At 69.3% G+C, this 41,338-nt stretch carries 41 protein-coding genes and 3 pseudogenes (1 of these 44 running past the window's edge); 22 read left to right on the plus strand and 22 right to left on the minus strand.

Annotated elements, in window-relative coordinates; genetic code table 11:
• Positions 1 to 14, plus strand: the 3' end of a protein-coding gene (locus GA0115254_RS30440) for a DUF3558 family protein (RefSeq protein WP_093898489.1). 766 nt of this gene lie to the left of the window's left edge; the window shows 14 of its 780 coding nt (coding positions 767–780); its start codon lies off the left edge, out of view; the stop codon is at positions 12 to 14.
• 207 nt (positions 15 to 221) lie between these two features.
• On the plus strand, positions 222 to 1,562 hold the full coding sequence (locus GA0115254_RS30445) for a DUF2637 domain-containing protein (RefSeq protein WP_093898490.1): 1,341 nt from the start codon (positions 222 to 224) through the stop codon (positions 1,560 to 1,562).
• A gap of 98 nt (positions 1,563 to 1,660) precedes the next feature.
• Here GA0115254_RS30445 and lysS read toward each other — a convergent pair whose 3' ends face one another.
• Complete coding sequence (gene lysS / locus GA0115254_RS30450) at positions 1,661 to 3,421, minus strand: lysine--tRNA ligase (protein WP_176740361.1); 1,761 nt, start codon at positions 3,419 to 3,421, stop codon at positions 1,661 to 1,663.
• Positions 3,422 to 3,579: 158 nt separating this feature from the next.
• Here lysS and argS point away from each other — a divergent pair, with 158 nt between their 5' ends.
• Entirely contained in the window at positions 3,580 to 5,361 is a 1,782-nt protein-coding gene (gene argS / locus GA0115254_RS30455) for an arginine--tRNA ligase (protein ID WP_093898491.1), read from the plus strand.
• Between the two features lie 204 nt (positions 5,362 to 5,565).
• Here the strand turns inward: argS and GA0115254_RS30460 are convergent, their stop codons facing one another.
• The gene (locus GA0115254_RS30460) at positions 5,566 to 6,951 is read right to left on the minus strand and encodes a helix-turn-helix domain-containing protein (protein WP_093898492.1); all 1,386 of its coding nucleotides are present in this window, start codon (positions 6,949 to 6,951) and stop codon (positions 5,566 to 5,568) included.
• Positions 6,952 to 7,261: 310 nt separating this feature from the next.
• Between GA0115254_RS30460 and GA0115254_RS30465 the strand changes: the two genes are divergently transcribed.
• From GA0115254_RS30465 to GA0115254_RS30500, 8 genes are all read left to right on the plus strand, one after another.
• Entirely contained in the window at positions 7,262 to 7,993 is a 732-nt protein-coding gene (locus tag GA0115254_RS30465) for a DUF4232 domain-containing protein (protein ID WP_093898493.1), read from the plus strand.
• Positions 7,994 to 8,077: 84 nt separating this feature from the next.
• On the plus strand, positions 8,078 to 8,809 hold the full coding sequence (locus tag GA0115254_RS30470; protein WP_093898494.1) for a hypothetical protein: 732 nt from the start codon (positions 8,078 to 8,080) through the stop codon (positions 8,807 to 8,809).
• A gap of 134 nt (positions 8,810 to 8,943) precedes the next feature.
• Positions 8,944 to 9,150 (plus strand): hypothetical protein, encoded by a 207-nt coding sequence (locus GA0115254_RS30475; RefSeq protein ID WP_093898495.1) that lies wholly within the window; start codon positions 8,944 to 8,946, stop codon positions 9,148 to 9,150.
• Between the two features lie 77 nt (positions 9,151 to 9,227).
• Positions 9,228 to 9,680 carry a hypothetical protein gene (locus GA0115254_RS30480; protein WP_093898496.1) on the plus strand — a complete coding sequence of 151 codons (453 nt, stop codon included), beginning with the start codon at positions 9,228 to 9,230 and terminating at the stop codon, positions 9,678 to 9,680.
• Positions 9,681 to 9,690: 10 nt separating this feature from the next.
• On the plus strand, positions 9,691 to 10,491 hold the full coding sequence (locus GA0115254_RS30485) for a HEAT repeat domain-containing protein (protein ID WP_176740362.1): 801 nt from the start codon (positions 9,691 to 9,693) through the stop codon (positions 10,489 to 10,491).
• 84 nt (positions 10,492 to 10,575) lie between these two features.
• On the plus strand, positions 10,576 to 12,747 hold the full coding sequence (locus GA0115254_RS30490; protein ID WP_093898528.1) for a TerD family protein: 2,172 nt from the start codon (positions 10,576 to 10,578) through the stop codon (positions 12,745 to 12,747).
• A gap of 498 nt (positions 12,748 to 13,245) precedes the next feature.
• A complete protein-coding gene (locus tag GA0115254_RS30495) occupies positions 13,246 to 13,755 on the plus strand; it encodes a DinB family protein (protein WP_093898497.1) in 510 nt (169 codons plus the stop codon).
• Between the two features lie 83 nt (positions 13,756 to 13,838).
• Entirely contained in the window at positions 13,839 to 14,579 is a 741-nt protein-coding gene (locus GA0115254_RS30500) for a hypothetical protein (protein WP_141720940.1), read from the plus strand.
• 76 nt (positions 14,580 to 14,655) lie between these two features.
• On the opposite strand, the gene GA0115254_RS30505 is transcribed toward GA0115254_RS30500, so the two are convergent.
• On the minus strand, positions 14,656 to 15,051 hold the full coding sequence (locus tag GA0115254_RS30505) for an ATP-binding protein (protein WP_093898499.1): 396 nt from the start codon (positions 15,049 to 15,051) through the stop codon (positions 14,656 to 14,658).
• A 151-nt stretch (positions 15,052 to 15,202) separates the two neighbouring features.
• Here GA0115254_RS30505 and GA0115254_RS30510 point away from each other — a divergent pair, with 151 nt between their 5' ends.
• From GA0115254_RS30510 to GA0115254_RS47895, 4 genes and pseudogenes are all read left to right on the plus strand, one after another.
• Positions 15,203 to 15,988 carry a helix-turn-helix domain-containing protein gene (locus GA0115254_RS30510; RefSeq protein ID WP_093898500.1) on the plus strand — a complete coding sequence of 262 codons (786 nt, stop codon included), beginning with the start codon at positions 15,203 to 15,205 and terminating at the stop codon, positions 15,986 to 15,988.
• Complete coding sequence (locus tag GA0115254_RS30515; RefSeq protein ID WP_093898501.1) at positions 15,985 to 16,236, plus strand: DUF397 domain-containing protein; 252 nt, start codon at positions 15,985 to 15,987, stop codon at positions 16,234 to 16,236. Before GA0115254_RS30510 ends, GA0115254_RS30515 begins: the two co-directional genes overlap by 4 nt.
• Before the next feature lie 23 nt (positions 16,237 to 16,259).
• Positions 16,260 to 16,925, plus strand: a complete 666-nt coding sequence (locus GA0115254_RS30520) for a maltokinase N-terminal cap-like domain-containing protein (protein WP_093898502.1) — start codon at positions 16,260 to 16,262, stop codon at positions 16,923 to 16,925.
• A 42-nt stretch (positions 16,926 to 16,967) separates the two neighbouring features.
• Positions 16,968 to 17,099, plus strand: a pseudogene (locus GA0115254_RS47895) (transposase); the annotation flags it as partial.
• A 30-nt stretch (positions 17,100 to 17,129) separates the two neighbouring features.
• Here GA0115254_RS47895 and GA0115254_RS47900 read toward each other — a convergent pair.
• The 4 genes and pseudogenes from GA0115254_RS47900 to GA0115254_RS30535 all read right to left on the minus strand — a co-directional run.
• Positions 17,130 to 17,261: pseudogene (locus GA0115254_RS47900) on the minus strand (transposase); the annotation flags it as partial.
• Positions 17,262 to 17,278: 17 nt separating this feature from the next.
• Positions 17,279 to 17,953 (minus strand): DUF4232 domain-containing protein, encoded by a 675-nt coding sequence (locus tag GA0115254_RS30530; protein WP_093898504.1) that lies wholly within the window; start codon positions 17,951 to 17,953, stop codon positions 17,279 to 17,281.
• A gap of 200 nt (positions 17,954 to 18,153) precedes the next feature.
• Positions 18,154 to 18,300, minus strand: coding sequence for a hypothetical protein (locus tag GA0115254_RS44805; protein ID WP_176740363.1), 147 nt, complete (start codon positions 18,298 to 18,300; stop codon positions 18,154 to 18,156).
• Between the two features lie 81 nt (positions 18,301 to 18,381).
• Entirely contained in the window at positions 18,382 to 18,897 is a 516-nt protein-coding gene (locus GA0115254_RS30535; protein WP_141720941.1) for a hypothetical protein, read from the minus strand.
• A 166-nt stretch (positions 18,898 to 19,063) separates the two neighbouring features.
• Between GA0115254_RS30535 and GA0115254_RS30540 the strand changes: the two genes are divergently transcribed.
• From GA0115254_RS30540 to GA0115254_RS30550, 4 genes are read left to right on the plus strand one after another with little or no spacing between them, the layout of a single operon-like run.
• Positions 19,064 to 19,852, plus strand: a complete 789-nt coding sequence (locus tag GA0115254_RS30540; protein ID WP_093898506.1) for a DUF4253 domain-containing protein — start codon at positions 19,064 to 19,066, stop codon at positions 19,850 to 19,852.
• Between the two features lie 48 nt (positions 19,853 to 19,900).
• A complete protein-coding gene (locus GA0115254_RS30545) occupies positions 19,901 to 20,245 on the plus strand; it encodes a DUF983 domain-containing protein (RefSeq protein WP_093898507.1) in 345 nt (114 codons plus the stop codon).
• Between the two features lie 14 nt (positions 20,246 to 20,259).
• On the plus strand, positions 20,260 to 20,505 hold the full coding sequence (locus tag GA0115254_RS47905; protein WP_370740968.1) for a hypothetical protein: 246 nt from the start codon (positions 20,260 to 20,262) through the stop codon (positions 20,503 to 20,505).
• On the plus strand, positions 20,454 to 20,852 hold the full coding sequence (locus GA0115254_RS30550) for a HEAT repeat domain-containing protein (RefSeq protein ID WP_370740969.1): 399 nt from the start codon (positions 20,454 to 20,456) through the stop codon (positions 20,850 to 20,852). Before GA0115254_RS47905 ends, GA0115254_RS30550 begins: the two co-directional genes overlap by 52 nt.
• On the opposite strand, the gene GA0115254_RS30555 is transcribed toward GA0115254_RS30550, so the two are convergent.
• The 7 genes and pseudogenes from GA0115254_RS30555 to GA0115254_RS30585 form a co-directional block, all read right to left on the minus strand.
• Positions 20,803 to 23,652 (minus strand): PDZ domain-containing protein, encoded by a 2,850-nt coding sequence (locus GA0115254_RS30555; RefSeq protein WP_093898508.1) that lies wholly within the window; start codon positions 23,650 to 23,652, stop codon positions 20,803 to 20,805. The genes GA0115254_RS30550 and GA0115254_RS30555 overlap by 50 nt on opposite strands.
• A 384-nt stretch (positions 23,653 to 24,036) precedes the next feature.
• Entirely contained in the window at positions 24,037 to 25,035 is a 999-nt protein-coding gene (gene hemB, locus GA0115254_RS30560) for a porphobilinogen synthase (protein WP_176740364.1), read from the minus strand.
• A 130-nt stretch (positions 25,036 to 25,165) separates the two neighbouring features.
• Positions 25,166 to 26,836, minus strand: coding sequence for a bifunctional uroporphyrinogen-III C-methyltransferase/uroporphyrinogen-III synthase (locus GA0115254_RS30565; RefSeq protein WP_093898509.1), 1,671 nt, complete (start codon positions 26,834 to 26,836; stop codon positions 25,166 to 25,168).
• Positions 26,833 to 27,819, minus strand: a complete 987-nt coding sequence (gene hemC / locus GA0115254_RS30570; RefSeq protein WP_093898510.1) for a hydroxymethylbilane synthase — start codon at positions 27,817 to 27,819, stop codon at positions 26,833 to 26,835. The genes GA0115254_RS30565 and hemC overlap by 4 nt, the downstream gene beginning before the upstream one ends.
• Positions 27,816 to 29,308 (minus strand): annotated as a pseudogene (locus GA0115254_RS30575) (glutamyl-tRNA reductase). The gene hemC and the pseudogene GA0115254_RS30575 overlap by 4 nt, the downstream one beginning before the upstream one ends.
• Entirely contained in the window at positions 29,305 to 30,072 is a 768-nt protein-coding gene (locus tag GA0115254_RS30580; protein ID WP_093898511.1) for a redox-sensing transcriptional repressor Rex, read from the minus strand. Before GA0115254_RS30580 ends, GA0115254_RS30575 begins: the two are co-directional and overlap by 4 nt.
• A 272-nt stretch (positions 30,073 to 30,344) precedes the next feature.
• A complete protein-coding gene (locus tag GA0115254_RS30585) occupies positions 30,345 to 30,620 on the minus strand; it encodes a glutaredoxin family protein (protein ID WP_093898512.1) in 276 nt (91 codons plus the stop codon).
• Positions 30,621 to 30,791: 171 nt separating this feature from the next.
• Here GA0115254_RS30585 and GA0115254_RS30590 point away from each other — a divergent pair, with 171 nt between their 5' ends.
• From GA0115254_RS30590 to GA0115254_RS30600, 3 genes are all read left to right on the plus strand, one after another.
• Positions 30,792 to 31,745: an HAD family hydrolase gene (locus GA0115254_RS30590; RefSeq protein WP_093898513.1), complete on the plus strand. Its 954-nt coding sequence runs from the start codon at positions 30,792 to 30,794 to the stop codon at positions 31,743 to 31,745.
• 367 nt (positions 31,746 to 32,112) lie between these two features.
• Positions 32,113 to 32,889, plus strand: coding sequence for an ECF subfamily RNA polymerase sigma factor, BldN family (locus tag GA0115254_RS30595; protein WP_030928170.1), 777 nt, complete (start codon positions 32,113 to 32,115; stop codon positions 32,887 to 32,889).
• Between the two features lie 225 nt (positions 32,890 to 33,114).
• On the plus strand, positions 33,115 to 34,305 hold the full coding sequence (locus GA0115254_RS30600) for a DUF5667 domain-containing protein (protein ID WP_093898514.1): 1,191 nt from the start codon (positions 33,115 to 33,117) through the stop codon (positions 34,303 to 34,305).
• Positions 34,306 to 34,412: 107 nt separating this feature from the next.
• Here the strand turns inward: GA0115254_RS30600 and GA0115254_RS30605 are convergent, their stop codons facing one another.
• The 8 genes from GA0115254_RS30605 to GA0115254_RS30640 all read right to left on the minus strand — a co-directional run bounded on the left by GA0115254_RS30605 (position 34,413) and on the right by GA0115254_RS30640 (position 41,306).
• Positions 34,413 to 35,552, minus strand: a complete 1,140-nt coding sequence (locus GA0115254_RS30605; protein ID WP_370740970.1) for a lysophospholipid acyltransferase family protein — start codon at positions 35,550 to 35,552, stop codon at positions 34,413 to 34,415.
• Complete coding sequence (locus GA0115254_RS30610) at positions 35,497 to 36,591, minus strand: NAD-dependent epimerase/dehydratase family protein (RefSeq protein WP_093898515.1); 1,095 nt, start codon at positions 36,589 to 36,591, stop codon at positions 35,497 to 35,499. The genes GA0115254_RS30605 and GA0115254_RS30610 overlap by 56 nt, the downstream gene beginning before the upstream one ends.
• 190 nt (positions 36,592 to 36,781) lie before the next feature.
• Entirely contained in the window at positions 36,782 to 36,880 is a 99-nt protein-coding gene (locus tag GA0115254_RS30615) for a 30S ribosomal protein bS22 (protein ID WP_003948845.1), read from the minus strand.
• 110 nt (positions 36,881 to 36,990) lie between these two features.
• Positions 36,991 to 37,203: a helix-turn-helix domain-containing protein gene (locus tag GA0115254_RS30620; protein WP_014046653.1), complete on the minus strand. Its 213-nt coding sequence runs from the start codon at positions 37,201 to 37,203 to the stop codon at positions 36,991 to 36,993.
• 129 nt (positions 37,204 to 37,332) lie between these two features.
• Positions 37,333 to 38,148: a phosphatase gene (locus tag GA0115254_RS30625; RefSeq protein ID WP_093898516.1), complete on the minus strand. Its 816-nt coding sequence runs from the start codon at positions 38,146 to 38,148 to the stop codon at positions 37,333 to 37,335.
• Positions 38,149 to 38,272: 124 nt separating this feature from the next.
• On the minus strand, positions 38,273 to 39,445 hold the full coding sequence (locus GA0115254_RS30630; RefSeq protein WP_093898530.1) for an acetoin utilization protein AcuC: 1,173 nt from the start codon (positions 39,443 to 39,445) through the stop codon (positions 38,273 to 38,275).
• Positions 39,414 to 40,619, minus strand: a complete 1,206-nt coding sequence (locus GA0115254_RS30635) for an MFS transporter (RefSeq protein ID WP_176740365.1) — start codon at positions 40,617 to 40,619, stop codon at positions 39,414 to 39,416. Before GA0115254_RS30635 ends, GA0115254_RS30630 begins: the two co-directional genes overlap by 32 nt.
• 42 nt (positions 40,620 to 40,661) lie before the next feature.
• Positions 40,662 to 41,306 carry an HAD family hydrolase gene (locus GA0115254_RS30640; RefSeq protein ID WP_093898517.1) on the minus strand — a complete coding sequence of 215 codons (645 nt, stop codon included), beginning with the start codon at positions 41,304 to 41,306 and terminating at the stop codon, positions 40,662 to 40,664.
• Positions 41,307 to 41,338: the final 32 nt, after the last annotated feature.

Raw genomic sequence — 41,338 nt, forward strand, 5'->3', positions numbered from 1 at the left:
AGAAGACGAGCTAGCCGACGCGGCGGGGCCTGCCCCAACGCCCCTGCCCAGAGGCAGTTCTACGAAGCCCGGTCCTCCCCCGAGTACCGGGCTTCGCCCCTCCCCGCGCAACACGCCATTCCCTCGTGTGCCAGGCTGTGCCCGCCAGAAGTCGGAACAGGACGTCGAAGCAGAGCTTCAGGGCAGGGCGTCGGACAAGGGAAACGGGGAGGGGAACGCGGGTGGCCGCGATGCAGCTGACACGCACCCACCGGATACTCATCGGGCTCGTGGTCGCCGGTGCGGTCCTCATCGCCGCGATCGGTTTCGCGGGTTCGTACGCGGCGGTGCGCGAGCTCGCCCTGCAGAAGGGCTTCGGGAACTTCTCGCTGGTCTTCCCGATCGGCATCGACGCGGGCATCTGTGTCCTGCTCGCCCTGGACCTGCTGCTGACCTGGATGCGCATCCCGTTCCCGCTGCTGCGTCAGACGGCCTGGCTGCTGACCGCCGCGACGATCGCCTTCAACGGCGCCGCGGCCTGGCCCGACCCGCTCGGCGTCGGCATGCACGCGGTCATCCCGGTGCTGTTCGTGGTCTCCGTCGAAGCCGCCCGCCACGCCGTGGGCCGGATCGCCGACATCACCGCCGACAAACACATGGAGGGCGTGCGGCTCACCCGCTGGCTGCTCTCCCCCGTGCCGACGTTCCGGCTGTGGCGGCGGATGAAGCTCTGGGAGCTCCGGTCGTACGAGCAGGTCATCAAGCTCGAACAGGACCGGCTCATCTACCAGGCCCGCCTCCAGGCCCGCTTCGGCCGCAACTGGCGCCGCAAGGCACCCGTCGAATCCCTGATGCCGCTGCGCCTGGCGAAATACGGCGTTCCGCTGGCCGAGACCGGTCCGGCCGGTCTCGCCGCCGCAGGCATCGAACCGGCTCTGCTGCCCCCGGCCCCGGCCCTGGTCGAACCGGGCGAGTTCCAGCCCGAGTTGCCGTACGCCGAGCCCCATCCCCAGCAACAGCACCCGCAGTACGAGCAGCAGCACACCCACCCCTCCGACCCGGCCGCCGTCGAGGAGTGGCCCCAGGAGGGCCCCGGCTCGCACGAGAGCCCGTGGTTCGCGGCGCCCCAGGTGCCGGACGACGCGTACGAGAGTGCGTACAACCCGACGTACGTCGAAGGCCTGGAGCCCACCCCGGTCATGGTCCCGTCGGGCCCCGGCGGCCGCACCCGCCCCCTGGGCAACGTGGGCACCATCGGCGCCGTCCCGGGCCCCCGCGCTGCGGAACCCCAGCCGGAGCCCCGATCCGAGGAGCCGGAGCCGGAACCCCGGCCCGCGCAGCAGCCGGAGCCCGACCCCTCCGAATGGGCCGAGGCCGAAGTCGAGTTCAGCAAGATCGCGTACGAGGTGTTCACCGCGTACACGCACGCGCACCAGGACTACCCGAGTGCGGAGGTCCTCGACATACATCTCTCGGACGGTCACAACGTCCGGCATCCCCGCAGCGCGGCCCTGCTCCGCCGCCTCCTGCCGGGGTTCAAGCAGCGCTTCGACAACGAGATGGCGGAGAACCACATCGCGTAGGACCCCGCCGGGCCCGTCCGGCGTCCGAGGACGGAACCGGCGACGGCGGAGGGCCGTCACCCGAATCACCGGGTGACGGCCCTCCGTATCGAGTACCCCTAGGCGCCCAGCAGCATCCGCACCCGGTCCGCCCCCACGGCCAGCAGCAGTGTGGGCAGCCGCGGCCCCGTGTCGCGGCTGACCAGCAGCCGGTACAGCAGCGCGAAGAACGACCGCTGCGCGGCCTTCAGCTCGGGCGTCGGCTTGGCGTCCGGCTCCAGCCCCGCCAGGATCTTCGGCACGCCGTAGACGAGCGTGGTGAGCCCGTCCAGCGACCAGTGCGAATCCAGTCCTTCCACGAGCAGCCGCAGCGACTGGCGGCCCTGCTCGTCCAGCGAGCCGAGCAGTTCCTTGTCCGGCTCGCCGCGGACGATCGTGCGGGCCTCGGCCGGGACCTGGCTGGTGATCCAGTTCTCGGCGCGGTCGAGCCGGGGCCGGGCCTCGTCCAGCGAGGTCAGCGGGTTCTCCGGGTCCAGCTCGCTCAGGATGCGCAGCGTCTGCTCGTCGTGCCCGGCCGTGATGTCGACGACCGAAGCGAGCGTGCGGTACGGCAGCGGGCGCGGCGTACGCGGCAGCTCGCCGGCGGCCGTGCCGATGGCCCTCGCGTACGCGGCGGCGTCGGCCGACAGCACCGAGCCGTCCGCGACCTTGCGCGCCAGCGAGTCCCACTCGTCGTAGAGCCGCTGGATCTCCTGGTCGAAGGCGATCTTGAAGGACTGGTTGGGCTTGCGGCGCGCGTACAGCCAGCGCAGCAGCGGCGCCTCCATGATCTTCAGTGCGTCGGCCGGGGTCGGCACGCCGCCCTTGCTGGAGGACATCTTCGCCATGCCGGAGATGCCGACGAAGGCGTACATCGGGCCGATCGGCTGTACGCCGTCGAAGACCTCGCGCACGATCTGGCCGCCGACGACGAACGAGGAGCCCGGCGAGGAGTGGTCCACGCCGCTCGGCTCGAAGATCACGCCTTCGTACGCCCAGCGCATCGGCCAGTCGACCTTCCAGACCAGCTTGCCGCGGTTGAACTCGCTCAGCCGGACGGTCTCGGCGAAGCCGCAGGAGGTACAGGTGTAGTTCAGCTCGGTGCTGTCGTCGTCGTACGACGTGACGGTCGTGAGGTCCTTCTCGCAGTTGCCGCAGTAGGGCTTGTACGGGAAGTAGCCGGCCGAGCCGCCGCTGCCGTCGTCCTCGCCGGCCGCACCGGAGCCCGCCTCGGCCTCCAGCTCGGCCTCGTCGACCTTCTTCTGCTGCTGGGGCTTCTTGCCCTTGCCCGCGGCCGCCGGGTCCTTCTTCGTCCGGTACCGGTCGAGGACGGCGTCGATGTCGGCGCGGTGCTTCATCGCGTGCAGGATCTGCTCGCGGTACGCGCCCACCGTGTACTGCTCGGTCTGGCTGATGCCGTCGTACTCGACGCCCAGCTCGTCCAGCGCGGCGGTCATGGCGGCCTTGAAGTGCTCGGCCCAGTTCGGGTACGTGGACCCGGCCGGGGCGGGCACCGAGGTCAGCGGCTTGCCGATGTGCTCGGCCCAGGACTCGTCGACACCCGGGACACCGCCCGGAACCTTGCGGTAGCGGTCGTAGTCGTCCCAGGAGATCAGGTGCCGGACGGTGTACCCCCGGCGGCGGATCTCGTCGGCGACCAGATGCGGGGTCATGACCTCGCGGAGGTTGCCCAGGTGGATCGGGCCCGACGGGGAGAGGCCGGACGCGACGACGACCGGTTTGCCAGGCGCACGACGCTCCGATTCGGCGATGACATCGTCCGCGAAGCGGGAGACCCAGTCGGTCTCGGTGCTGCTCTGACTCTGAGCCACGGTCTGCACGTCCTTCTCTCTTGTAGGACTCGTAGGAACACCCTTGTGGGACTCGTAGGGGCACCGTCCATTCTCCCAGGTCCCACCGGCAGCGCGAAAACGGCTTTACAGTGCGTGGGATACTGGGCGTGATCCCTCGTACCCCTACGGAAACGGCAGCCCGTCCCATGCCTGAGCACGGCTCGGTCAATTCCCTCGCTTCCACGCTCCAGCAGCAGCTGGCGGACGCCCTGACGGCAGCTCTGCCGGATGCCGGCACCGCGGACCCGCTGCTGCGACGAAGCGACCGGGCCGACTTCCAGGCCAACGGCATCCTGGCCCTCGCCAAGAAGCTCAAGGGCAACCCGCGCGAGCTGGCGTCCCAGGTCACGGCCGCGATCCCGGCGGGCGGCCCGATCAAGGAGATCGAGGTCTCCGGCCCCGGCTTCCTGAACGTGACGCTCACCGACCGGGCGATCATCGAGACCCTCGCCGCGCGTGACGCGGACGACGAGGGCCGCCTCGGTGTCCCGTACAACAGCGCCGCGGGCACCACGGTCGTCGACTACGCGCAGCCGAACGTGGCCAAGGAGATGCACGTCGGTCACCTCCGTTCCGCGGTGATCGGTGACGCGATGGTGCAGATCCTGGAGTTCACCGGCGAGACCGTGGTCCGGCGCCACCACATCGGCGACTGGGGCACCCAGTTCGGCATGCTCATCCAGTACCTGATCGAGCACCCGGGCGAGCTGAACCACGAGAGCGCCGGCAGCGCGGCGGACGGCGAGGCCGCCATGTCCTCCCTGAACCGGCTCTACAAGGCGTCGCGGGTGCTGTTCGACTCCGACGAGGAGTTCAAGGCCCGCTCCCGGGACCGGGTCGTGGCGCTCCAGGCCGGTGACGAGGAAACCCTCTCCCTGTGGCAGCGCTTCGTCGACGAGTCGAAGATCTACTTCTACTCGGTCTTCAACAAGCTCGACATGGAGATCCGCGACCCCGACATCGTCGGGGAGTCCGGCTACAACGACATGCTGGAGGAGACCTGCCGCATCCTGGAGGAGTCGGGCGTCGCCGTCCGCTCCGAGGGTGCGCTGTGCGTGTTCTTCGACGATGTGAAGGGCCCGGACGGCAACCCGGTGCCGCTGATCGTCAAGAAGGCGAACGGCGGTTACGGCTACGCGGCGACGGACCTCTCCGCGATCCGCGACCGGGTCCAGAACCTCAAGGCGAACACCCTGCTGTACGTCGTGGACGCCCGGCAGGCCCTGCACTTCAAGATGGTCTTCGAGACGGCCCGCCGGGCCGGCTGGCTGAACGAGGACGTCAAGGCCGTGCACCTCCCCTTCGGCACGGTGCTCGGCAAGGACGGCAAGCCGTTCAAGACCCGTGAGGGCGAGACGGTCCGGCTGGCCGACCTCCTGGACGAGGCGATCGACCGGGCGTCCGCCGTCGTGCGCGAGAAGGCCAGGGACCTCACCGAGGACGAGATCACCGAGCGTGCCACGCAGGTCGGCATCGGCGCGGTGAAGTACGCGGACCTGTCGACGTCGGCCGCCCGCGACTACAAGTTCGACCTGGACCAGATGGTGTCGCTGACCGGCGACACGAGCGTGTACATCCAGTACGCGCACGCCCGTTCCCGCTCCATCAAGCGCAAGGCGGGCGAGCTGAAGCCCCAGCCGCACCCCGAGCTGGAGCTGGCCCCGGCCGAGCGCGCGCTGGGCCTGCATCTGGACCAGTTCGGCGAGGTCGTGGCCGAGGTCGCCGCCGCGTACGAGCCGCACAAGCTGGCCTCGTACCTCTACCAGCTGTCGTCGCTCTTCACGACGTTCTACGACCAGTGCCCGGTGCTGAAGTCCGACGTCCCGGCCGATATGGCCGAGAACCGTCTCTTCCTCTCGGACCTCACCGCCCGCACCCTGCACCAGGGCATGGAGCTGCTCGGCATCAGGACCCCCGAGCGCCTCTGACCGGGACGTCCGCCGTACGCACCGGCCCGGTGGCCGTGACCGCTAGGGTCTTTCGTTTGGATCAGGCCGGATCAGGGAGCGGGGTCTGGTGCTGTGGATCGCAAGGCGGAGGAGGGAGGCATGGCGGAGCCATGCCGACCGACGACAACGCGGCGAGGCGCAGTGCCAGGGCCCGCGAGCCCGGCGTGATCCAAACGAGAGACCCTAGTCCCACTCCTTGGTCACCCACTGGGCCGTGTCGTACCGGTACATGTACTTCGGCCGTGCCTGGATGCTGCTGGTACGGAACGGCTTCCCACCGTCGTCGATGCGCAGCGTCCCCTTCCGACCGCCGCTGCTCCACTCCAGCTCCAGGTACCAGCTGACGTCGTGCCCTTCGACATGGGCGTCGAGGTCGAGCACCTCCACATCGGTGGAGGACACCCGGAACGGGAAGTCCTTCGGCGGCACCCGCTTGTCCTCCTGCTGCCCCGCCACCGGGGTGAGGGCCGGCCGGCTGTCGTCGAGGTCGATGTCGAAGGACTGCGGGGTGATGCCGCTCCCGCAGCCCTCCCCCATCGAGTACGCCGACCATGGCAGCGGCGCCTTCCGGGACAGCGTCCGCACATGCAGTCCGTTCAGCACGACGGCCTCCCCCGACTTCCCCTGCACGGTGAGTTCGAGCTGCATGCTGCCGCCGTCCACCCCGCCGAGCGCCCTGGCCCAGCCGCGGGTGTCCTGCGGCGGGGGCGGCGGAGGCACGTCGTTCGGCTTCTGGTCCAGCACGTAGTGCTGGCCGCAGGGCTCTTCCCAGTTGTACGAGCTGATGGTGGCGCTCAGCGGCACGCCCCCGCCCGTCTGCGCACCCGGCCTTGCTCCCGCGCCCGCGCCGTGCCCGGTGGGCGCGGAGGCGGGGGCGGAGCCCGACCCCGGGGACGGGGTGGTCGCGGCACCGGACTTGCCGGGCTTGCCGGGCTTGCCCGACGGATCCAGCGTGCCGGGCGACGCGGACACGCTCTCGTCGCCGTCGGGCGGCGCGGGTACGCCGTCCACGGCGGGAGTATCGCTGAGGCCGCCGGTGTCCTTGCCCGAGAGATTGCTGATGACGACCGTGGTGGGCACGGTGAGCGCCACGACGGCGACGGCCGCGAGCAGGACGCGCGTCCGCGCGGAGGACCAGGGCCGCCGGGGCCGACTCGCCCCGGCCGTCACGATCTCGGGCGCGGGCGCTTCGTCGTCCTTGTCCTCGCCTGCGTCCCGGTCCTCGGGCGAAGCCACAGCCTCGGACGCAGCTACCGGCTCGGGAACAGACGTGGAATCAGAAACGGGAGCCGGAAGGGAATCGGGAACGGAAGCAGGACGCCGTCTCGCCGCATCGGCCACGATCCACCGCCGGTGCAACTCCACCAGCTCGTCCGGGCTCGCCCCGCACAGCCGCCCCAGCCGCTCCACCGGCGCGTACTCATTGGGCACGGCGTCACCGTTGCAGTACCGGTGGAGCGTCGATGTGCTGACGTGCAGTCTTCCGGCGAGAACCCCGTAGCTGTGCCCCGAACGGTCCTTCAGTTCCTTCAGCAGAGCCGCGAATTCCCCGGCCTCCGGCGTCGCCACTACGGCGTTCCCCCTCCTGGTGCGTCCCGGAACACCGTTCCAGGGACGTGGAATCTGCCCAGGTCACAGTACGCGCAAGCATTCCAGCTTCCCCAATGGGCCGTTCGGCGTTGCGGCCGGAATCCGCCGTCCCGCAGTCTGTGACCACACCGCAGAGACCACCGGGACGACACAGTGCGAACCCGTTTCCGCATCGAGTTGATCGATGCCGTGGCAATTGGCGTAGTGACCGTGTCGACCGTGATCGTCATGGTCCTTATCTGCCATCACTGACTGAACGACCTCACCAACACATACGGGGAGTACCACCATGCGCAGCAACCGCATCCGCACCACCGCCCTCGCCGCGACCGCCCTCCTGGCCGCCCTCTCACTCACCGCCTGCAGCGACAACGGCAGCGGTGACAACGGCAAGGCGGGAGCGGCGGCTCCGGCAGGGAGCACTGTCGACCAGCAGTCCCCGGCCGCCACCGCGCCGGGCTCGGGCAAGGACGCCAAGGACGCCAAGGACACCGGCGGCACGTCCGACACCCCGGCCGAGAACACGGCGGCCCACTCCAAGGGCTCCACCTCCGTCACGAGCGGCCGGAAGAGCAACACCGGCGCCACCGGCAACAGCTCCCCCGTCACCTGCACCGGCAAGAACACCAAGGTCACCGTCAGCAAGGTGAGCCGCCCCATCAACCACCTGCTGCTCACCGCGACCAACACGGGCAACCGCCCCTGCTACGCGTACCACGCGCCGGCGCTCCGCTTCGACGACGCCCAGGCCGCCTTCCCGGTCCTCCGCGACAGCATCCCGCAGGCCGTGGTCACTCTTGAGCCGGGTCAGTCCGCCTACGCGTCCATCGGGCTGTTCGGTGAGTCCGACGGCAAGGACCTGTACAAGGGCAAGCACCTGACGGTGTACTTCACCTCGAAGAGCAACTCGGGCTCCACGGGCTCCCCGGCAGAACTGACGCTGCCGGCCAACACCTACTGGGGCGACAACGGCTTCGTCACCTACTGGCAGAGCAACATGGCCGACGCCCTCACCTACTGACCTCTCACGCATCGAAGCACCAACTCGCCGTCCCCCGAGGGCAGTAGATCGTAGAATCTTCGATCGAAACCTGAAGGGGGCGACGTGCGTACGAACACGGGTGTCGGGCCGACGGCATCGGCCATACGGGCAGCAGCGGCCACCACGGCCGCGACTGCCGCAACGCTGGTGCTGATCACCGGCTGCGGCAAGGTGGCGGACCCTTACGCATCGGACAAGGAGTCCAGCAGCCCCACCGCCTCGCCGACCCCGAGCGTGAACCCGTCGTACGGCACGCTGTACCTCGCCGAGAACGAGTGCGCGGCCCCCGAGCCCGGCCAGAAGGACGTCTACCGCGAGGTCCCGTGCGGCGGCCCCGAGGCCGTCGCACGGGTCACCTACCGGATGGAGACCGGCAAGGCCTGGCCGTTCTCGGCCACCAGCTGCCCGGAGACCACCGACTTCGTGATCGATGTGCCGATCAGCCTCGCCATGCTGGAGGGAACGCGCGCGACCGGCGAAGGCTACGCCTGCATGCGCAACCTGAAGCCTCCACACCCCGGAGACCCGGGCGGGGGCGGCGGCCCCAGGATCGAGGTCGGCGACTGCGTGCACAGCGGCCCGAAGAAGAACGACGCCATCGAGGAGGTCGCCTGCCGGACCAAGGGCAAGAAGAACGGCGCGACCCACAAGATCATAAAGATCCTTGAGGACACATTCCTGGGCGGCTTCAGCGACCCGTGCGACTACAAAGCCGACGCCGTCTTCACCGAGAACCCGATGTTCGACTCCGACCTGGCCAAGAACGACCGCGTCCTCTGCGGCAAGAAGCTCTGACTCACGCGACCGGGGAGCAGCACCGCCACCGGCCCCGGCCCCGGCCCCTGCTCGGCCGATCGCGTCGATCCTCGTCGAGGGCTTCGCGCCGCACGTCCGCTACACCGGCATCTCTCCCCTACCGGATCTGCAACATGGTCTTCGGCGGCCTCACGCCCCTCGCCGCGGTCTCCCTCGCAGCAGCCGCGGGCGGTCACTACCGGCCGCCGGCCGCCATGCTGATGGCCATCTCGGTGATCGGTATCGTGTGCACAGCCCGCCTCCACCGGCTCGGCAGGACACAGGCCGAGACAAAGCCCAGGACACCGGCGGCACACGAGGCGGTGCCGACCGCTACATAACCGGCTGCGGACGCGCGTTCCCCTGCCCGCCCCGCGGGCAGGGGAACGCGTACGTTCAGGCACTCAAGGGGACAGTCATGCACAAGGCGCGCGAACAACAGCACCACAGAACCCGATTAGCCCGCCTGAAATCGCAGCGCACACTGCTGTACCCACTGACCCTGGCAGCCCTCCTGCCGCTCCTCGTCACAGTATGGGTCGGCAGCAACACCCGAAAACTGATCACAGGCGAGTCCGCCACCGTCCGCACCGTCACGGAGTGCGTGGAAGGCGGCGGACAACAAGGGCCCTCCCACTGCTACGGATCGTGGGCGTTCGGGGACGGCCGTACAGCGGCCGGCGAGATCAGCGGCGCCAAGGTGTCCGCCGGTGACACGATCTTCGCGGGCAACGGCTGGGCGTACGACTCCACCTCCCCGCTCCACTGGCAGATATGGGTTCCGGTCACCCTCTTCGGCGCCGCACTCGTCGTACTCGCGGCCGCCTGGCTGAACCACCGCAGGAACCCGGGCAAGCCCGCCCCCGGTTAGCATCGGCCGCATGGCGATGTTCGTGCACCTGACACCCATGGCGAACGCGGCGCGCATACGCCGTTCCGGGATACGGGCCACCAGCCACGGCCGCGACGGCTCACGGGGCCTCTACTGCTTCCCCGTCCTCCCTTCGTACACCCTCACTCACCAGTGGCTGCGCGAACTGGCCCGGCACGGCGGCCCGCGCGGTCTCGTCGCCGTACACATACGGCTGCCCGACGACGAACCCGTCACCCTGGGCCGCTACAACGGCAGCCCCGCAGCCACCTCAGCCGCCGAGGCCGTCCGCCGCACAGCAGCCCTGGACGACCCGCGCGGCTGGGAGGTGTTCGTCCCCCGCGCGGTCACCAAGCGAGAAGTGCACCGCCTGCGTACCGTCAAGCAGGTCACCGGCTGGCGCTACTTTCCCGACTCCAACGGCAGAACGCCCTGCACCTGCTTCGGTTGCAGAGTGCGCGGAGAGTACGGCTCACAGCGCCTGCGCAGGCGCCGGCCGCACCCCCTCGACGGTCCGGCACCCGCAACCCCGGTCCTCCTGCGCCGGATCGCCGCAGCGGGAAATCCGGGCGATGCATCACAACTCACCGACACCCTCTACTGGTTCGGCATGCGCCGACGCGGTCCGGTCGATCAGCTGGCCCATCTCGCGGACCACCCGGACCCACGCGTCCGCGAGGCTCTTGTCCGAGCCGTCGCCAACTGGTCGACACCGGGCGTCACGGAACTCCTCCACCGCCTCGCCCAGGACCCGGACGCGGACGTCCGGGAGGCCGTCGAGTCCACCGCGCCCGAACAGCAGTCCCAGTAGGAGGCGGCTCGGCCCTCCGGTCGGCGCCCACCGCGTTCCAAAACCCTCATGCGCCGCCTCTCGTGGTTCTGGGACCATGCCCGGATGGCCCACCCTCTCGAACCCCTGGTCATCCGGCACACCCACCGCCTGCCTGCCCCCTTGGGACCTGCCGGGCAGGGAAGCGTCGCAGCGCGGCAGTTCGACGTCGCACTGATGTCCGTGGGCTTCAAGCTCTCGGCGGACCTGCTGGAGCGTCTGTCGGGGCTGTCCGAGGAAACGGTCGTCGCCACCGCCGCGCGCACGCTGGACACCGTCCGCGAGATGGCCGGCAACCACGTCCAGCACAACGTCTACTTCATCGACTTCCCGGCCAACGTGCCGGACACCGCCGACTTCTGGATGCGGTGCATCGCCCGGGCGCTCACCGACGACACCTCGCGCGACGGCACACTCGCCCAGCTCCGCACCGGTGTGGTCGACCTGCTGACCCTCCCGTCGTACGGCACCTACCAGCACACGTACGCCGAGATGCTGGCCGCCCACGACGAGCTGATCGCCGCCGCGGGCGACCGCACGACTGTCGTGCACCTGGGCGGCACCCCGGACGACGAGGTCACCACCCTGTACCTGGCCCTGGCGGGCAGCACCACTCCGCTCGGCGAAGAGGACCTGCGCGACCTTCGCTCGCTCGCCGAGCACTGCGTCGACAGCCCCCAGCCCGAGGCGATCCCGGTACGGGAGAACCGCGCCGTCATCAACGTCGCCCGCCTGCACGCCGGCCGGGACCTCCTCCTGGACACCGTCACCGACGTACTCCGCCTGGCCTGCGCACTCTCGAACGGCGACGTGGCCCTCCTGGAGCCGACCCGCTTTCGGTCGCTGCCCCGACCGGTCCGCCGCGCCCTGCTCGCCGGCCTCGACTCGGTGGTCGCGGCCGCCCCCGCCAAGCTCGCCGACGTCACCGCGCACCGCGAGGCGTTCAAGCGCCTCGGCGAGCGCCTCCATCCGCACGAGTACCCGCGATGGCCGCACGCCGCCGTTGTGTTCGCCGTCGCCCGGGGCGAGAAGGAGGCCCGGTCCTTCGACAGCCACATCGATGAACTGCTCCGCTCGAACGACGTCACCGGGGCGACGCAACTGCTGAAGACCGCCCCGGGCAAGCTGTTCCGCTCCCTGGACCGCCTGCTGCGCACGTGCCTCACCCAGGACGAGCGCGATGCTGTCGTGGCCGCTGCCGAGCAGGTCGCCCCGCAGGTCTCCGGCCGGGTCCTGTTGTCGGTGCGCGAGCACCTGCACAACCGCGCCCGGGAGACCGGTGAGCGCCGCGTCTTCGTCAACCGCCGCGGCGGCGCCTGGGTCACCGCAGACAACCGTCCCCCCTCGCTGCCGCCCGAGTGCAAGCGCCTCATCGACGTCCTGGACGCCGAGACGCGCCGCCGCCTCCCGGAGCCGGGGCACCTGCTCATCGATCCCGACATCCTCGATGTCGCGCTCCCGCTCAGCGGCAAGGCGACGACCGCCGGCCTGGGCGTGCTGCCTCGCGGCTCCCTCTCCCCCGTCGACGGTGAACTGCTGCGCTTCTTCGTCTACTGGAAGCAGAAGAGCCACGACACCGACTACGACCTGTCGGCGCTGATGCTCGACGCCGAGTACGCGACCGTCTGCTGGCTGTCGTACACCTCCCTCACCGAGACCGAGGGCGAGCACTCCGGTGACATCACGGAGGCACCCCTGGGCGCCTGGGAGTTCATCAACTTGCGCCTGAACGCCGTACGCGGCACCTTCATCGTCCCGCAGGTCGACATCTACTCGGGGGAGGGCTTCGAAGCGGTCGAGGAGTCGTTCTTCGGCTTCATGCTGCGCGATGCCCAGCAGCGGGGCCTCCCCTTCGAGCCGCGCACCGTGCGCATGAAGTCGGAGCTGCGGGGGCCGGGCAGGGTCGCGCTGCCGTTGGCGTTCCTGCTCGGGAGCGACGGCCGCTGGCGCGCCAAGTGGCTCCACCTGTACCTCCGGGGCACCCCGAACGCCAACCGGGTCGAGGAGAACCAGGTGTCGGTCGCTACGCTGCTGCGCGGCATCGTCGAGCGCGACTACCTCACGGTGCGCCACCTCACCGACCTGATGGCCGACCGCGCCACGGCCATCACGCTGTGGGACGGCACGACGATCCCGGACGGCCCCGTCACCTACATCGGCCTGGAACGCCCGGACGGACTGCATCCGGGCTCCCTGATCGTCACCCCGGAAAATCTGCGCGCCCTGATCCCCGGCTGACTGCTAGCGTTGGCCCCGGCGAGGCCATGGATGGACTTCCTTCTCAGAACTCTCCGCACTAGTCCCTCCGCTTTCCTTGCCCTCGACGTAACGCCGGGGTGCCGAACGGCACTCCGGCGTCGTTGTATCGCCGCCTGGGACTGTGCGTGCCCGGTCAGCGTGTACGTCGCGTGGTACTCGTCGCGCCGGGCATCTGCCCACAACGCGCAGCCCTTCGCCTCCGCGATGCCGTGCGTGCGCGGCAGGGGTGTGCTGGTGCGAGAAGGGGAAAGGCGACACGGCCCGCCTGGACCGCCCCTCGGCACGATCTTCATCAGTCTTCCAGTTGATCGATTCCAAGGGGCATCTATGGTTCCGGGTGACGGACAAGCCTCGCTGATCCCTGCAAAGGTCAGCTCCTGTGGTGGCAGTCGGGTCCGGCGGACGGCCCTCATCCTGGGACGGCCGACGAGAGTAGACACGTGCCATGAATACAGGCACAGATGAGGAGCACGGCCAATGACCAGCGACAATCGCATAGGACCGCCCAGCTTTGGCAGCGAACGCGATACGTTGCGGGCCTTCCTCGACTACCAGCGTGCGACCCTCGCCATGAAGTGCGAAAGACTTACCGACGAGGAGCTGCGGCAGCAGTCAATGCCCCCGTCGACGCTGTCGCTGCTCGGCCTGGTGCGGCACATGGCAGAGGTGGAGCGCGCGTGGTTCCGTCGGGTGTTCGAGGACAACGACGCGCCCATGGTCTGGTCCGACAAAATCGACTTCCAGGCGGCGTACGACGCGAGCGCGTCGACCAGGGCCGAGGCGTTCGCAGCCTGGGAGGCCGAGATGGAGAACTCGCGCCGCATCGAGCGGGAGGCTGAATCTCTGGACCTGGCCGGGCATCAGCCAAGATGGGGCGAGGAGGTATCGCTGCGGATGGTGATGGTGCACGTGCTTTTGGAATACGGCCGCCACAACGGGCACGCGGACTTCCTGCGTGAGGGTGTCGACGGGACCGTGGGCGCCTGAGTCCGCTGGAGGCCCCGATCTCAAAATGCTGATCGCTTCCAGAGAATCGCCTGCGTGTCTGGAAGGTGCTTACGCTCCCGGGCATGACCAAATTCTTCGCCACTGTGTGCCTGCCGCCGACCGCGCCTCGGAAGGTTCCACAGGCGATAGCTGCCACCATGGCGCCCTACAACGCCAACCTCACCGAGGAATGGAATCCGGTCGGCCACTGGGACTGGTGGGCCATCCACTCCAGCGCGGGCAACGCCTACCTCGTGTTGCCTCCGCACGACGGCGACCGCAGGCTCGTCACGGCCTCAACCGTGCCGCGCAGGAAGGCCAAGCTCGATGCCCTGGGGCCGCTGGAATGCTACGGCGGGCCTCGGGGTCTGCTCGACTTCGACGGTATGCGAAAACGAGCGGCGCGCACGCATGACGCCCTGCTCGCCGCTTGGACCGAGCTGACTGCTATACACCCGCCGGCCCGCCCGCTCGCCGACTTCCTCGCTCGCCACGAAGCCGATCCTGAAAGGTACTCCCTGGCAGACGCCAGAAAGGAGCATCTGGCCCAGCCGCTGGTGCAGGACGTGGCCCAGCGGGCCGTCGCGGGAGACCCGCACTTTGACACGTCGTTCCTGCTCAACGACCCGGTCGCATACTTCGCGCAGGAACACGAGGAAGCCCGGCTGTGGTCGGTCCGGTGCGCCGTGCCCGGCTTCGCCCTGGTCACCCTTGATGGCGCCTGGATGGACGCGGACACAGACGGCTACTGGGAACAAGCCAACCGCTATCTCGACGGCCTCGACGCCGAGGCCGTCGTCCTCGACCTACTCTGTCACTCCTGAGTCGTCAGACCGGGCCGACCCATAGAGGTCAGCCCGCCGACTGGGCGGCGGGAGCCCATGATCGCCCGGACAGGCTCTAGCCGAACTCGCACCACACCACCTTGCCCGGGTTCCGCTCCCCGACCCCCCATAGATCCGCCAGCGCCACCACGATCACCAGCCCGCGCCCCGACTCCCCGTCCGGCTCCCGCACGCCCGGCTGCCCACCCCCGCTGTCGTGGACCTCGACCCGCAGCAACTTCCCCTCTTCACGCAGCAGCAGCCGCACCCGATACCCCCGCCCCGGCGGCACCCCGTGCACCAGAGCATTGGTGGCCAGCTCGCTCACACACAGCAGTACGTCATCCAGCCGCGCACCGAACCCCCAGTCGGTGACAGCACCTCGTACGAACTCCCGGGCGGCAGGCACCGATCGGCGCTCACGCCGGTAGAACCGCTCACGCAGCAGCGAGAGTTGCATCGTCTCGTTCATGGGACGAGAGTCACACTCCGTGACTACGCTGCCGCAGTATGCGCACTCGTACAGATTTCTTGTACGGGCCGTGCGCGCGTGACGTACGCACGTAGGTGGGAGTTCGATCCGTATGCACCCCAGGAAACGGCAGCGCAAGAACGCGTCGGCGATGAAACTCGTGGGCAAGCTGGTCGGCGTGTTCCGCACTGCGGCCGGCCTGACCCAGGCCCAACTCGCGGACCGGGTCGGCCACCAGGTGGAGACGATCGCCTCCATCGAACAGGGCAGACGCGCGCTGCTGCCGGAACTGGCCTGCAGGTTGGACCGGTTACTGGAGACGAAGGGGGCACTGGAGACGGCGGTGGGGAACATGCCGGAGGTGGATCTGATCCCGGCGTGGGTCGAGGAGTACCTGGACCTGGAGCGCGAAGCCCTGGCCCTGTCCTGGTACGACAACCAGGTGCTCCCCGGGCTCCTCCAGACGGAGCCGTACGCACGGGCCGTCTTCCGCAACCGCGTTCCCGTCTTCAGCGAGGACGAGATCGCCGTCCAGACCACGGGGCGCCTCAAGCGCCAGGAAATCCTGCACCGCACCACGCCCCCGACCATCAGCTTCGTCGTCTGGGAACCGGTCCTGATGCTCCAACTCCTGGACGACGATGGGCATGCGGAGCAGCTGCGCCACCTGCGGGCGTGCGCCACGCTCCCCGGCATCTGCATCCAGGCCCTGCCGCTGAACAGCCGGACCCACGCCGGACTCGACGGCCCCTTCATCCTGCTGGAGACACCGGACTACCAGCACGTCGCTTATTCCGAAACACAACGCGGCAGCCTGCTCGTCTCGGACCCCGACGAGGTCAGCATCCTCGCCCAGAAATATGCGATGCTGCGAGCCCAGGCCCTCAGCCCCGAAGACACCCTGGGCCTGTTGGACCGTCTGCTGGGAGAGCAATGAGCACTGCACGTGAGTGGTTCAAGTCCAGCTACAGCGGCAGCGAAGGCGGCGCATGCCTCGAAGTCGCCTACGAATGGCGCAAGTCCAGCTACAGCGGCAGCGAAGGTGGCGAATGCGTCGAGGTCGCCGCCCACCCCACCGCCATCCACGTCCGCGACTCCAAGAACCCCGACGGCCCCACTCTCACCGTCGCGCCCACCACCTGGACGGCCTTCGCCGGCTTCGCCGCCGACCGGCGACTCGTCTGAGCCCACGGGAGGGACACCACCGCATGGCTGTCATCCACCACACCACACTGACGCCCACCAAACTGGAACTCCTCTCCTCCTGGCTGCCCGCGCAGCCCTGGTACCGCGGCAAGGCGGGGCAGCAGCCGGAGCTGGCCAGGACCGGCGGGTTCCGGCTGGACGACCCGGAGGGCGAAGTCGGCATCGAATTCATGGCGGTCACCGACTCCTCGGGGGACCAACCGATCACGTACCAGGTGCCGTTCAGCTACCGTGGCGCCCCGATCGCGGGCGCCGACGAAGCACTCATCGGCACGACGGAGCACGGAGTGCTGGGGCAGCGTTGGGTGTACGACGGGACGCGTGACCCGGTCCTCGTCGCCCAGCTGTTCGCACTGATCGTCGGCGAGGCCGAGCCACAGATGCAGAGCACGAGCGACACCCCCGACCCGTCCGTCACCGGTTGGTTCGCGGAGACCGGCGCCACGGCGGCGATTGCCGACACGGCCGCGACCGACGACCCGGGCGGTACGAACCTCATCGTGAAAACGGCGGCGGACGGGCGCCGGCTGGCCATCCACATCAACCGCGTTCTCCAGCCCGGTCAGGACACCGACGAGCAAGCACTCGGTCACGTCACCGCGGACGTGCCGCTGCCCGACGGTACTGCGGCACGCACCGCGTTCGTCGTCGTCCACGCACACCCGTAGTCCGAACCGTCGTGCCTCCAGCGGGATGGCCGGTGGCAGGACCACCGTGAGGTCATCGATGCGAACGCCTTCACGTTCCGTACCGGATCACAGTGGGTGCACGTGCCCGGGAGGTGCGGCACCTGGCGGGGCGTCTGCAACCGGCTGCGGATGTGGGCCACCAACGGCATCTGGGAGCGGGTGTTCACCGCTCTGATGTCCCAGGCCGATGCGGGGCGCGTCGTAACCGGCGTCCGCGACGACGAGGATGTCCGGGTCCCCCGTCTGCCGCTGCCCCGCCGTGATCAATCGCTCGACGGGTTCGTGCAGCTGCCGGGCGGCGACGGTGGCGGTGTCGGCCGTGCACACCACCCCTACTCGGTCGTGTGCGTGGGGTAGACCTCGACGTCGGTGTAGGCGCCCTTGATGTCCCCTGCGCCCGCGGGCCACTTCAGGTTCACGGTGTGGGCCTCGTTCGGGGGCGTCACCAGGATGTTGGTCGGGGACGCGAGGCTCTTGCCGGTGTTGTCGATGTCGTAGGCGAGGTTGAAGACGGCGGCGTCGCCGGGCTTCAGGGTGGTGATACGCGGCTGGGCGTGGCCGCGCTCGATGGGGTTCGAGGTGTGGTCGGCGTCCTTGATGTCGACGCCCGCGAAGCCCGTGGCCGAGCAGGTGGTCGAACCGCGGTTGATCATGGTGATGTCGATCCGGCCGGAATCCTTGTCGGGCGCGGCGTCCCTGGCGTCGATGGCCAGGTCTTCCGTCTTGCAGAACGTGATCTTGGCGCTGGTCTTCGTCGCGCCGTTCGAGGCTGCCTCTGACTTGGTGTCCTCACCGGAGCCCGCCTTCGCGTTGCCGGCCTCCGAGCCGCCGGAGCCCGAGCCGCCCTCCGACTTCGAGCCACTGTCCGAGGACGAAGAAGACGAGGACGAGGACGAGGAGCCCTCGGAGGACGAGTCCTTCCCGGAGCTGTCGCTGCCACAGGCGGTGAGCGAGAGAGTGGCGGCGACGCCGATGGCAGCGAGAGCGGCGATACGGGTGTACTTCACGGTGTTCCCCCAGGAATAGCGCGGTGCATGTGGTCGGAAGTATTTGTATCTCGCACCGAGTCACAGGCGGTCCTCCGCGACGTCTTCGTTCTGTCACAGGCGCATTGGCCTCTCGGTCCGCCCAAGAGCTGTCCCGTAATTGCCGAAAAGCAAGCAACCGTATGCGGCAGCCGGGCGGCCTCAAGTTTCAAGATCCTCAGTCACAGGGCTGATCGACGAAGGGTTTCCTGCCACTCGTTCATCACGTCGCGGGCCTCGTCCAGTGCGGGATCGCGGCTCCCGCCGGGCGCGTATGCCAGGGACCGGTCCACGTGGAGCGGCACATGGGCGCAGTAGAGGTACGACAAGACCGCCACCTCCTACGAAGCGGTGGTCAGCCTGGCGTCGATCCTGCTCTGGGCGAGACCCGTTTACAGACGGGGCCTGGCTCACTTGCGCTCAAGTGCGGCCCGCACGGCCTCGGCGTCCGTGCCCTCGGTGTCGACCAGGTTGGCCGTCTGATCGACGAGCCACGCACCCTGTTCGCCGGGAACGAGCCGCAGCGCGGTGTGAACGGTGCCGAAATTCCCTGTACCGGTCGCCAAGGTCACCCGCAGTCCGATTCCCGCCGGGTGCGGACCGAAGGCCGAGACCTCGACCGCCTCACCGGTGCTCACCCGCGCGTCCGAGTAGTCGCCGAGCCGGGGCAAACCAGTGATTTCGACGCACTCGGCGACAGTGTCCGCCCCCAAACTCTGCCGCAGGCGTTCGGTCCGGGCTTCGCAGGCGGCCTCCCAGTCCTGATCCACCGAGGCATGCTGGAAGGCCCGCGCGGCCTCGATCGCAGCCGCCGCACGCTCCTTGCTCCCACCACCGCCACCGCTACCCGTGTCGGCGCAACCGGCCGACGACAGGCTCACCGCCATCACGAGCATCCCAGCGGCACGTCCAACCCGAGCAGCCACGCCCCGTCCCCTCATCGGCCCTCCCCAGCGCCTTTTGGAGGATTACAACACGGGGCCGGAATCGGGTGGTCTGAACGATGCGGCCTGGCGGCCATAGGGGACTGCGGGAGTCCGGAGGCCGCCCGCAGCCCGGCCGCTGTCAGTGGCCGCGTCTAGAGTCGCGGACATGGCGACGCTCCCGAATCCGCTTCCTTCACTGGCCACCTCCGGGGTCCAACTACCGCCCGGTGCACTGGTCGACGCGACGATCGACGGGCCGTGGCACGAGCCGCTGCTCTGGTACGCCGACGAGCCCGCCTCCCCCGGGACATGGGCCGAAATGCGCGCCGCAGGACGGCCGGTCGGGCTGCTCCCCGTGCTGATCGACGGCGGGAGGCGCGACCAGTGGCCCGAGACCTGGGATCTCATGCCGGACAGTGCGTCGTACCCCGGCGACCACGACGCCGAGGAGGTGCTCGGCGAGTACTGGGCGGATTGCGCACCCGACGAGCTCGACGCCGCCGACGAGTGGCCGGGGCTGGCACCCTCCCCGGCTGCCGACGGGCCCGACAAGCCGGACGATCTGGCGGCCGCGATAGCGGACGAGTGCACCGGCCCGGACGGCTGGTACCCCGGTACGCGGGCGGCGCTCGTCCCGGCTCGCCGCAGTGCGGACATCCCGGCGGCGATCGGCTGGTCGGGACCGGTGAACTACGAGGACGACGTGGCCCGGCTCTGCGCGGTGCTCCGCTCCTGGGAGGACCGCTTCGGCATACGGGTCGTGGTGCTGGGCTTCGACACCCTGACCGTATCGGTCGCGCGTCCGCCCACCACCGTGGCCGAGGCGCGGGCGCTGGCCGCCGAGCACTTCGCGTTCTGCCCGGACAACATCAACCAGAACCCGCCGTACGACCTGGACGTCTATGCCGAGAAGCGGCTGCTGAACCAGGAGATCTGGTCGTTCTGGTGGGACTGAGTACGACAACTCATGCGGGCTTCCCTGACGTCGAGTTGACTCGTACGCATGCCCGAAGACGTCATGAACGCCCGTCCCCAGCGTGCCTGGATCGCGTCGCTGATCTCCACGATCGTGACGCTGCCGCTCGCGTTCTTCGCCCTGGTTTTCGGCGGGGTCTCGCCGATGGCCTGCGACTCCTGCTCGCAGGCCGATTCCGACCGGTTCGACAGCAGCTTCGGTCCCGCCTGGACCGTTCTCTGCTGCGGTCTGGTTCTGGCACTCGTCGTACTGGTGGCGAGCTGGGTGTTCTGCCGTCGCAAGCCTCCGGCCGGTGTCGCCCTCGCCGTGTCCGCACCCGGAACTGTTTTCTTCGCGTGGGTGATGTTCATGGCCCTGGTCGACTGGCCCTGACAGAAAGCACCGGCATGAACCGAACGGTCGAGGACCTCGACCGCCTCGTCGAGGAGTTCCGCGCCCTGCCCGCCGCCGACGACCGCAAGCGCGAGATCGTCGCGGAACTGGACGATGTCCCCGACGCGCTGCCCTTCCTGATCGCGGTCGTCGCCGACCCGGGGGAGTACGACCTCGCCCGCGTCGAGGCCGCCACGATCCTCCGTCTGTGGCCCCGGACGACCCGGCCACCCGCCGCGCCGCGGGCCGGGGCTTGCTGACCGCACTGCATGACCCCGAGGAGGACCTGGTCCGCGAGTATGCGGCCGGGGCTCTCGGCCCCTACGCCGACGACCCGGCGGTCGACCAGGCCCTGACCACCGCCCTGCGGTCCGACGAGGAGCCCCTCGTACGGGACAACGCCCTGGCCGCCGTCGAGGAGGTGGGCCCGAGCGATGCCCGTACCGACGTACTGCGCGCCCTCGTCCAGGACCCCGGCCTCGGCCGGGCGGCGGCCCGCATCCTGACGGCGTGGGGCCGGAACCCGGACACTCCGGCCCCGAGCCCCCTCTCTCCGGCTACTGAATCCGGAAACTGTCCACGATCAGGTAGTCGCCCGTCTTCATGACACCCCTGAGGGTGTGCACACCTGGGGCCAGCCCGGTCCGGCTGAAGACGGTCTTCTGATGCACGCGCGTGGCGTTGTAGTTGTCGATCGTGCCCACGGACCGGCCGTCGATGAAGAGCTCGACCTCGCCCTCATCGGTGTTGACCTGGGTGATGAGATCGATCGCGGTCCCGTTGAAGGCGAGCTCGAAGGAGTCCCCCTTGCCCTGGGTGGCGTGCACATCGTCGGCCCAGCCGCCCGCGCCGCCCCGGAACCTGTTCTTCCAGTCCCAGCCGGTGCCGGTGTAGACGACGCCGGAGGTGTTGTTGATCTGCTGGACTCCGGTGGGCTTGCGCAGGGTCACCTGGGCGGACGACTGATTCCGCCAGACCTTCAGCGTGACATCGGCTCCGGGGGCGGTCTGGTTGTACGCGAGCCAGAAGCTGTCGCGGTCGGTGACCGGCCGGCCGTCGATCTCCCGGATGACGTCATTGGCGCGCAGCCCCTGCCGGTACGCCTCCGAGGTGCTCGGAACGGAGGCGAGATGCAGGCCGTCGGTGTCGGTCAGTCCGGTGGCGGACTTGATCGCGTCGGAGTAGATCCGTGTCACCGGAACGCCGAGCAGCGGTTCCGGAAGGGCGTCCAGGGTGTCGGTGTCAGGAGCCTCCGTGGGCCAGGTGAGCGGGGGCGGGGTGGGGGATCCGGCCTTGCCGAAACCGTCCATCGCGATGTTGTGGAAGCCGAGTGCCAGGGCGGGTGAGTCGGGCTGGACGGTGTAGTCGAGCTTGGCCGGGTCGGCGAACGGGGAGGCGCCCGCGAACTTCGGGTCGGCGATCACTGAGCGGGTGTCCAGCCCGTTCGCCCGCCAGGCGTCGTTGAGGCCCTGGACGGCCCCGCCGTCGTTCCAGAACAGGTTGTCATTGATGACGGGCTTGCTTCTGGCCATGTCGACCTGAATCAGGCTGTAGGGGGTGTCGGTGACGAAGACGTTCTTCTCGACGACGTCGCCGCTGTCCGCGAACCAGACGTGGAAGTGCGCGCCGCCGTTGACGAAGACGTTGTTGCGTACGGTCCGGTGAAAGCCTTCGCGGAGCTTGACCCCGCCGTTGAGCAGCAGGTTGTCCTCGATGAGGTAGTTCGAGCTGCCGTCGTCGAGGTCGATGTCCCAGTGCGAGGAGTGCCGGATCCGGTTGTGGCGGATGACGGTGGTCTCCATCGCGTCCAGCTTGGCGTACGACTTCTTCGTCGCGTCGTCGGCGGACAGCGGCCAGAAGCGGTCCCGGCCCCAGGAGTTGAAGGGGCCGTGGTCGGACGTCTCCTTGACGCAGTTGAAGATGTCGTTGTTCTCGATGAGGTGGCCGCCCCACGTACCGTCGTTGATGTCGACGCACGCGCGGGGACCGTCGTGGATGGTGTTGCCGTCCACGGTGACGCGGCGGCTCATCGATATCTGCACGCCGGAGGTCTGCTTCTCGAACTGCCCGTTGTCGTGCATGTAGTTGTCGCGGACGCTGATGTCACGGGGGTAGTTCTCGGTCTTCGGTCCGGGCCGGGTGTCGCTGATGGTCCTGCGCATACTGTCCCAGGTGGAAGGCTCGCGGACCGCGTCCGGGTTGCCGATGACCGCGACGTCGGAGGCCCCCGAGTGGCTGAACTCATTGCCCGAGACGACGTCGTGGTTGTTGTACCCGTCGACCAGGAGCGCGTTGCCGCCGAGCTGGTCGAAGTGTGAGTCGCGTACGGAGACGTTCTCGGTGTTCTTCAGATGGACCGCTGCCGCTCGCGCAAGGGCCCAGTCCCCGAGCTGGAGCTTCTCGTACGGCGTGTTGAAGAGCGTGCGGTGGGTCTGGGTGAAGGTGAAGCCGGAGAGGGTCAGATGGCGGACGGCGTCGTCCGGCCCCTTGCCCGCCACCCGGATCAGTTCGTTCTGCTCGGCCGTCTCGACGCGGGCCCCGGCGGGATCGACGCCCGCGGGAGGATAGAAGTAGAGCTTCCCGGCGGGCTTGTCGTAGAACCACTCGCCGGGGGCGTCGAGCTCCTCGAAGACGTTCTCGACCATGCGGTACGTGCTGTGCAGGCCGCTGCCCCGGTTGTTGTCGCCGACCCACGCCAGCTCAGGCGTGCCGTCCGCCTTCACGCCGGTGACCTTGAAGGAGTTCCCGCCCCACATGCCGTCGTGCAGACCGCGCACGAGCGCTGTCGTCGGATTCTTCCAACGGGCCACGCGCTGGGCGGAGATGGCGTCCGCCGCGTAGCCGCCGAGGATCGTCGTGCTCGGATCGTGGTCGGGGTAGCGGGCGAGCGTCTGCCGCTGTCCGTCGAGGAAGAGGCCGTCGAAGTCGAGGCCGGCCCCGATGTCGGCAACCTTGACCGTGCCGGAGTAGGACCTCCAACGAGGTGCGAGTGCACGGCCACCGCTGAGCACGACGTGCTCGCCGGGCGCGGCGACGTAACGGACCGGAGCCTTGGCGGTACCGGAGTCGGCGGCGGTGAATTCCAGCGTGGACCGCAGCCGGTACGTACCACCGTGCACCACGACATCGACCGGTCTCCTCTCCCGCACACCTTTGCGCAATGACGTACGGACGGCCTCCTGAGCTCGCTCCAGTGTCCGGAACGGCTTCGCCGCCGAGCCCTTGGCCCGGTCATCGCCGTGGGGCGAGACATGAAAGGTGACTGCCTCATCACCACGGCTTCCGGCGGCGGCAGGCCCGGCAGGCAGTACGGCCAGCCCGGCGCCCAGCGCGGCGGTGGCCACGACGGCTGTCAGCGCTGAGGCCGGGCTTCGGCGGCGAGAGCGGGAACCTGGGACAGTGCGCATCGGCACTCCTCATCGACGGTCACATCGGGTCGGCTTCCATGAAAGTCAGGCATCCAATGTTTGCGCCCAACTTCTGCGTGTTGCACGGGGCAGTCGCGCCGAAAGCTATAAATACATCGGATGACCGTCAAGGGGTTGAGTCAAAAAGAGCCCCCCGTCCGTCCCGGAATCGGGACGGACGGGGGGCTCACCGGCCGAGTGCGGCCGAAGACTCGGCGCCCGGCACCTGGCCTCGACGGGCAGCAGCGGCACGGTCCCACCGGGCATCGGCACCGCCGCGGTGCTCGCCGCGGGCACCGGCCTGGTCGTGGCGGCCCGCCGCCGGTCCGAGCGGGCCTGACGCCCAGGGCCCCGCCCAACCGGACGGGACCTCTCGGGCAACGCTCAGCGACCGCCCAGCCGCTGCGCGACCTCCGTCGCCCAGTACGTCAGGATCATCTGCGCACCGGCCCGGCGGATGCCGGTCAGGCTCTCCATGATCGCCGCGTCCCGGTCGATCCAGCCCTTCTCCGCGGCGGCCTCGATCATCGCGTACTCACCGCTGACCTGGTACGCGGCGACCGGCACGTCCACCGAGTCGGCGACCTTGGCAAGGACGTCGAGGTACGGTCCGGCCGGCTTGACCATGACCATGTCGGCGCCCTCTTCGAGGTCGAGCGCCAGCTCGCGCAGGGACTCACGGGCGTTCGCCGGGTCCTGCTGGTACGTCTTGCGGTCGCCCTTGAGCGAGGAGCCGACGGCCTCGCGGAACGGCCCGTAGAACGCCGACGAGTACTTCGCGGTGTAGGCGAGGATCGAGACGTCCTCATGGCCCGCCTGGTCGAGCGCATCGCGGGTGACACCGACCTGGCCGTCCATCATGCCGCTGGGGCCGACCACATGGGCGCCCGCGTCGGCCTGGACCTGGGCCATCTCGGCGTACCGCTCCAGCGTCGCGTCGTTGTCGATGCGGCCGTCGGCGGTCAGGACGCCGCAGTGGCCGTGGTCGGTGTACTCGTCCAGGCACAGGTCCGACATGACGACGAGATCGTCACCGACCTCCTCGCGCACCGCGCGCAGACCGACCTGGAGGATGCCGTCCGGGTCCGTGCCCGCCGTGCCCCGGGCGTCCTTCTTCTCGTCCGCGGGAACGCCGTAGAGCATGATCCCGGAGACCCCGGCCGACACCGCATCGACCGCGGCCTTCCGCAGGGTGTCCAGGGTGTGCTGCTGGACGCCGGGCATGGCCGAGATGGCGACGGGCGCGTCGATGCCCTCGCGCACGAACGCGGGCAGGATCAGGTTCGCCGGGTCGAGCCGTGTCTCGGCGACCATGCGCCGCATCGTCGGGGTCGTCCGCAGCCGCCGGGGGCGGGAGCCGGGGAAGTTTCCGTACACAGTCATGCTTCGAGACTAGACCCGTACACATCACCGTCTTACCGACACCCGTGCCGGGAAAAGCAGGGGCGGAAACGGACCGGGCGGCCCGGCCACCGAAGCAGCCGGACCGCCCGGTCCTCATACGTCACAGACGTCAGGTCGTCGTACGACGCCGCCGCGCCCCCGGGCGCCGCTCGCTCGGCCGCGTCACCGGGTCACCGGCCTCCTTCGCCGCCTCCCGGCGCCGCTCACCGAACTCGGCGAGGGCCTCGGCCAGCTTGTGCACCGAAGGCTCCGGCGACAGGACGTCGACGCGCAGACCGTGCTCCTCGGCGGTCTTCGCCGTCGCCGGGCCGATACACGCGATGACCGTCACATTGTGCGGCTTGCCCGCGATGCCGACGAGGTTCCGGACGGTCGACGACGAGGTGAAGAGCACCGCGTCGAAGCCGCCGCCCTTGATGGCCTCACGCGTGTCCGCGGGCGGCGGCGAGGCGCGGACCGTGCGGTACGCGGTGACGTCGTCGACCTCCCAGCCCAGCTCGATGAGCCCGGCCACCAGCGTCTCGGTGGCGATGTCGGCGCGCGGCAGGAAGACGCGGTCGATCGGGTCGAAGACCGGGTCGTACGGCGGCCAGTCCTCCAGCAGACCGGCGGCGGACTGCTCACCGGACGGCACCAGGTCCGGCTTCACACCGAAATCGACGAGCGCGGCGGCGGTCTGCTCGCCGACGGCCGCGACCTTGATCCCGGCAAAGGCACGGGCGTCGAGCCCGTACTCCTCGAACTTCTCCCGGACGGCCTTCACGGCGTTCACGCTGGTGAAGGCGATCCACTCGTAGCGGCCCGTGACCAGACCCTTGACCGCGCGCTCCATCTGCTGGGGCGTACGCGGCGGCTCGACGGCGATCGTCGGAACCTCGTGCGGCACGGCACCGTACGAACGAAGCTGGTCGGAGAGCGACGCGGACTGCTCCTTGGTACGCGGGACGAGCACCTTCCAGCCGAACAGCGGCTTGGACTCGAACCACGCGAGCTGGTCGCGCTGGGCGGCGGAGCTGCGCTCACCGACCACGGCTATGACGGGCTGGTGCCCCTCCGGCGACGGGAGGACCTTCGCCTGCTTCAGGACCTGGGCGATCGTCCCGAGGGTCGCCGTCCAGGTGCGCTGGCGGGTGGTCGTACCGGCCACCGTCACGGTCAGTGGGGTGTCGGGCTTGCGGCCCGCCGAGACCAGCTCACCGGCGGCCGAGGCCACCGAGTCGAGCGTCGTCGAGATGACGGCCGTGGCATCGCTCGCGCCGACCTCGGTCCAGCAGCGGTCCGAGGCGGTACGGGCGTCGACGAACCGGATGTCGGCGCCCTGCGTGTCACGCAGCGGCACACCGGCGTACGCGGGCACGCCCACGACGTTGGCGACACCCGGTACGACCTCGAAGGGGACACCGGCGGTGGCGCAGGCGAGCATCTCGGCGCCGGCGTTCCCGTCCAGTCCCGGGTCGCCGGAAACGGCACGGACGACCCGCCTGCCGCCCTTGGCTGCCTCCATGACAAGATTGGCCGCATCCCTGAGAACGGGAACACCGGCGGCTGTTGACTGCGCGTCAACAACCGCCAGCTCAGGCGTGCTTACGCCTGCCCGCGCATGGCAGCGAATAACGCCGAGAACGTCCGGCTCGGCGACAAGGACGTCCGCGCTCGCGAGCGCCTCGACAGCGCGCAGAGTCAGCAGTCCCGGGTCGCCGGGACCGGCGCCGAGGAAGGTGACGTGCCCTTGTGCGGACAGGGCCGGAAAGTCGGATGCGGCGGGGCCGGTGGGGCTCAAAGTGCTCGCTCCCCCATAAGACCGGCCGCACCCTTGGCGAGCATCTCGGCCGCGAGTTCGCGACCGAGGGCCGCCGCGTCGTCGTGCGACGTGGGGACGGGACCGGTGGTGGACATCTGTACCAGCGAGGAACCGTCGGTGGAACCGACGACACCGCGCAGGCGCAGTTCGTTGACAGCCTGTCCGTCGACCAGGAGGTCGGCCAGCGCACCCACAGGTGCGGAGCAACCGGCCTCCAGGGCGGCGAGCAGGGCACGCTCGGCGGTCACGGCGGCCCGGGAGTACGGGTCGTCGAGCTCGGCGAGCGCGGCGGCGAGGTCTGCGCTGGTCGCAGCGCATTCGATCGCCAGTGCTCCCTGGCCGGGAGCGGGCAGGACGGTGTCGACCGACAGGAAGTCGGTCACCTCACCGATCCGACCGAGGCGGCTGAGCCCGGCCGCGGCGAGTACCACCGCGTCCAGCTCCCCGCTTCGTACAAATCCGATACGCGTATCGACGTTCCCCCGGATCGGCACGGTCTCGATGTCGAGGCCGTGGTTACGGGCGTACGCGTTGAGCTGCGCCATGCGGCGCGGCGAGCCGGTGCCTATGCGCGCACCGGACGGCAGCTGCTCGAAGGTCAGCCCGTCCCGCGCCACCAGTACGTCGCGCGGGTCCTCGCGCACCGGTACGGCGGCCAGCACGAGGCCCTCGGGCTGGGTGGTCGGCAGGTCCTTGAGCGAGTGGACGGCGAAGTCCACCTCGCCGCGCAGCAGCGCGTCACGCAGCGCCGCGACGAACACGCCGGTGCCGCCGATCTGCGCGAGGTGCTCCCGGGAGGTGTCGCCGTACGTGGTGATCTCGACGAGCTCGACGGCGCGCCCGGTCACCTCGCTGACCGCGTCGGCGACGAGGCCGGACTGCGCCATGGCGAGCTTGCTGCGCCGGGTCCCCAGCCGCAGCGGCTCGGTGGCCCCCGCGCCCAGGGGTGAGTTGTCGGTCATGACCGCCCTCGATTCGGGTCGTTCAGGTCTGCCCGGGAGACGGCGGCGACCGTCTGCGGGTCGAGGTCGAAGAGTTCCCGCAGCGCATCGGCGTACCCGGCGCCGCCGGGCTCGCTGGCGAGCTGCTTGACCCGCACGGTGGGCGCGTGCAGGAGCTTGTCGACGACGCGGCGCACGGTCTGCGTGATCTCGGCGCGCTGCTTCTCGTCCAGGTCGGGGAGGCGTCCGTCGAGCCGCGCGATCTCGCCCGCGACCACTCCGGCGGCCATCGTGCGCAGGGCGACGACGGTCGGGGTGATGTGGGCGGCGCGCTGGGCGGCGCCGAAGGCGGCGACCTCGTCGGCGACGATGGTGCGCACCTGGTCCACATCAGCGGCCATCGGGGCGTCCGCGGACGCCTCGGCGAGCGACTCGATGTCGACGAGGCGCACCCCGTCGAGACGGGCGGTGGCTCCGTCGATGTCGCGCGGCATGGCGAGGTCGAGCAGGGCGAGGCGGACGGGGCCGGCGCCCTGGGCGGGCACGGTGGCCCGTCGGACGGCCTGACGCACCGCACCGGCGGTGCCGTTCTCCACCCAGGCGGCGTGCCGGTCGGGGCGGCGGGCGGCGCGGGGACGGACGCGACAGGCGCCTCGTACGCGGCGTCGAAGGCCAGGCCGAGCGCTCCGGCGACGGCCTCGGCGGTCAGCACGAGACCCGTCGCGCCGGTGCACGAGACGACGACATCGGCACGTGTCAGTTCGTCGGAGACCGCGGCCATCTCCACGGCGTGAGCGGCCACTCCCGTACCGCCGGGCTGGCCCAGGATCTCGACGAGCCGGTCGGCGCGGGCCCGGGTCCGGTTGGCGACGACGATCTCGGCGACGCCGGTACGGGCCAGAGTGGCGGCGGCCAGCGAGGACATCGAGCCTGCGCCGATCACCAGGGCACGCTTGCCCCTGGCCCAGTCGGCGACATCCGCACCGGCCGCGAGCTGCTCGAGACCGAAGGTGACGAGCGACTGCCCGGCCCGGTCGATCCCGGTCTCGCTGTGGGCACGCTTACCGACCCGCAGGGCCTGCTGGAACAGGTCGTTCAGCAACCGGCCGGCGGTGTGCAGCTCCTGCCCCAGCGCCAGCGCGTCCTTGATCTGGCCGAGGATCTGGCCCTCGCCGACGACCATCGAGTCCAGCCCGCAGGCCACCGAGAAGAGGTGGTGGACAGCCCGGTCCTCGTAGTGCACATAGAGATACGGAGTGAGCTCGTCCAGCCCGACACCGCTGTGCTGGGCGAGGAGCGTGGACAGCTCGGCGACGCCCGCGTGGAACTTGTCCACGTCGGCGTACAGCTCGATGCGGTTGCAGGTGGCCAGCACGGCAGCCTCGGCCGCGGGCTCCGCGGCGAGGGTGTCCTGGAGGAGCTTGGCCTGCGTCTCGGCAGCCAGCGAGGCCCGCTCCAGCACGGAGACGGGGGCACTGCGGTGGCTCAGCCCTACGACAAGAAGACTCATGCCGGCATCACGGCGGGCATGTCCCCGTCAGGTCCCTTCCGGCCGCCGGCGGCCGCGCGCACGGGCGGCGCGGCCGGGTCCGGGCTGCCCTCGGTGACATCCTCGCCGGCCTTGCGCTGCTCGTGGAAGGCGAGGATCTGAAGCTCGATGGACAGGTCGACCTTGCGCACGTCGACACCGTCGGGCACGGAGAGCACCGTCGGCGCGAAGTTCAGGATGGAGGTGACGCCTGCGGCGACGAGCCGGTCGCAGACCTGCTGAGCCGCACCGGCCGGGGTCGAGATGACACCGATCGACACGCCGTTGTCACCGACGATCTTCTCCAGCTCGTCGGCGTGCTGCACGGGAATCCCGGCGACAGGCGTTCCGGCCATCGCGGGGTCGGCGTCGATCAGTGCGGCGACCCGGAAACCACGGGAGGCGAAGCCGCCGTAGTTGGCGAGCGCGGCACCGAGGTTACCGATACCGACGATCACGACCGGCCAGTCCTGGGTGAGCCCCAGTTCGCGGGAGATCTGGTAGACGAGATACTCGACGTCGTACCCGACACCACGCGTCCCGTAGGACCCGAGGTAGCTGAAGTCCTTGCGCAGCTTGGCAGAGTTGACCCCCGCCGCCGCGGCGAGCTCCTCGGACGAGACCGTGGGGACCGAGCGCTCGGAGAGCGCGGTCAGTGCGCGCAGGTACAGCGGAAGTCGGGCGACGGTGGCCTCGGGAATTCCTCGGCTACGGGTCGCCGGTCGGTGATTTCGGCCAGTTGCCACGGTGCTCCTGCGGGATGAGCGGGGCTGCAGGCGGCCGTATGTCCCAAGGCCGCCCCGTCGAATGCAGGCTATGTCTTTGTGAACGCGTGCACAAAGATAGTGTCCGTTTTGTCCGGTCAAAGTGACCGGGGTCACGCACATTCGTCGCGCGATCCCGGAACCAAGGATCGCATCAGCCCGTTGCAGGCCCGAAGGGGGCAAAGCGGTACACACTCCTCACAACCACTCCCCCGAGAGCACTCAAAACGCCCATGATGGTAACCGCGTTTTCCTCACGAAAGCAGCGCCTTGCGCAGCCTCACCGGGTCCACCCTCCAGAACGTGTGCTGTTCGTTATCAATCAGGACAACCGGGATCTGCTCCCAGTACTCCCGGTGCAGCCCCTCGTCCTGGGTGATGTCCCTCTCCTCCCAGGACGCACCGGTCTCCGCACAGACCTCCCGCACCACCGCCCTCGCGTCGTCGCAGAGGTGACATCCGGGCTTCCCGACCAGGGTCACCACCCGGTCCGCGGGCTTCTTCTTCGTACGTCGCAGCAGGGCACTCATGCCTTCATTCTGCGCCGGAATGCGACCAGCCCTCCGAACCGGAAGGGAGCCACTCCCACCCTTGATCCGAAACGCCCCGAATCACCCGTTTAACAAATCGGCAGCCGAGAGTTCACGGCACGGCATCCCAGCAGGTCGGGAAGGGCCGAACCGACTGGCTATGCTCACGACATGGCCGCTCTTGGATGGCTCACACCCCGTAGGCGCCCCGCAACAGCACGGAGCGTGCTGGCAGGCGAGGCAGCAGCTGAGGCAGCACGGAAGTCCTCCCTCCCCGACGATCAGTCCTCCGCCACCGAACAGGACACCTCTGTCCTCGCCACGACCGAGGAACCGCCCTTCCCCGTCGTCGGCGACGACCGGGCCGCCGCCTTCTTCGACCTGGACAACACCGTGATGCAGGGCGCGGCGATCTTCCACTTCGGCCGCGGCCTGTACAAGCGGAAGTTCTTCCAGCGCCGCGAGCTGACCAGGTTCGCCTGGCAGCAGGCCTGGTTCAGGCTGGCCGGCGTCGAGGACCCGGAACACATGCAGGACGCCCGCGACAGCGCCCTGTCCATCGTCAAGGGCCACCGCGTGTCCGAGCTGATGTCCATCGGCGAGGAGATCTACGACGAGTACATGGCCGACCGGATCTGGCCCGGCACCCGTGCGCTCGCCCAGGCCCACCTCGACGCCGGGCAGCGGGTCTGGCTGGTCACCGCCGCCCCGGTGGAGACCGCCACGATCATCGCCCGCCGCCTCGGCCTGACCGGCGCACTCGGCACGGTCGCCGAATCCGTCGACGGCGTCTACACCGGCCGTCTGGTCGGCGAGCCGCTGCACGGCCCCGCGAAGGCCGAGGCGGTCCGCGCCCTGGCGGCGGCCGAGGGTCTGGACCTCGACCGCTGTGCGGCGTACAGCGATTCGCACAACGACATCCCGATGCTGTCCCTGGTCGGACACCCGTACGCGATCAACCCGGACGCCAAGCTCCGCAAACACGCCCGCGCGCTCGACTGGCGGCTGCGGGACTACCGGACGGGCCGCAAGGCGGCCAAGGTCGGCATCCCGGCCGCGGCCGGCGTGGGCGCCCTCGCGGGCGGCACCGCGGCCGCCGTCGCCCTGCACCGCCGCCGCCGCTGACGCACACCCGTTCGCACCCCCGCACGATCCCGCCGGGGGCCGCCGAGCCACGCCCGGACGCCTGCCGCCAATCGGGACCCCTTACCCACCGACCGCTCCCGCCAGTCGGATTGCTCGCACCCGACCACAACCCGTCGCGCCCGCAGGCAGATCGCGAAGTAATCCGATCAATATCCGGTCACGATGTGCTACTTGATGCATCGATTAGTCGCTACAGAAACGACGTAATCGGTGATTTTAGCAACTGGGTGTAGCACTGCCTGTACGAAGCGTTATTCTCCTCAGACGCATTCCGGAACCCACCACTCACTACGACGAGTGACGGTTTCGCACTGCACGTGATGGAAGCTCTGCCTCTGGGAGTCCCGTGTACCCACACGTCGGGGTTGACGCCTCGGGCCTGGCTACGCTGCGCGCAACGGTCGCCGACCGCTTGCGCGGCTTCGTCCCCACCGCGTACGCCGTACCCGCATTTGCCACCCCTGCACCTGTCGGCCCTTGCTATGCCCTGGCCGAACGCGGTGCGGCGGTCGGAAGACGCAGCAACCGCGGCGCAACTACTACGTCCACCGTTCGTCGGCCCACCGCCGACAGCGACAGCGCGCGCATGATGGATCTCGTCGAGCGCGCACAGGCCGGTGAGGCTGACGCCTTCGGCCGCCTCTACGACCAGTACAGCGACACCGTCTATCGCTACATCTACTACCGCGTGGGCGGCAAGGCGACAGCGGAGGACCTCACGAGTGAGACCTTCCTGCGCGCCCTGCGCCGCATCTCCACATTCACCTGGCAGGGCCGCGACTTCGGTGCCTGGCTGGTCACGATCGCCCGCAACCTGGTGGCCGACCACTTCAAGTCCAGCCGTTTCCGGCTGGAGGTGACCACCGGCGAAATGCTCGACGCCAACGAGGTCGAGCGCAGCCCGGAGGACTCCGTCCTGGAGTCTCTCTCCAACGCCGCACTGCTGCAGGCCGTGCGTCGGCTCAACCCCCAGCAGCAGGAGTGCGTGACCCTGCGTTTCCTGCAGGGCCTCTCGGTCGCCGAGACCGCCCGGGTCATGGGCAAGAACGAGGGCGCGATCAAGACCCTCCAGTACCGCGCCGTCCGCACCCTGGCCCGGCTCCTTCCGGACGATGCCCGCTGACCCCACTCCCGGCCGAATCACTCTCGGCGATATGTTCGTCACGCACTGGTCCGATCATCCTTCGTGCGTAACCCAAGTGCCGAGCCCCTCGTTGTGCCGGTTGCAGGCCCCCTGTCGTCACCCCATGTCCGCCGACACTCACTCTTTCGTGTGGAAGCGCTCAAGGTGTGCAACCATCCGGACCCCCAGGGGAGTCGACCGTCATGACGAGAGGAGGTGCCGCCAGTGATCGCAAACGTTTCGGCACACCGGCGGGCGAACGCCTTCGCCCAGGCCCTGGAGGAGCAGTCGCTCCGCGGTGCGGCGGCCGTTCAGCCCGAGGAACCGGCCGAACCGGCCGACCACGGAACGCTGTTGGCCCTGGCGAACGGCCTCGGTGAGCTACCGCGGCCGAAGTTGGATCCCGAAGTCAAAGTGGTGCAGCGAGCCCAGCTCGTCGCCGCCATGGAAGCCATGTTCGCCGAGGGCGGTGCGTCCACGGGCCCTACGGTGCCCGAGCAACGGACCAAGGGGGCCCACCGGGCCTCCCCGCTCCGGAAGTTGCGTCCGCGCTCACGCTTGACGAAGAGTCTGGCGGCCGGCGGACTCACCGTCGGTGTGGCGGCAGGAGCCTTCGGCGGAGTGGCCGCTGCCAGTTCCGACGCCCTGCCGGGTGATTCGCTCTACGGGCTCAAGCGCGGCATGGAGGACCTCCACCTCGGCATGGCCAGCGGCGATGCCGACCGCGGCGAGGTCTACCTCGACCAGGCGTCGACCCGGCTCAGTGAAGCCCACCGGCTGATGGAACGCGCCCGCTCCGGCGATCTGGACCATGAGCAGCTCGGCGAAGTCAGGCGCACGCTCAACGGCATGACGCACGACGCCACCGAGGGCCACCGTCTGCTCCACTCCGCCTACCAGCGGGACGGCGCCATCGGCCCGATCCAGACCCTGGAGTCCTTCTCCCGCTCGCACCGCGGCAGCTGGAGCAACCTGCGCGACCGGCTGCCCGTACAGCTGACCGATGTCGGCGACCAGGTCAGCTCGGTCTTCGACGCCATAGACGAAGAGGTCGAACCGCTCCAGTCGCTGCTGCCCCGCACCCCGGACAGGAGCAGCGGTTCCCGGCAGTCGGACGAAACGCAGCAGGGCACGGGACCGTCCCATACGGACCAGTCCTCGCCCTCGTCACCGGAGGCCTCACAGAGCCGTACGGGCGGCAGCGCCTCGCCCCGACCGTCCGACCCCGGCAGCACCCCGTCCGACGGCCTGATCACCGGCGGCACGGACGGCCTTCTCGGTACCTCGCCTTCAGGCACCGCCCCGTCCACCGACGGCCGGTCCAGCCCCCCGCCCACCCCGGACGTAACCCTGCCCCCGCTCCTCCCCGGCCTGCTCCCCGGCCTGGGAATCAACGGCGAGGACCTGAACGACTAGCGCAACCCTCAGGCGTCGGACGGGCATTCGGCACCATCGAGCCCGTCCGACGTCTGAGGACACAGCGCCCACCGGATGGCGCCCCCGGCACTCCTCGCGCGCACCCCTCAGAAGAACACCGACCTCCGCTGCACCAACAACTTGTACAGCGTGTGCTGAATCTGCTCCCGCACCTGATCCGTCAGATTGAACATCAGCATCGGATCCTCCGCCGCCTCCACCGGGTACCCGCTCGTGGAGATCGGCTCCCCGAACTGGATCGTCCACTTCGTCGGCAACGGCACCGCCCCGAGCGGCCCCAGCCAGGGAAACGTCGGCGTGATCGGGAAGTACGGAAACCCCAGCAGCCGCGCCAGCGTCTTCGAGTTGCCGATCATCGGGTAGATCTCCTCCGCCCCCACGATCGAGCACGGAACGATCGGCACCCCGGCCCGCAACGCCGTGGAGACAAAGCCACCCCGCCCGAAGCGCTGCAGCTTGTACCGCTCGCCGAACGGCTTGCCGATGCCCTTGAAGCCTTCCGGCATCACCCCGACGACCTCGCCCTGCCGCAGCAGCCGCTCCGCGTCCTCCGCACAGGCCAGCGTGTGCCCGGCCTTACGGGCAAGCTCGTTGACCACCGGCAGCATGAAGACGAGATCGGCGGCGAGCAGCCGCAGATGCCGCCCCGCCGGATGGTTGTCGTGCACGGCGACCTGGAGCATCAGCCCATCGAGCGGCAGCGTCCCCGAGTGGTTGGACACGATGAGCGCGCCGCCGTCGGACGGGATGTTCTCAATGCCCTTCACCTCGACCCTGAAGTACTTCTCGTACATCGGCCGCAGCATCGACATCAGGACCTGATCGGTCAGCTCCTTGTCGTACCCGAACTCGTCGACGTCGTACTCACCGGTGACCCGCCGCCGCAGGAACGCGAGCCCGCCGGCGATCCGCCGGTCCCAGCCACCGCGCTCGGCGCCCTCCAGGGGTTGCCCGGCCTGCTGGGGCTCCTCCTGCGGCAGCGAGGCGTCCAGCTGCCCTGGAAGGGCGCTGATGGCCGCAGTACCGACCACGGAGGCCGCCGAGGGCCCCCTGGCCCCGGCTGCCGCCCCCTGCGGACCGGCGTCGCGCAGAGCGCGGCGAGCCGCCCGACCGCGAACGGTCGTCGTCGAACGGAATGACCTTGGCATCCGCCATCGTCGGTGCGCTCCTCTACCTGGCGCTGGGGGTCGGGTGTGTGTCGCCCGCCCCGGTGAACCCCGCAACATCGCCGGCCGCCCCGGCGCACGGCATGGCGGCCAGTCGGTCGACCGCCCTGCCCACCGCCTCCGGCGGCAGCAGTCCTGGCCCCTGGCTGCGCGCGAACTCCGCGAACGTCTCCGCGGTACTGAACTGCGGGTGGAAGCCCAGGGTCTCGCGCATCTGGACGGTGGAGACCACCCGGCCGTGGGTGAGCAGCCGGATCTGCTCCGGCGAGAAGTCCGTCATGCCGACCGTACGCAGCGCCTGGCCGACCCAGGTGACGGCGGGCAGCAGCAGCGGCATCGTCGGCCGCCCCAGCCGCCGCGAGCACTGCGAGAGCAGCAGCACACCGTCCCCGGCAATGTTGAAGGTGCCGCTGTTCAGCGTCCCGCGCCTCGGCTCTCGCGAGGCGATTCCCAGTACGTCGACGACATCGTCCTCGTGCACGAACTGGAGCCTCGGGTCGTATCCGAACACCGTCGGCAGCACGGGCAGCGACAGATAGTCGGCGAGCGGCGAATCCGCCTCCGGCCCCAGGATGTTCGCGAACCTGAGCACGCACACGGCGACGTCCGGCCGACGGCGCGCGAAGCCCCGTACGTACCCCTCGACCTCCACCACGTCCTTGGCGAAGCCCCCGCTCGGCAAGGACTTGGGCGGGGTGGTCTCGGTGAAGACCGCGGGATCGCGGGGCGCGGAGCCATACACGTTCGTACTGGATTTGATCACCAGCCGCCGCACGCTCGGCGCCTTCTGGCAGGCACCGAGCAGTTGCATGGTGCCGATGACGTTGGTCTCCTTGACCGCCGTCCGGCCACCCGTGCCGACCGTCTTGGCGGAGACGTCCAGATGGACGACCGTGTCGACGGAGTGCTCGGCGAGGACTCTGGCGATCGCGGGCTGGCGGATGTCCGCACGGACGAAGTCTGCGTCGCCCAACTGGTGTCCGGGCGCGACCGCGTCCACGGCGATCACCCGGTCCACTTCCGGATCACGCTGGATGCGCCGCACGAAACGGCCGCCCAGTTGCCGGGCCGCTCCCGTGACCAGCACGACCTTCCCCAAGATCAGCGCCTTCCGTCGAAAGGTTTCCCCTGGCCGTCACCGTAGCGGGTGGATGTTGCCCTGCGATGACCGCACGGCGGCCTTCCACCAACTCTTTGGCCCGAATGCGCGTACGTGCCGCCCCCCGCAACGCACCGCAGCCCTCCCGCCATGTCGGCGGGAGGGCTGCGGATTCACGAACTGCGTTCGCCTACTTCTTGTTGCGACGCTGAACGCGCGTGCGCTTGAGCAGCTTGCGGTGCTTCTTCTTGGCCATCCGCTTGCGCCGCTTCTTGATAACAGAGCCCACGACTACCCTCGCTCACTTCTTCTTCACTGGTGCGGGGCGTCTGGGCCCACACGACCTACGTCGGCCTAGCCTACCCGCCACCGCGTGAGGGGCGTAATCCGAGGTGAACCTCAGGCGGACTCCACCCCCACAAAGGACTCGCGGAGATACTCGTGAACCGCTTGCTCCGGAACCCGGAAGGACCTTCCCACCCGGATCGCCGGCAGATGACCACTGTGCACCAAGCGGTACACCGTCATCTTCGACACCCTCATGACCGAGGCGACTTCCGCCACAGTCAGAAACTTGACCTCGTTGAGAGGCCTCTCGCTGCCAGCAGCCATGACCCACCTGTACCTTCCGCACGGAGACGCGTACCGGCTTCCCCTCCGGTGACTCTTCGTCGTTGTGCGCTCACTCCCCAGATTAGGGGCGTGTGATGCGAGTGGGGAAGAGGAGAGACGATCGGCCGCCTACTGTGACAGACACGCCCGATTGAGTACATAGCGAGTGAGCGGCCGGTAGTAGGCGGACCGCACGGCATCGTCGAGCGGAACGGCGACCGACACCCGCCCTTCGGCCTCCCCGACGAACAGCGCCGGATCGTCCGTATCCGCAAGCCCGATCGCCTCGATGCCCAGCTGACCTGCCCCGCAGACCCATCCGTGGTCCCCGACGACCAGCTCCGGCAGCCGCCCGCAACCTTCCGCAACCGCCTCCAGAGCCACCCGCACCGGCAACGGCGAATGGGTGTGTGCGCCGGTGTCACCACCGGGAGCCCGCACGCCGGGTTCACGCACCATCGCAACACCTCGTACGTAATCGAGGCGGTACGTACGTACGCCGAACCGGGCTGTTATGTCGATACATCTCCCCTGCGCGGGGGTGAGTACGGGACACCCGGCCGCCGACATGGCGTCTGCCAGTTCTGCGTAGAAGCCGAGCAGCCGCTGCGGATGACCGGTTCCGAACAGCACCGGCGCCCGCCGGACCGCGGCATACGACAGCCGCACGGCAAAAGCATCCAGACCGGCCAGGGTCCGCTCCGGATCGATCACATCAGGGCCCGAGACATGAGCGGGATCGTCCGAAACCCCGCACTTGTCGGCCATGAGACGAAGAAGATCGGGCTCTTTCCAGCCCCGTTCGGGGTCGAGGCCGAGCATCACCCGCGGGTCTCGGGCCGCGAAGAGCCGATAGCTCCGCAGACTCACTTCCCTCGATGTGGCCACGGGCCCGGCCAGCCGGGCCGCCAGCAGATGCGCACGCAGCGCTCCGGTGCTCAACACCCCACCGATGCTCCCCGAATCACCCGGACGGGGGGCCAGAAGCCCGGATACGCCCCACAGTTGGCGTAACCATTCCTCGCCACCGCACGGAAACGGGCCACACCGCGCCCGGTCACCGCCCGCCTCAGGTCAGCAGCCCCCGCAACGGGAACGCCGCCCGCCTGGTGGCCAGCACCGCCTGATCGAGCCGGTCCGCGGGGTCGTACCCCTCCTCCCACGACTTCCAGGAAGGAGTACGCCCGTCCGTCATCCGGGCCGGCCCCAACTGCCTCGTCCGGGCATAGACCTCGTCCCGCCACGAGGACGGAATCACCGACTCCGGGTCCACCGGCGCATGCGCGGCGATCCCCACCAGATGCGTCCAGGACCGCGGCACCACGTCGACCACCGCATATCCGCCCCCGCCGAGCGCCACCCAGCGCCCGCCCTCCGCGTACTCATGGGCGAGATCGTGACAGGCCGCCATCACCACCCGCTGCGCGTCCAGCGACACCGCGAAATGAGCGAGGGGATCCTCGAAATGCGTATCGGCCCCGTGCTGACTCACCAGCACCTGCGGCCGGAAGTCCGCCAGCAGCTCCGGCACCACCGCATGGAACGCCCGCAACCACCCCGCGTCCCCCGTACCGGCCGGCAGCGCCACATTCACCGCACTGCCCTCACCCACCCCGGAGCCGGTCTCCTCCGGCCAGCCGGTCTGCGGGAAGAGCGTGCGCGGGTGCTCGTGCAGCGACACGGTCAGGACCCGTGGATCCTCCCAGAAGGCCGCCTGCACCCCATCCCCGTGGTGCACATCCACATCGATGTACGCGACCCGCTCGGCACCCAGCTCCAGCAACCGCGCGATGGCGAGCGCCGGATCGTTGTAGATGCAGAACCCCGCCGCACCGCCCGGCATGGCATGGTGCAGCCCGCCCGCGAAGTTCACGGCATGCGCGGTGTCACCGCGCCACACCGCCTCGGCTGCCCCCACCGACTGCCCTGCGATCAGCGCCGACACCTCATGCATCCCCGCGAACGCGGGGTCGTCCACCGTCCCGAGACCGTAGTTCTGGTCGGCGTGTTTCGGATCCGCCGAGGCGGCACGTACAGCGGCCACGTAGTCCTCGCGGTGCACGAGCCGCAGTGTGGACTCCCCTGCGGGCTTGGCCGCCACCACATCCACCGCACCGTCCAGCCCGAACGCCCGCACCAGCCCCATCGTCAGGGCGAGTCTGACGGGGTCCATCGGATGGCTTTCCCCGAAGTCGTATCCCGTTACTGCGTCATCCCACATCAACTGTGTGCGGCCGCTCATGCCCGCCACCGTATCGGGCAGGCTCCGCGCCGAACGACTTGGCGTACACGAGCGTCGCGAGCACCAACACCATCGGCACGAGCATCGCCCCCCGGTAGCTCCAGGCGTCCCCGAGTGCCCCCACCAGCGGCGACCCCACCAGGAATCCCACGTAGTTGAAAACATTCAGCCGCGCGATGGCCGTATCACTCGCCCCGGGGAACATCCGCCCGGCAGCGGCGAACGTCTGCGGCACGATCACGCACAGCCCGAGCCCCAGCAGGGTGAACCCGAGCATCCCGACCCACGCCCCACCGGCCACCGCCACCACACCGAACCCGGCAGCAGCCAGCACACTCCCGACCCGCACCACGGCCACAGCCCCGAACCGCCGCACCCCGAAGTCCCCGACAGCCCGCCCCAGCAGTGTCGTCACCATGTAGACGTTGTACGGAACGGTCGACAGCTGCTCCGAGCTCCCCAGCACGTCCTGCAGATACTTGGCACTCCAGTTGGACACCGTCGAGTCGCCGATGTACGCGAAGCTCATCACCAGACAGAGCGGCATCAGCAACTTGAAGGAGACCGAGGCGGCCCCCTTCCCCTGCGCCTCTCCCGGTCCCTTCTCCACCGACGCGCCGTCGACGTACCACCGGCTCCCGATGAACGCGACGGGCAGCAGTACGACAACCGCCGGCAGGTACGAGACCAGCAGCGAGAGATCCCAGTGCGCCCCGGCCCACGCCATGGACGCCCCGGCGATCCCGCCCAGGCTGTACGCGGCATGGAACCCGAGCATGATGGAACGCCCGTACGCCCGCTGAAGACTGACCCCCATCATGTTCATGGAGGCATCGAGCGCCCCGACGGCAAGCCCGAACACACCGAGCGCCAGGGCCGCCTCCCACAACGCGTTCCCGGCCCCGACACCGAGCAGCGCAAGCAGCACAACGGGCTGCGCCCATCTCAGTACGCCTCCGGGCCGCACCCGCGCGACCACCTTCTCGGTGACCACGCTGCCCACCCCGGCCAGGATCGGCACAGCGGCCAGGAACAACGGCAACAGCCCGTCGGATATCCCGTACCGGTCCTGGATGGCGGGAATCCGCGTCACGAGCAGCGCAAAGGTGACTCCCTGCACGAAGAAGCTCAACGCGAGGGAGGCCCTGCCGTGCCGCAAACGAGCATCTGTCATGGCCGCGAGCGTAGGGCCAGTCTCTACTCATGGGTAGATGGATCAGGCGAGCAGTTCCCGCAGTTGACTCATGTCGGAGAAGTGCCCGGTCACCCCGGCGAGCCGGTCCGCCGGCATCATCGACGTAAACCCGTACACATCCATCCCCGCGGCCCTGGCCGCCTCCACTCCGAGCGGGCTGTCCTCGATGACGACGCACCGCTCGGGAGGTACGCCCATCCGCTCGGCAGCGTGAAGGAACAGATCGGGCGCGGGCTTTCCGTGCCCCACATCCTCCGCGCTGAAAATCCACTCCTCCTCGAACCACTGGTCGAGCCCGGTCTTGCGATGCCCGACCCTGATCCGCTCATGGTTGCTGGAGGACGCGACGCAGTAGGCGACCCCGTCGGCGACAAGCTTCCCCAGCACATCGTCGACACCCGCCACCGGCTCCAGCTCCTGCTGGAACGCAGCGAAGACCCGCGAGTGAAGTGTCTCGTCGAAGTCCGCGGGCAGTTTCTCCCCGGTCCTCTCCTCGACGAGATCGTGCACCCGGTGCACGGCAGCCCCCATGTAGTCGCGAAGACACTCCTGGTACGAGGTGGGGTGACCGAGCTCCGTGAGGTACTCGGCCAGGATGGTGTTGGAGATCGGCTCGCTGTCCACGAGCACACCGTCGTTGTCGAAGATGACCAGTTCGTAGCGCATGGTTCGAGCCTAGACGCTCAGAACGCAGAAAA

It is taken from the genome of Streptomyces sp. Ncost-T10-10d (genome assembly GCF_900091955.1).
Classification (GTDB): domain Bacteria; phylum Actinomycetota; class Actinomycetes; order Streptomycetales; family Streptomycetaceae; genus Streptomyces.

Bases quoted from the DNA above. Each gene is read 5' to 3' on its own strand.
- GA0115254_RS30585 (WP_093898512.1), bottom strand. From the start codon at position 30,620: ATGAGTGCCCTGCTGCGACGTACGAAGAAGAAGCCCGCGGACCGGGTG.
- GA0115254_RS30495 (WP_093898497.1), top strand. From the start codon at position 13,246: ATGACCAGCGACAATCGCATAGGACCGCCCAGCTTTGGCAGCGAACGC.
- GA0115254_RS30605 (WP_370740970.1), bottom strand. From the start codon at position 35,552: ATGTTGCGGGGTTCACCGGGGCGGGCGACACACACCCGACCCCCAGCG.
- GA0115254_RS30540 (WP_093898506.1), top strand. From the start codon at position 19,064: ATGGCGACGCTCCCGAATCCGCTTCCTTCACTGGCCACCTCCGGGGTC.
- GA0115254_RS30520 (WP_093898502.1), top strand. From the start codon at position 16,260: ATGGCTGTCATCCACCACACCACACTGACGCCCACCAAACTGGAACTC.
- GA0115254_RS30510 (WP_093898500.1), top strand. From the start codon at position 15,203: ATGAAACTCGTGGGCAAGCTGGTCGGCGTGTTCCGCACTGCGGCCGGC.
- GA0115254_RS30480 (WP_093898496.1), top strand. From the start codon at position 9,228: ATGCACAAGGCGCGCGAACAACAGCACCACAGAACCCGATTAGCCCGC.
- GA0115254_RS30475 (WP_093898495.1), top strand. From the start codon at position 8,944: ATGGTCTTCGGCGGCCTCACGCCCCTCGCCGCGGTCTCCCTCGCAGCA.
- GA0115254_RS30630 (WP_093898530.1), bottom strand. From the start codon at position 39,445: ATGAGCGGCCGCACACAGTTGATGTGGGATGACGCAGTAACGGGATAC.
- hemC (WP_093898510.1), bottom strand. From the start codon at position 27,819: ATGACCGACAACTCACCCCTGGGCGCGGGGGCCACCGAGCCGCTGCGG.
- GA0115254_RS30505 (WP_093898499.1), bottom strand. From the start codon at position 15,051: ATGAACGAGACGATGCAACTCTCGCTGCTGCGTGAGCGGTTCTACCGG.
- GA0115254_RS30490 (WP_093898528.1), top strand. From the start codon at position 10,576: ATGGCCCACCCTCTCGAACCCCTGGTCATCCGGCACACCCACCGCCTG.
- GA0115254_RS30620 (WP_014046653.1), bottom strand. From the start codon at position 37,203: ATGGCTGCTGGCAGCGAGAGGCCTCTCAACGAGGTCAAGTTTCTGACT.
- GA0115254_RS30485 (WP_176740362.1), top strand. From the start codon at position 9,691: ATGGCGATGTTCGTGCACCTGACACCCATGGCGAACGCGGCGCGCATA.
- GA0115254_RS30515 (WP_093898501.1), top strand. From the start codon at position 15,985: ATGAGCACTGCACGTGAGTGGTTCAAGTCCAGCTACAGCGGCAGCGAA.
- GA0115254_RS30640 (WP_093898517.1), bottom strand. From the start codon at position 41,306: ATGCGCTACGAACTGGTCATCTTCGACAACGACGGTGTGCTCGTGGAC.
- GA0115254_RS30590 (WP_093898513.1), top strand. From the start codon at position 30,792: ATGGCCGCTCTTGGATGGCTCACACCCCGTAGGCGCCCCGCAACAGCA.
- argS (WP_093898491.1), top strand. From the start codon at position 3,580: ATGCCTGAGCACGGCTCGGTCAATTCCCTCGCTTCCACGCTCCAGCAG.
- GA0115254_RS30545 (WP_093898507.1), top strand. From the start codon at position 19,901: ATGCCCGAAGACGTCATGAACGCCCGTCCCCAGCGTGCCTGGATCGCG.
- GA0115254_RS30635 (WP_176740365.1), bottom strand. From the start codon at position 40,619: ATGACAGATGCTCGTTTGCGGCACGGCAGGGCCTCCCTCGCGTTGAGC.
- hemB (WP_176740364.1), bottom strand. From the start codon at position 25,035: ATGACTGTGTACGGAAACTTCCCCGGCTCCCGCCCCCGGCGGCTGCGG.
- GA0115254_RS47905 (WP_370740968.1), top strand. From the start codon at position 20,260: ATGAACCGAACGGTCGAGGACCTCGACCGCCTCGTCGAGGAGTTCCGC.
- GA0115254_RS30500 (WP_141720940.1), top strand. From the start codon at position 13,839: ATGACCAAATTCTTCGCCACTGTGTGCCTGCCGCCGACCGCGCCTCGG.
- GA0115254_RS30555 (WP_093898508.1), bottom strand. From the start codon at position 23,652: ATGCGCACTGTCCCAGGTTCCCGCTCTCGCCGCCGAAGCCCGGCCTCA.
- GA0115254_RS30465 (WP_093898493.1), top strand. From the start codon at position 7,262: ATGCGCAGCAACCGCATCCGCACCACCGCCCTCGCCGCGACCGCCCTC.